This window comes from Mesobacterium pallidum (assembly GCF_019966535.1).
Taxonomy (GTDB): Bacteria; Pseudomonadota; Alphaproteobacteria; order Rhodobacterales; family Rhodobacteraceae; genus Mesobacterium; species Mesobacterium pallidum.
This window is the reverse complement of sequence record NZ_JAIMID010000008.1, coordinates 56,219-111,362: the sequence shown is the minus strand read 5'-3', so window position 1 is coordinate 111,362 and position 55,144 is coordinate 56,219. Positions and strand designations below refer to the sequence as shown.

The 55,144-nt window shown below is 65.6% G+C and carries 57 protein-coding genes and 1 pseudogene (2 of these 58 cut by a window edge); 37 read left to right on the top strand and 21 right to left on the bottom strand.

The genetic code is table 11. From position 1 onward, the window contains the following. Nucleotides 1-358, top strand: the final stretch of a protein-coding gene (gene mutS / locus MF270_RS13235; protein ID WP_238366503.1) for a DNA mismatch repair protein MutS. 2,246 nt of this gene lie to the left of the window's left edge; only the last 358 of its 2,604 coding nucleotides appear in the window; the start codon falls outside the window, past its left edge; the stop codon is at nt 356-358. A gap of 28 nt (nt 359-386) precedes the next feature. Here mutS and MF270_RS13230 read toward each other — a convergent pair whose 3' ends face one another. From MF270_RS13230 to hrcA, 3 genes are read right to left on the bottom strand one after another with little or no spacing between them, the layout of a single operon-like run. Beyond that, entirely contained in the window at nt 387-1,457 is a 1,071-nt protein-coding gene (locus tag MF270_RS13230; protein ID WP_238366373.1) for a TPM domain-containing protein, read from the bottom strand. A gap of 3 nt (nt 1,458-1,460) precedes the next feature. Continuing rightward, nucleotides 1,461-2,018, bottom strand: coding sequence for a nucleotide exchange factor GrpE (locus MF270_RS13225; RefSeq protein WP_238366372.1), 558 nt, complete (start codon nt 2,016-2,018; stop codon nt 1,461-1,463). Between the two features lie 4 nt (nt 2,019-2,022). Continuing rightward, entirely contained in the window at nt 2,023-3,090 is a 1,068-nt protein-coding gene (gene hrcA, locus MF270_RS13220; protein WP_238366371.1) for a heat-inducible transcriptional repressor HrcA, read from the bottom strand. A 114-nt stretch (nt 3,091-3,204) separates the two neighbouring features. On the opposite strand from hrcA, the gene rph reads away from it, so the two are divergent. The 4 genes from rph to MF270_RS13200 are packed head-to-tail and all read left to right on the top strand — an operon-like array spanning nt 3,205 to nt 6,033. Next, entirely contained in the window at nt 3,205-3,918 is a 714-nt protein-coding gene (rph, locus tag MF270_RS13215; RefSeq protein ID WP_238366370.1) for a ribonuclease PH, read from the top strand. Beyond that, complete coding sequence (rdgB, locus tag MF270_RS13210) at nt 3,915-4,526, top strand: RdgB/HAM1 family non-canonical purine NTP pyrophosphatase (RefSeq protein ID WP_238366369.1); 612 nt, start codon at nt 3,915-3,917, stop codon at nt 4,524-4,526. Before rph ends, rdgB begins: the two co-directional genes overlap by 4 nt. After that, nucleotides 4,519-5,673 (top strand): radical SAM family heme chaperone HemW, encoded by a 1,155-nt coding sequence (gene hemW, locus MF270_RS13205; protein WP_238366368.1) that lies wholly within the window; start codon nt 4,519-4,521, stop codon nt 5,671-5,673. The genes rdgB and hemW overlap by 8 nt, the downstream gene beginning before the upstream one ends. A 6-nt stretch (nt 5,674-5,679) precedes the next feature. Further along, complete coding sequence (locus MF270_RS13200; protein WP_238366367.1) at nt 5,680-6,033, top strand: YbaN family protein; 354 nt, start codon at nt 5,680-5,682, stop codon at nt 6,031-6,033. A 3-nt stretch (nt 6,034-6,036) separates the two neighbouring features. Here MF270_RS13200 and MF270_RS13195 read toward each other — a convergent pair whose 3' ends face one another. The 7 genes from MF270_RS13195 to hemJ form a co-directional block, all read right to left on the bottom strand. Further along, nucleotides 6,037-6,918, bottom strand: a complete 882-nt coding sequence (locus MF270_RS13195; RefSeq protein ID WP_238366366.1) for a ParB/RepB/Spo0J family partition protein — start codon at nt 6,916-6,918, stop codon at nt 6,037-6,039. 10 nt (nt 6,919-6,928) lie between these two features. Continuing rightward, nucleotides 6,929-7,738, bottom strand: a complete 810-nt coding sequence (locus MF270_RS13190) for a ParA family protein (RefSeq protein ID WP_238366365.1) — start codon at nt 7,736-7,738, stop codon at nt 6,929-6,931. Then, nucleotides 7,731-8,342, bottom strand: a complete 612-nt coding sequence (rsmG, locus tag MF270_RS13185) for a 16S rRNA (guanine(527)-N(7))-methyltransferase RsmG (protein WP_238366364.1) — start codon at nt 8,340-8,342, stop codon at nt 7,731-7,733. Before rsmG ends, MF270_RS13190 begins: the two co-directional genes overlap by 8 nt. Beyond that, entirely contained in the window at nt 8,339-10,207 is a 1,869-nt protein-coding gene (gene mnmG / locus MF270_RS13180; protein WP_238366363.1) for a tRNA uridine-5-carboxymethylaminomethyl(34) synthesis enzyme MnmG, read from the bottom strand. The genes rsmG and mnmG overlap by 4 nt, the downstream gene beginning before the upstream one ends. Nucleotides 10,208-10,219: 12 nt before the next feature. Next, a complete protein-coding gene (gene mnmE / locus MF270_RS13175; RefSeq protein ID WP_238366362.1) occupies nt 10,220-11,506 on the bottom strand; it encodes a tRNA uridine-5-carboxymethylaminomethyl(34) synthesis GTPase MnmE in 1,287 nt (428 codons plus the stop codon). Nucleotides 11,507-11,516: 10 nt separating this feature from the next. After that, nucleotides 11,517-12,806, bottom strand: a complete 1,290-nt coding sequence (rho, locus tag MF270_RS13170; protein ID WP_238366361.1) for a transcription termination factor Rho — start codon at nt 12,804-12,806, stop codon at nt 11,517-11,519. A gap of 131 nt (nt 12,807-12,937) precedes the next feature. Continuing rightward, complete coding sequence (hemJ, locus tag MF270_RS13165; protein ID WP_238366360.1) at nt 12,938-13,387, bottom strand: protoporphyrinogen oxidase HemJ; 450 nt, start codon at nt 13,385-13,387, stop codon at nt 12,938-12,940. A 409-nt stretch (nt 13,388-13,796) separates the two neighbouring features. Between hemJ and MF270_RS13160 the strand changes: the two genes are divergently transcribed. From MF270_RS13160 to dnaQ, 4 genes are read left to right on the top strand one after another with little or no spacing between them, the layout of a single operon-like run. Then, nucleotides 13,797-14,396, top strand: a complete 600-nt coding sequence (locus tag MF270_RS13160) for a Maf family protein (protein ID WP_238366359.1) — start codon at nt 13,797-13,799, stop codon at nt 14,394-14,396. Continuing rightward, the gene (locus tag MF270_RS13155; protein WP_238366358.1) at nt 14,393-15,226 is read left to right on the top strand and encodes a shikimate dehydrogenase; all 834 of its coding nucleotides are present in this window, start codon (nt 14,393-14,395) and stop codon (nt 15,224-15,226) included. Before MF270_RS13160 ends, MF270_RS13155 begins: the two co-directional genes overlap by 4 nt. After that, complete coding sequence (gene coaE, locus MF270_RS13150) at nt 15,223-15,813, top strand: dephospho-CoA kinase (RefSeq protein ID WP_238366357.1); 591 nt, start codon at nt 15,223-15,225, stop codon at nt 15,811-15,813. The genes MF270_RS13155 and coaE overlap by 4 nt, the downstream gene beginning before the upstream one ends. Then, nucleotides 15,806-16,504, top strand: a complete 699-nt coding sequence (dnaQ, locus tag MF270_RS13145; protein WP_238366356.1) for a DNA polymerase III subunit epsilon — start codon at nt 15,806-15,808, stop codon at nt 16,502-16,504. The genes coaE and dnaQ overlap by 8 nt, the downstream gene beginning before the upstream one ends. A 93-nt stretch (nt 16,505-16,597) precedes the next feature. Here dnaQ and secB read toward each other — a convergent pair whose 3' ends face one another. Together secB and MF270_RS13135 are read right to left on the bottom strand one after the other, a co-directional pair. Then, nucleotides 16,598-17,104, bottom strand: coding sequence for a protein-export chaperone SecB (secB, locus tag MF270_RS13140; RefSeq protein WP_238366355.1), 507 nt, complete (start codon nt 17,102-17,104; stop codon nt 16,598-16,600). Between the two features lie 72 nt (nt 17,105-17,176). Next, on the bottom strand, nt 17,177-17,665 hold the full coding sequence (locus MF270_RS13135; RefSeq protein WP_238366354.1) for an FxsA family protein: 489 nt from the start codon (nt 17,663-17,665) through the stop codon (nt 17,177-17,179). A gap of 99 nt (nt 17,666-17,764) precedes the next feature. Between MF270_RS13135 and MF270_RS13130 the strand changes: the two genes are divergently transcribed. The 5 genes from MF270_RS13130 (at nt 17,765) to MF270_RS13110 (ending at nt 24,558) form a co-directional block, all read left to right on the top strand. Beyond that, complete coding sequence (locus MF270_RS13130; protein WP_238366353.1) at nt 17,765-18,427, top strand: Tim44/TimA family putative adaptor protein; 663 nt, start codon at nt 17,765-17,767, stop codon at nt 18,425-18,427. After that, on the top strand, nt 18,424-19,467 hold the full coding sequence (gene mltA / locus MF270_RS13125; protein ID WP_418887884.1) for a murein transglycosylase A: 1,044 nt from the start codon (nt 18,424-18,426) through the stop codon (nt 19,465-19,467). The genes MF270_RS13130 and mltA overlap by 4 nt, the downstream gene beginning before the upstream one ends. After that, nucleotides 19,464-20,063 (top strand): Smr/MutS family protein, encoded by a 600-nt coding sequence (locus tag MF270_RS13120; protein WP_238366352.1) that lies wholly within the window; start codon nt 19,464-19,466, stop codon nt 20,061-20,063. Before mltA ends, MF270_RS13120 begins: the two co-directional genes overlap by 4 nt. Before the next feature lie 66 nt (nt 20,064-20,129). After that, the gene (locus MF270_RS13115; RefSeq protein ID WP_238366351.1) at nt 20,130-23,270 is read left to right on the top strand and encodes a 4Fe-4S dicluster domain-containing protein; all 3,141 of its coding nucleotides are present in this window, start codon (nt 20,130-20,132) and stop codon (nt 23,268-23,270) included. 67 nt (nt 23,271-23,337) lie between these two features. After that, the gene (locus MF270_RS13110; RefSeq protein ID WP_238366350.1) at nt 23,338-24,558 is read left to right on the top strand and encodes an MFS transporter; all 1,221 of its coding nucleotides are present in this window, start codon (nt 23,338-23,340) and stop codon (nt 24,556-24,558) included. A gap of 18 nt (nt 24,559-24,576) precedes the next feature. Here MF270_RS13110 and MF270_RS13105 read toward each other — a convergent pair whose 3' ends face one another. Next, nucleotides 24,577-25,677 (bottom strand): polysaccharide biosynthesis/export family protein, encoded by a 1,101-nt coding sequence (locus MF270_RS13105; RefSeq protein ID WP_238366349.1) that lies wholly within the window; start codon nt 25,675-25,677, stop codon nt 24,577-24,579. Nucleotides 25,678-25,856: 179 nt separating this feature from the next. Here MF270_RS13105 and MF270_RS13100 point away from each other — a divergent pair, with 179 nt between their 5' ends. The 3 genes from MF270_RS13100 (at nt 25,857) to MF270_RS13090 (ending at nt 29,374) form a co-directional block, all read left to right on the top strand. Further along, nucleotides 25,857-26,651, top strand: a complete 795-nt coding sequence (locus MF270_RS13100; RefSeq protein ID WP_238366348.1) for an NAD-dependent epimerase/dehydratase family protein — start codon at nt 25,857-25,859, stop codon at nt 26,649-26,651. Beyond that, nucleotides 26,648-27,259: a sugar transferase gene (locus MF270_RS13095; RefSeq protein ID WP_238366347.1), complete on the top strand. Its 612-nt coding sequence runs from the start codon at nt 26,648-26,650 to the stop codon at nt 27,257-27,259. The genes MF270_RS13100 and MF270_RS13095 overlap by 4 nt, the downstream gene beginning before the upstream one ends. A gap of 243 nt (nt 27,260-27,502) precedes the next feature. Next, nucleotides 27,503-29,374: a polysaccharide biosynthesis protein gene (locus tag MF270_RS13090; RefSeq protein ID WP_238366346.1), complete on the top strand. Its 1,872-nt coding sequence runs from the start codon at nt 27,503-27,505 to the stop codon at nt 29,372-29,374. Nucleotides 29,375-29,405: 31 nt separating this feature from the next. On the opposite strand, the gene MF270_RS13085 is transcribed toward MF270_RS13090, so the two are convergent. Beyond that, nucleotides 29,406-30,083 (bottom strand): YjbF family lipoprotein, encoded by a 678-nt coding sequence (locus tag MF270_RS13085; protein WP_238366345.1) that lies wholly within the window; start codon nt 30,081-30,083, stop codon nt 29,406-29,408. Further along, nucleotides 30,080-32,206: a YjbH domain-containing protein gene (locus tag MF270_RS13080; protein WP_238366344.1), complete on the bottom strand. Its 2,127-nt coding sequence runs from the start codon at nt 32,204-32,206 to the stop codon at nt 30,080-30,082. The genes MF270_RS13085 and MF270_RS13080 overlap by 4 nt, the downstream gene beginning before the upstream one ends. Nucleotides 32,207-32,415: 209 nt before the next feature. Here MF270_RS13080 and MF270_RS13075 point away from each other — a divergent pair. After that, nucleotides 32,416-32,526 (top strand): annotated as a pseudogene (locus MF270_RS13075) (chemotaxis protein MotB); the annotation flags it as partial. Nucleotides 32,527-32,851: 325 nt separating this feature from the next. Here the strand turns inward: MF270_RS13075 and MF270_RS13070 are convergent. Genes MF270_RS13070 through MF270_RS13060 form a run of 3 tightly spaced genes read right to left on the bottom strand, consistent with a single transcriptional unit; the run spans nt 32,852 to nt 33,924 of the window. Then, nucleotides 32,852-33,211: a flagellar biosynthesis protein FlgN gene (locus tag MF270_RS13070; protein ID WP_238366343.1), complete on the bottom strand. Its 360-nt coding sequence runs from the start codon at nt 33,209-33,211 to the stop codon at nt 32,852-32,854. After that, nucleotides 33,201-33,482, bottom strand: a complete 282-nt coding sequence (locus tag MF270_RS13065) for a rod-binding protein (protein WP_238366342.1) — start codon at nt 33,480-33,482, stop codon at nt 33,201-33,203. The genes MF270_RS13070 and MF270_RS13065 overlap by 11 nt, the downstream gene beginning before the upstream one ends. Nucleotides 33,483-33,516: 34 nt before the next feature. Further along, nucleotides 33,517-33,924, bottom strand: coding sequence for a hypothetical protein (locus MF270_RS13060; protein ID WP_238366341.1), 408 nt, complete (start codon nt 33,922-33,924; stop codon nt 33,517-33,519). A gap of 1,893 nt (nt 33,925-35,817) precedes the next feature. On the opposite strand from MF270_RS13060, the gene MF270_RS13055 reads away from it, so the two are divergent. The 4 genes from MF270_RS13055 to MF270_RS13040 all read left to right on the top strand — a co-directional run bounded on the left by MF270_RS13055 (nt 35,818) and on the right by MF270_RS13040 (nt 38,139). Further along, nucleotides 35,818-36,585 carry a flagellar hook-length control protein FliK gene (locus MF270_RS13055; RefSeq protein ID WP_238366340.1) on the top strand — a complete coding sequence of 256 codons (768 nt, stop codon included), beginning with the start codon at nt 35,818-35,820 and terminating at the stop codon, nt 36,583-36,585. Nucleotides 36,586-36,603: 18 nt separating this feature from the next. Continuing rightward, nucleotides 36,604-37,299 carry a flagellar hook capping FlgD N-terminal domain-containing protein gene (locus MF270_RS13050; RefSeq protein ID WP_238366339.1) on the top strand — a complete coding sequence of 232 codons (696 nt, stop codon included), beginning with the start codon at nt 36,604-36,606 and terminating at the stop codon, nt 37,297-37,299. A gap of 281 nt (nt 37,300-37,580) precedes the next feature. After that, complete coding sequence (locus MF270_RS13045) at nt 37,581-37,763, top strand: hypothetical protein (protein WP_238366338.1); 183 nt, start codon at nt 37,581-37,583, stop codon at nt 37,761-37,763. A 193-nt stretch (nt 37,764-37,956) separates the two neighbouring features. Next, nucleotides 37,957-38,139: a hypothetical protein gene (locus MF270_RS13040; RefSeq protein ID WP_238366337.1), complete on the top strand. Its 183-nt coding sequence runs from the start codon at nt 37,957-37,959 to the stop codon at nt 38,137-38,139. Between the two features lie 73 nt (nt 38,140-38,212). On the opposite strand, the gene MF270_RS13035 is transcribed toward MF270_RS13040, so the two are convergent. The 3 genes from MF270_RS13035 to ubiE are packed head-to-tail and all read right to left on the bottom strand — an operon-like array spanning nt 38,213 to nt 41,523. Beyond that, complete coding sequence (locus tag MF270_RS13035) at nt 38,213-39,226, bottom strand: NAD-dependent epimerase/dehydratase family protein (protein ID WP_238366336.1); 1,014 nt, start codon at nt 39,224-39,226, stop codon at nt 38,213-38,215. Continuing rightward, complete coding sequence (ubiB, locus tag MF270_RS13030; protein ID WP_238366335.1) at nt 39,226-40,767, bottom strand: 2-polyprenylphenol 6-hydroxylase; 1,542 nt, start codon at nt 40,765-40,767, stop codon at nt 39,226-39,228. Before ubiB ends, MF270_RS13035 begins: the two co-directional genes overlap by 1 nt. A 3-nt stretch (nt 40,768-40,770) precedes the next feature. Continuing rightward, a complete protein-coding gene (ubiE, locus tag MF270_RS13025) occupies nt 40,771-41,523 on the bottom strand; it encodes a bifunctional demethylmenaquinone methyltransferase/2-methoxy-6-polyprenyl-1,4-benzoquinol methylase UbiE (protein WP_238366334.1) in 753 nt (250 codons plus the stop codon). Nucleotides 41,524-41,620: 97 nt separating this feature from the next. Here ubiE and MF270_RS13020 point away from each other — a divergent pair, with 97 nt between their 5' ends. The 15 genes from MF270_RS13020 to MF270_RS12950 all read left to right on the top strand — a co-directional run. Beyond that, entirely contained in the window at nt 41,621-42,220 is a 600-nt protein-coding gene (locus tag MF270_RS13020) for a hypothetical protein (protein WP_238366333.1), read from the top strand. A 108-nt stretch (nt 42,221-42,328) separates the two neighbouring features. Continuing rightward, a complete protein-coding gene (locus MF270_RS13015; RefSeq protein WP_238366332.1) occupies nt 42,329-42,571 on the top strand; it encodes a hypothetical protein in 243 nt (80 codons plus the stop codon). Nucleotides 42,572-42,634: 63 nt separating this feature from the next. Next, entirely contained in the window at nt 42,635-43,486 is an 852-nt protein-coding gene (gene mutM / locus MF270_RS13010) for a bifunctional DNA-formamidopyrimidine glycosylase/DNA-(apurinic or apyrimidinic site) lyase (protein ID WP_238366331.1), read from the top strand. Between the two features lie 64 nt (nt 43,487-43,550). Beyond that, nucleotides 43,551-44,327: an enoyl-CoA hydratase gene (locus MF270_RS13005; RefSeq protein ID WP_238366330.1), complete on the top strand. Its 777-nt coding sequence runs from the start codon at nt 43,551-43,553 to the stop codon at nt 44,325-44,327. Between the two features lie 152 nt (nt 44,328-44,479). Continuing rightward, nucleotides 44,480-44,743: a 30S ribosomal protein S20 gene (rpsT, locus tag MF270_RS13000; protein WP_238366329.1), complete on the top strand. Its 264-nt coding sequence runs from the start codon at nt 44,480-44,482 to the stop codon at nt 44,741-44,743. Between the two features lie 488 nt (nt 44,744-45,231). Beyond that, nucleotides 45,232-46,584: a chromosomal replication initiator protein DnaA gene (dnaA, locus tag MF270_RS12995; RefSeq protein WP_238366328.1), complete on the top strand. Its 1,353-nt coding sequence runs from the start codon at nt 45,232-45,234 to the stop codon at nt 46,582-46,584. A 162-nt stretch (nt 46,585-46,746) separates the two neighbouring features. Beyond that, entirely contained in the window at nt 46,747-47,865 is a 1,119-nt protein-coding gene (dnaN, locus tag MF270_RS12990; RefSeq protein WP_238366327.1) for a DNA polymerase III subunit beta, read from the top strand. A gap of 67 nt (nt 47,866-47,932) precedes the next feature. Then, complete coding sequence (recF, locus tag MF270_RS12985) at nt 47,933-49,039, top strand: DNA replication/repair protein RecF (RefSeq protein ID WP_238366326.1); 1,107 nt, start codon at nt 47,933-47,935, stop codon at nt 49,037-49,039. Continuing rightward, the gene (locus tag MF270_RS12980) at nt 49,036-49,656 is read left to right on the top strand and encodes a LysE family translocator (RefSeq protein WP_238366325.1); all 621 of its coding nucleotides are present in this window, start codon (nt 49,036-49,038) and stop codon (nt 49,654-49,656) included. Before recF ends, MF270_RS12980 begins: the two co-directional genes overlap by 4 nt. Nucleotides 49,657-49,762: 106 nt before the next feature. Beyond that, a complete protein-coding gene (gyrB, locus tag MF270_RS12975) occupies nt 49,763-52,198 on the top strand; it encodes a DNA topoisomerase (ATP-hydrolyzing) subunit B (RefSeq protein WP_238366324.1) in 2,436 nt (811 codons plus the stop codon). Between the two features lie 113 nt (nt 52,199-52,311). Continuing rightward, nucleotides 52,312-52,617: a hypothetical protein gene (locus tag MF270_RS12970; protein WP_238366323.1), complete on the top strand. Its 306-nt coding sequence runs from the start codon at nt 52,312-52,314 to the stop codon at nt 52,615-52,617. A gap of 80 nt (nt 52,618-52,697) precedes the next feature. Then, nucleotides 52,698-53,147 (top strand): DoxX family protein, encoded by a 450-nt coding sequence (locus MF270_RS12965; protein ID WP_238366322.1) that lies wholly within the window; start codon nt 52,698-52,700, stop codon nt 53,145-53,147. Beyond that, entirely contained in the window at nt 53,147-53,626 is a 480-nt protein-coding gene (locus MF270_RS12960; protein ID WP_238366321.1) for a VOC family protein, read from the top strand. The genes MF270_RS12965 and MF270_RS12960 overlap by 1 nt, the downstream gene beginning before the upstream one ends. Nucleotides 53,627-53,644: 18 nt before the next feature. Further along, the gene (locus MF270_RS12955) at nt 53,645-54,013 is read left to right on the top strand and encodes a VOC family protein (protein ID WP_238366320.1); all 369 of its coding nucleotides are present in this window, start codon (nt 53,645-53,647) and stop codon (nt 54,011-54,013) included. Nucleotides 54,014-54,250: 237 nt separating this feature from the next. Next, on the top strand, nt 54,251-55,144 hold the 5' portion of the coding sequence (locus MF270_RS12950; protein WP_238366319.1) for an NAD(P)-binding domain-containing protein. 726 nt of this gene lie beyond the right edge of the window; 894 of the gene's 1,620 nt are visible here — the first part of the coding sequence; its start codon is at nt 54,251-54,253; its stop codon lies off the right edge, out of view.

The window sequence follows — 55,144 nt, the reverse complement described above, 5'->3', positions numbered from 1 at the left end:
CAACGCCACCGTTGCCGTCAAGGAGTGGGAGGGGGAGATCATCTTTCTCCACGAGGTCCGCAAGGGCGCGGCGGATCGCAGCTACGGCGTGCAGGTCGCGCAGCTGGCCGGGCTGCCGCCGAAGGTCGTGGAACGCGCCCGTGTGGTGTTGGAAGCGCTGGAGAAGGGCGAGCGGGAAGGGCCAAGCCACAAGGCGCTGATCGACGACCTGCCGCTGTTTGCCGCCATGCCCGCGCCGAGACCGCAGCCGAAACAGGAGAGCGCGGTCGAGGCCAGGCTGAAAACCGTGCTGCCCGACGACATGACCCCGATGGAGGCGCTGCGACTGGTCTACGAGTTGAAGGACCTGCTGAAATAGGCCATGTCGGGCGAGTTAGAGACTGTTCCTACCAGCTTCCGCTGGCTCCGCCGCCCGAGGACGATCCGCCGCCGAAGGAACTGCCTGACGACGAAGACGAGTCAGACTCGCGCGGGATGATCTGGGTTTCGGAGTAGCGGTTGTTGCAATGCTGGCAGTGGTAGTCGATCCGCCGCGTGCCGGTCGAGCTGGTCGTCGCGGCTTGCAGGATGGTCGAATCCCCATGCAGCGTCTTGAACTTGCATGCGTGGCAGGCCCCGTAGGAACTGAACCAGGACATGTAGCTCTCAATCGTCACGTGATCGCATCTCGGGCAGACCCAGACATCGTGGTCCACGGATTTCAACGTCTCTTCCAGGATCTGGCCCTTGCTGAGGTGCCGGTCGTCGGAAAATTCGTCCAGCCGTTCCATCTTGGCCCCGTCATTGGGGCAAATGCGGGGGCGGTTGCGATGAATGCGCCGCAGCAGGAATGCGCCGGCGACGCCGACGGGCGCGAGCAGCAAGAGCAGCCAGTTGCCCAGTGTCTCGACCACGGAACCGGCGCCCGACTTGACCCGGTTCCAAAGCTTTCTGACCCCGCCCACATCGTATTCGCCCGGCCAGGATCCGGTGAGATCGTGGATCACGTAATCCACGCCGCGCTCGATCCCGGCGGCGTAATCGTCCTGGCGGAACAGCGGCAGGATGCGCTCTTCGATGATCTCCTTCATCGGGGCGTCCTTGGAGGTGCCATAGCCCGAGCCGACCTCGATCCGCATGACCCGGTCGTAGACGGCGACCAGCATCATGACGCCATCGTTGCGCTGCGCGTCACCGACGCCCCAGGTGTTGAAGAGACCGGTGGCAAAGGGCTCGATCGCGCCGTCATGGCCGTAGTCGGACATGGTGCCGATGGTGACCAAGGTGAACTCGATGCCCGCTTCGTCGCGCAGTTCCTGCAGCTTTGTGCGGATCTCATCCTCCTGCCGGTCGTCCAGCAGGTCGGCGAAATCGTTGACGTAAAGCTCGGAATAGCCGGGGTAATCCTGCGCCGCGACGGGCAGCGCGAAGACCACGAAACAAAAGAGCCGCGCGAGGATATCCCGCGCGGCCCGCATCGCTTAGCCCGTGAAGCTGGACACGCCGACCTGCGCGGGGCGCAGCAGGCGGTCGTAGAGCATGAAGCCCTCGGCCGAAACCTGGATGATCTCGCCGGCCTTGGTGCCGGGCAGGGGCGCCTCGAACATGGCTTCGTGCTGGTTCGGGTCGAACTTGTCGCCAACCTCGGGCGTGATGATGGTCACGCCGTGTTTCTTCAGCACGTTGGTCAGCTCGCGCAGGGTCAGCTGCACGCCCTCGATCAGCGCGGCCTGGTCGTCGCTTTCGGCCTTGGAGGCCGATTCGACGGCGCGCTTGAGGTTGTCATAGACCGGCAGCAGGTCGCGGGCCAGTTTCGACCCGCCGTATTGCTGCGCCTCGCGCCGGTCCTTGTCGGACCGCTTGCGCGCGTTCTCGGCGTCGGCCAGCGCGCGCATCCACTTGTCGCGCAGCGCGTCCCGCTCTGCCTTCAGCTCGTCCAGGTCGGCTGCGTCGCTGTCGATCTCGGCCATGTCGTCGGCAAATTCCTCGTTTGCCGCGGCGTCGATGTCGTCCAGGAAATCGTCTGCCTTGTCTGCCATTTCACTACCTCTGACTTCGGTCGGACATCAGCCGTCCCACCAGCTGAGCCGTGTAATCCACGATTGGGACGATACGTCCATAGTTCAGGCGGGTCGGGCCGATCACGCCCACCGCGCCGATGATCTTTCGGTCCGCGTTCATATAGGGAGACACCACCAGAGAGGAACCCGAAAGTGAGAAAAGTTTGTTCTCGGACCCGATAAAAATGCGCACCCCCTCGCCGGATTGCGTGAGTTCGAGGAACTCCTGGATGTCGCGCTTGCGTTCTAGATCGTCAAACAGCGTCCGGATGCGCTCGAGGTCCTCTTCCTCGGCCTCGGACCCCAGCAGGTTGGCACGGCCACGGACGATGAGTCGCTCGGTCCCTTCGCCCTCGTTCTCCCACAGGGCCAGCCCGCTTTCCACGAGGTCGCGGGCGAGGCTGTCGATCTCCTGCCGGCGGCGCGTGATCTCGGTCTTCATGACCTCGCGCAGCTCGCTCAGCGTCCGACCCTCGGCCAGCGCGTTCAGAAAGTTCGCCGCCTCGCGCATCGACGAGGGCGTCTGCCCGAGGGGCGGGGAGAACAGGCGGTTTTCGACATGCCCATCGGCAAAGACCAGCACGACCAGCGCGCGGTCGGGGCCAAGGCTGACGAATTCGATATGCTTGATCGGCGCCTCGTGCTTGGGCGCCAGCACCAGGGACGCGCCATGGGTCGCGCCCGACAGCGCATGACCCACCCGGTCCAGCAGGCTGGTCGGGTCGTTGCCGCCGCCCATGGTGCTGTCGAGATGCTCGCGGTCCTCGGCGCTGAGATCGCCGACCTCGAGCAGACCGTCCACGAACATCCGCAGCCCCAGCTGCGTCGGCACCCGGCCTGCGCTGACATGCGGGCTGTCGAGCAGGCCCAGGAACTCGAGATCCTGCATCACGTTCCGCACCGTCGCGGCGCTGACCTTTTCCGACAGCGTGCGGGTCAGGGTGCGGCTGCCCACGGGCTCCCCGTTGTCGAGGTAGCCTTCGACCACGCGGCGAAAGACCTCGCGCGAGCGCTCGTTCATCTCGTTCAGGATTTTCGACGTATCTGTCATAAGCCCCTGTCCATCCGATGGGCCATTAAAGCGGCACGGGCGGAAAGGTCAATCGGGGTTGCGAACCCGGCCCTTGCCCGCGTATTCCGGGCGCGACAGACGAAAGGATAGCCCATGCGCCCCTCGGGAAGAGATCTAAGTGAAATGCGGCCGGTTTCAATCGAAACCGGGGTCACGAAACACGCCGAGGGGTCCTGCCTGATCAAGGTCGGGGACACCCATGTGCTGTGCACCGCCACGGTCGAGGCGCGGGTGCCGCCCTTTATCAAGGGCACGGGGCTGGGCTGGGTCACCGCCGAATACGGCATGCTGCCCCGTTCCACCACATCGCGGATGCGGCGCGAGGCGGCAGCGGGCAAGCAGGGCGGCCGCACGGTCGAGATCCAGCGCCTGATCGGCCGCTCCTTGCGCGCCGGTGTCGACCGCGTCGCGCTGGGCGAACGGCAAATCGTCGTCGATTGCGACGTGATCCAGGCCGATGGCGGGACGCGCTGCGCCTCGATTACCGGCGGCTGGGTCGCCCTGAAACTGGCCGTCAACAAGCTGATGAAGGTCGGCGACGTGGTCAGCGATCCGCTCACCGATCCGGTCGCGGCCGTCAGCTGCGGCATCTATGCCGGCCAGCCGGTGCTGGACCTCGACTACCCCGAGGACTCCGAGGCCGGCGTGGACGGCAATTTCATCATGACCGCGTCAGGCAAGCTGATCGAGGTGCAGATGAGCGCCGAGGGCTCCACCTTTTCGCGCGACCAGATGAACAGCCTCATAGACCTTGCGGACAAGGGCGTGAAGGAGCTGGTCGCGATCCAGAAGGCCGCCTGCGCATGAGCCGCAAGTTCTCGGGCGACCGGATCCTTTTTGCCACGCATAACGCGGGCAAGCTGGAAGAGATGGAGGCGCTGCTGGCCCCCTTTGGCGTCGAGGTGATCGGCGCCAAGGCCATGGACCTGCCTGAACCGGTCGAGACCGAGACGACATTCGTCGGCAATGCCCGGATCAAGGCCCATGCCGCCGCAAAGGCGACGGGGCTGCCGGCGCTCTCCGACGACAGCGGTATCGAGGTGGACGCGCTGGACGGCGCGCCCGGTGTCAACACGGCCGACTGGGCCGAAACCGGCAACGGGCGCGATTTCGTCATGGCGATGACCAAGACGCATGACCTGCTGATCGCGTCGGGCAAGCCGCAGCCGCATACGGCGCGGTTCCGCTCGACCCTGGTGCTGGCCTGGCCCGACGGGCATGACGAGGTGTTCGAGGGCAAGATCGACGGGCAATGCGTCTGGCCGATGCGCGGGATGCAGGGCCATGGCTATGACCCGATGTTCATGCCCGACGGCTACGACATCACGCTGGGCGAGATGGACCCGGCGGAAAAGAACCGCATTTCGCACCGGGCGGATGCGCTGAAGAAACTGATCGCGGCCTGTTTTGGCTGAGGATTGGCAGAACGGAGGCTTCGGCCTTTATATCCACTGGCCCTGGTGCCAGTCGAAATGCCCCTATTGCGATTTCAACTCCCACGTCGCCGCCTTCATCGACCAGGATCGCTGGGCGGCGGCCTACGTGGCCGAGATCGAGCGCATGGCCGCCCTGACCGGCCCGCGCGTGCTGAATTCCGTGTTCTTTGGCGGGGGCACCCCGTCGCTGATGGCGCCCGAGACAGTCGATGCCGTGCTGACCGCCGTCCGCCGCGCCTGGCCTTTGGCCAATGACCTCGAGGTGACGCTGGAAGCCAACCCCGGCTCGGTCGAGGCGGGACGGTTCCGGGGTTATGCCCAGGCGGGCGTGAACCGGGTTTCGATGGGCATTCAGGCTCTGAACAACCGCGATTTGCGCCGTCTGGGTCGTCTGCATTCGGTCGAAGAGGCCCGCGCCGCTTTCGACATCGCCCGCGCGCAGTTCGACCGGGTGAGTTTCGACCTGATCTATGCCCGGCAGGATCAGACTTTGCACGATTGGCGGTCGGAGCTGACCGAGGCGCTTGAGATGGCCGTCGATCACCTGTCGATGTACCAGCTGACGATCGAGCCGGGCACCGCCTTTGGCGACCGCTTTGCGCGCGGCGGACTACATGGTCTGCCGGACGAAGATATCTCCGCCGACATGTATGATCTGACACAAGATCTATGTGGCGAAGCCGGTTTGCTCAACTACGAGGTTTCGAACCACGCGCGACCCGGCGCGGAGAGCCGGCACAACCTGGTCTATTGGCGCTACGGCGATTACGTGGGCATTGGGCCGGGTGCCCATGGGCGGGTGACACTTGACGGGGTGAAGCACGCCACCGAGGCCGAGCGTATTCCTGGCAAGTGGCTGGAAAATTTGAGTATTCATGGGAAAAGTGAAAGCTGGGAGGTGCTGGACGGCACCGAACAGGCGCTCGAGATGCTTTTGATGGGCATGCGGCTGGGCGAGGGGATCGATCCGGCGCGCTTTGCCGCGCTGAACGGGGCGCCTTTGAACCCAAATGCCATCGACAGGCTGACGGAAATGGGGATGCTGAAGCCTGGCCCCCGGCTGATCGCGACGCAGCAGGGGCGGGTGCTGCTGAACGCGGTGCTGCGTGAACTGGTCGTGGAGTAAGCGGATATGCGGCCGATCTGGTTCCTGTGCGGATTGACCGCCCTCGGGCTGGGGCTGATCGGCGTGGTGTTGCCGCTGTTGCCCACCGTGCCCTTCATGCTGCTGGCCGCGTTCTGCTTTGCCCGCTCCTCCGAGAAGATGCACGCCTGGCTGATCGAGCACCGCGTCTTTGGTCCGATGATCGAGGATTGGAACCGCTCTGGTGCGATCCGGCCCAGCGCGAAACGCTGGGCCACTGTCTCTATCGCGGCGGTTTTCGGGCTGTCGCTCTACCTCGACGTCAAGACCGTCGTTCTGGCGATCCAGGCCGTGACGCTGGGCTGCGTGCTGATCTTCATCTGGACGCGGCCCAATATGTGAGGCTCAGCCGCCGCTGAGCATCCGGCAGAGATCGTCGAGCTCTTCCAGCGTCTGGTAGGTGATCGTCACCGTGCCGCCTTCGGTCCCCGGCTTGTGGTCGATGCTGACCTTCATCTTCAGCGTGGCGCTCAGGTCGCCTTCGATCGCGCGGGTGTCGGCATCCTTTTCCGATTTCGGCGGGCGGGGCGCGGCGGGTTTCGGGGCAACCGGCCCCTTGGCCAGTTTCTCGGCCTCTCGCACCGACAGCCCGCGCGAGACGATCTGCTGCGCCAGGCCCACCGGGTTCTCGGAGGTGATCAGCGTCCGGGCATGGCCGGCGGTGAGATCCCCGTCGCGCACCATTTCGATCACTTCGCCGGGAAGGTTCAGCAGACGGAGCAGGTTGGCGATATGGCTGCGGCTTTTGCCAAGCGCTTCGGCCATCTTCTCCTGCGTATGGCCGAACCGGTCCATCAGCTGACGATAGCCCGCCGCTTCTTCGATCGGGTTGAGGTTCTCGCGTTGGATGTTCTCGATGATCGCGACTTCAAGAACTTCGGTATCCGTAAAATTGCGCACCAGCACGGGCAATTCATGCAGTTGCGCCAGTTGGGCAGCGCGCCAGCGACGTTCGCCGGCCACGATTTCATAGGTGCCGGGTTGCTCTGGGCGGGCGCGCACGATCAGCGGCTGGATCACGCCCTTGGTGCGGATCGAATTGGCCAGGTCGTCCAGCTGGTCGGGCGTGAAGGTGCGACGCGGTTGGTCAGGATTCGGGAAGATCTTTTCGACCGGGACCATCGCCTCTGCCCGACGGGCTTCGCCCTGCTGCTCAACCGGGCCCACATCTGCCATAAGCGCGGAAAGGCCGCGGCCCAGCCCGCGGGTCTTTGTCCTGTCGTTCATCTGCGTCTCCTCAGGCCGCCAGCGTGGCGTTATTCTTCATCAGTTCGTGGGCGAGGCTGCGATAGGCCATCGCGCCCTTCGAATTCGTGTCATAGCTCAGCACCGGCATCGCGTAGGACGGCGCCTCGCTGACACGGACATTGCGCGGGATCACGGTCTGGAACACCAGCTGGCCCAGGTTGTCGCGCGCATCCGCCTCGACCTGCTGCGACAGCTTGTTGCGGATGTCGTACATGGTCAGGACGACGCCCTCGATCCGCAAGGCAGGGTTCGCGCTGTGCCGGATCTCGCGGATCGTCAACATGAGCTGACTGAGCCCTTCGAGCGCGAAGAACTCGCTTTGCAGCGGGACAAGCACGCTGTCCGCCGCAACAAAAGCGTTCACGGTCAGAAGGTTCAGCGACGGCGGGCAGTCGATCAGGATGTAATCCCAGTTCATCTGAGCCAGGGACACCTGGCGCAATGCATCCCGCAACAGGAAGCTGCGCTTTTCGTTCGAAATCAGCTCGATATCAGCCGAACTCAAGTCGACCGTGGCCGGGATGATCGACAGGTTGGGCGTGTCGGACGGCACGATCGCCTCGAGCACGTCGATATCGTCGAGCAGCAGCTCGTAGGTCGTCAGGTCACGATCCTGCGCCTCGAGACCCAGGCCGGTGGAGGCATTGCCCTGCGGATCGAGGTCGATCACAAGGACCTTCTGACCCAGTTCGGTCAGCGCTGCACCCAGGTTGATCGTGGTGGTGGTCTTGCCGACACCCCCTTTTTGGTTGGCAATAGCGATGATTTTTGTGCCGCCAGGCGAAGAAAAATCAGACACGCGCGACTCCGGTGATCTTGAGGATGGAAGCTGCTGGATTGGTTTTACTTGTACAGGTTTCGAGGTCGAATGACCAATGATTCCGCGCCTCTTCGACTTCGGATCGCCAGCTTTGACCCTTGGGAAACAACAGGACGGTATCGTCCTGGCGATACGGCTCCGACAGGTCGAGCAAACGGGCCAAGTCGGCCAGGGCGCGTGCGGTCACCACCTCCGCCTTCAGGTCCTGCACCTGCTCGATGCGCCTTGCGTGAACCTGAGCCTGAAGGCCCAGGTCCCGGATGGCGGTGCGCAGGAAGGTCGCCTTCCTCGTATCCGACTCGATCAGGTGAAAGGTCGTCTCGGGCGCAAGGTCTTTGGCGAGGATGGCACAAATGATGCCGGGAAAGCCCCCGCCGCTGCCAAGATCCACCCAAGTACGGGCAATTCGTGGTGCCAGGTCGAAAACCTGTGTCGAATCAAGGGTGTGGCGGGTTCGAATGTCGGGCAGGGTTGATGGCGCGACCAGGTTGATCCTGCGCGTCCACTTCGCCACCAGGGCTTCGAACGCGTCAAGACGATCCAATGTTTCACGTGAAACATCCCCCAGGCCAGGCGCCGTCATGCCGAGCGCTCACGTTTCGACTGCCTGAGTTTCGCAAGGATCAACGTCAGCGCAGCCGGCGTCATTCCTTCGACACGCTCAGCTTGCGCCAAGGTCGAAGGTCGCACCCGATCCAGCTTGGTGCGCAACTCGTTGGACAGGCCGGAAATCGCGCCGAAATCGAAATCTGCGGGAATCCCGTGCTGTTCGTCGCGACGCATGCCCTCAACCTCGCGCTTCTGGCGCTCGATGTAATTGGAATAAAGGGCATCCCGCTCGAGCTGCTGGCTGATCTCGGCCGGAATGTCGTTCCAAGACCCGTCGAGCTGACGGACGGTACCGAAGTCAACATCGGGAAATGCCAGCACGTCATAGGCCGAGCGGCGCGCGCCATCCTGTCCCACCTTGATCCCGGCATCCCGCAATTCGCTTGGTGTGAAAGTCCGCGCTTGCAACCGGTCCCGCGCATGTTCCAACGCCGCATGCTTGGCGGAATAGGCGGTCCAACGCGTATCCCCGACGCAGCCGATCTTACGGCCCATGTCCGTCAGCCGTTGATCCGCATTGTCCGCCCGAAGGCTCAAGCGAAACTCGGCGCGGGATGTGAACATGCGATAGGGCTCCGTCACGCCGCGGGTGGTCAGGTCGTCAATCATCACGCCGATGTAACTGTCAGTCCGGCTGAATTGGACGGAGTCCCGGTTCAAGGCGCGCGCCGCAGCGTTCAAGCCCGCGACCATACCTTGTGCCGCCGCCTCTTCGTAGCCGGTCGTGCCGTTGATCTGGCCGGCCAGGTAGAGCCCGTGCTGGTCCCGCACCGAAAGCGTCAGGTCCAAGGACCGTGGGTCGACATAGTCATACTCGATGGCGTAGCCGGGCTGCATGATCTCGGCCGCCTCGAGCCCGAAGATCGAATGCACATAGTCCTCTTGCACATCGAGCGGCAAAGAGGTCGAGATCCCGTTGGGATAGACAGTTTCGGCGTCCAGTCCTTCGGGCTCGAGGAAGATCTGGTGCGAGGTCTTGTCCGCGAACCGCACGATCTTGTCCTCGATCGAGGGGCAGTAGCGCGGTCCGATTCCGTCGATATGCCCCCCGTACATCGCGGAGCGAGCAAGGTTTTCCCGAATGATGTCATGTGTTTGCGCGTTCGTGTGGGTGATCCCGCAGGACACCTGCGCGATCTCCGGCCGCTTGGACAGGAACGAGAACATCACCGGCTCATCGTCGCCCGGTTGGCTTTCCAGCTTGTCCCAAGCGATGGTCGAACTGCGCAGACGGGGCGGGGTCCCCGTCTTGAGCCGCCCCATCAGAAGTCCCATGTCATTGAGCCGCTCGGCCAGGCGCACGGACGGGTCGTCGCCCATTCGACCTCCGGGACGGCTCACGTCGCCGATATGGATGACACCCTTCAGGAAGGTGCCCGTGGTCAGAACAACCGCCCGAGACGACAGCTCGGAGCCGTCTGCCAGCACAACGCCGGCGATGCGCTCTCCGTCCAGACGGAAATCGACAACTTCACCTTCTAAGATGGCAAGTTGCGGCTGGGCTTCGGTCACCTGCAGCATCCGTTCCCGGTAGACCTTGCGGTCCGACTGCGCGCGGGGTCCCTGAACGGCCGGCCCCTTTCGGCGGTTCAGCAGCCGAAACTGGATCCCGGCTGCATCGGCGACACGACCCATGACACCATCCAGTGCATCAATCTCGCGCACCAGGTGGCCTTTGCCCAGCCCGCCAATCGCAGGATTGCAGGACATCACGCCGATACCGGCACGCTTGAGCGTAACCAGCGCGGTTCGGGCCCCCATGCGCGCTGACGCATGGGCGGCCTCGGTCCCCGCATGGCCGCCACCAACGACGATGACATCGAAATCCAGATGTTTCACGTGAAACACTCCTTACTTGCCGACGCAAAAGCTCGAGAAGATCTCACCGAGCACCGTTTCCACATCCACACGCCCGATCAGCATATGCAGCGCGCGAATCCCCCGGTGGAGTTCTTCGGCAGCTATATCATAGGTGACCGGACCTTGGGCAATCAAAGGCAGCGCCGCGTCCAAGGCATCTGCGGCAGACGCCAGCGCGACGCGGTGGCGTTCGCGAATGGCCAGGCCACTGCCAACGATCCGGTCGGCAAACACGGTCGACAGGTGACGCAGGAGAGAATCAATCCCCTGGCCCGTTCGGCCCGAAATTGACTGAGGCTCATCTTTAACCAGGTCGGCCTTTGGCGTGAATCGAATATCACCCTCTTGCCATAGCGACGTTTCAACGTCCGTTTCAGCTGCAAGAAAGACCCTCAGATCCGCTTGCCTGGCCCTGTCACGCGCACGGGCCACGCCGATTGCCTCGACCACGTCATCCGTCTCTCTCAGCCCCGCGGTATCCAGGAAGGTCACGGGAAAGCCGTCCACTTCCATCCGCACCTCGATCACATCGCGGGTCGTTCCGGCGATCTCGGACGTGATGGCCGCATCTCTACCGGCCAGCGCGTTCAAAAGGGTGGACTTTCCGACGTTTGGCGCGCCGACGATGGCAACCTCGAAGCCATGCCGGATCCGTTCCGCGATTTTCACACCGCGTTCATCCCGGCGCAGCTCGGTCAAGGTGCGCGAGACCAGATCCACCACCTCGGGCGTCACGTCCTCGGGCACCTCTTCGTCGGCGAAATCGATGGTCGCTTCAAGCAGGGCGGCCGCGCGCAACAGGTTCGCCCGCCAAGCCTCGGCGCGCTGTGCCAGTTCGCCCGACATCACGCGGACAGCCTGCCGGCGCTGCATCTCGGTTTCGGCGTCAATGAGGTCAGCCAAGCCCTCGACCTGCGTCAGGTCCAACCGGCCGTTCTCTAGTGCGCGACGCGTGAATTCCCCGGCCTCGGCGTGGCGCAGTCCGGGCATGTCGCCAAGAAGGGACAGGACATAGGACACGACGCTGGTACTGCCGTGCATCTGCAATTCAACCACCGGCTCACCGGTAAAGCTGTGGCCGGCTTCGAAGCACAGAACCAGGGCCTCGTCGATCAAGGCCCCGGCCGGATCTGTCAATCGACGCAGCGCGCTGTGCCGCGGGGCGGGCAGGGCGCCGCACAGCGCCGTGCCGGCCGCGAACGCCTCGGGGCCCGAGACGCGCACGACCGCCACCCCGGCCTTTCCGCGGGCCGTGGCAAGCGCAAAGATTGTGTCCATGGGAACCCCGTCAGGTGTTCATCGAGTCGAAGAATTCGGCGTTCGACTTGGTCTGCTTGAGCTTGGAGATCAGGAACTCGACGGCATCGGTCGTGCCCATCGGGTTCAGGATCCGCCTCAGGACAAAGGTCTTCTGCAGGTCCACCTTGTCGATCAGCAGGTCCTCTTTCCGGGTGCCGGACTTGAGGATGTCGATCGCCGGGAAGACGCGCTTGTCGGCCACCTTGCGATCCAGGATGATCTCGGAGTTGCCGGTGCCCTTGAATTCTTCGAAGATCACCTCGTCCATCCGGCTACCGGTGTCGATCAGCGCGGTCGAGATGATGGTCAGCGAGCCGCCTTCCTCGATATTCCGGGCCGCACCGAAGAACCGCTTGGGCCGTTGCAGCGCGTTGGCGTCCACACCGCCGGTCAGGACCTTGCCCGAAGACGGCACTACGGTGTTGAAGGCGCGACCAAGTCTTGTGATCGAATCGAGAAGGATCACAACATCTCGCTTATGCTCGACCAGACGCTTGGCCTTTTCGATGACCATCTCGGACACGGCCACGTGGCGGGTCGCCGGTTCGTCGAAGGTCGAAGAGATGACCTCGCCCTTCACCGAGCGCTGCATATCGGTGACTTCCTCGGGGCGTTCGTCGATCAGAAGGACGATCAGGTAGCACTCGGGGTGGTTGGTCTCGATCGAGTGGGCGATGTTCTGCAGCAGAACGGTCTTGCCGGTGCGCGGCGGGGCCACGATCAGCGAGCGCTGGCCCTTGCCGATGGGCGCCACCAGGTCGATGATCCGGGCCGAGCGGTCCTTGATTGTCGGGTCCTCGATTTCCAGCTTGAAGCGCTCGTCGGGATAAAGCGGCGTCAGGTTGTCGAAACTGACCTTGTGGCGCGCCTTTTCCGGATCTTCGAAGTTGATCAGGGTGACGTCGGTCAGCGCGAAATAGCGTTCGTTCTCGTCGGGTGCCTTGATCTCGCCCTCGATCGTGTCGCCGGTGCGCAGCGACCATTTGCGGATCATGTCGGGCGACACGTAAATGTCGTCCGGGCCCGGCAGGTAGTTCGCCTCGGGCGAGCGCAGGAAGCCGAAGCCGTCCTGAAGCACTTCGAGCACGCCGTCGCCCGAGATCTGCCAGCCTTCATCCGCGCGTTCGCGCAGGATCTGGAACATCATCTCGCCCTTGCGCATGGTCGAGGCGTTCTCGATCTCGAGCTCCTCGGCCATGGCCAACAGGACCTTGGGGCTTTGCGCCTTGAGATCGGCCAGCGCCAGGCATTCGGTGATCGTGTCGATTTCGTCGTTCATCGGAGGCAGCTCCTCGGGCGGAGGACCGGGCGGTCCAGCATCGCGTGATGGCAAATGGGAAGACGGGTCCCCAAGGACTGGGGCCGTGTGCTGCAGGTCCTTACAGCGAGGCGGCAGCGAAAGTCAATCGTTCAGAATTTCACCACGACGCTGAGCACGATCACGATCATCAGCAGCGTCGGGACCTCGTTCATCATCCGGTAGGTCCGACCGGGGCGGGTGTTGGTCCCGGCGACGAAGTCCTTGCGGCGCAGGCCCAGCCAGTGGTGAAACCAGGTCATGACCAGCACCGCCGCCGCCTTGGTCCAGGGCCAGACCGATGACCAGTCGACGATGCCCGGGGTGAAGACCAGGCACAGCCCCGCGATCCAGGTCGCGATCATTGCCGGGTTCATGATTAGGCGCAGCAGTTTCTGCTCCATCATCTGGAAGGTGCGGTCCATCTCGCTGCCGACCTCGGCCTGTTCGGTGTGATGCACGAAGAGGCGCGGCAGGTAGAACAGGCCAGCCATCCAGGACATCACCGCCATGATGTGAAAGGCTTTCACGTAAGGATAGGCCAGGGCCAGGAGATCGGACATGGGCGCCTCGGGGTCAGGGTTTCCCCTCTCTAAGAATAAATAGAAAGTTTAGAAAGATTGTTGTTTTAAGTAGGGGGCAGCCAATCGGTGGATTACTCGCTTGTCCACCAGTTCTCCACATCGGGATAAGATGGCGCGCCCGGTCCGGCTTACCTTGAGCGATTGAATTTAATACAAACTTGTCAGGCATTTGACCTTAAAAAGCTTCGTCCTCACCGGTGGAAAACCTTGTGAGCGGCTTGGGGGTCACCGTTTTGGACACAGGCGCGGATTTATCCCGTCCACGGAAGGAGAACCCATCGAGGGCGTGAGGGGGTTTCCGGGATCTTAACGTCCCTTGCCAAAATGCGAACGAAACCCCACAAACCGTCACATGCCGTCCCACAGCCTCATCCCCTGATCTGTCCACATGCCCTTGCCCCTCGTCCTTGCTTCTGGCTCCGAGATCCGTGCGCAGCTTTTGCGCAACGCGGGGCTGACGATCGAGGTGCGCAAGCCTCGCGTCGACGAGGACATGATCAAGCAAAGCCTGCTGGCCGAGGGCACGCGCCCCCGCGACATCGCCGATGCGCTGGCCGAGGCCAAGGCGGGCAAGGTCGGCCGGATGCAGCCCGAGGCGATGGTGCTGGGCTGTGACCAGACGCTGGACCTGAACGGCCGGCTCTTCGACAAGCCCCGCGATGTGGACGAGGCGCGCGCGCAGCTGACAGCCCTGCGGAATGAAAAGCACATGCTGCATTCCGCCGCCGTGCTGTTCCACGAGGGCCAGCCGATCTGGCGCCACGTCGCCACCGTCCGCCTCTGGATGCGGGACTTCTCGGACGACTATCTCGACGCCTACCTGGCGCGGAACTGGGACTCGATCCGTCATTCGGTCGGCGGTTACAAGCTGGAAGAAGAGGGCGTGCGCCTCTTCGCCCGGATCGAGGGCGACCATTTCGCGGTCATGGGGCTGCCACTGCTCGAATTGCTGAATTTCTTCAGCCTTCGCAAGGATATAGATGCATGAGTGACAACAGGATCCCGCTGGCCGGTGTCATCGGCTCGCCCATCGCACACAGCAAGTCGCCGCAACTGCACGGCTACTGGCTGCGCATGCTGGGCCTGCGCGGGCATTACATCCCGATGGACATCGCGCGCGAGGATCTCGAGACCGCGCTGCGCACCCTGCCCAAGCTGGGCTTCGTCGGGGTCAACGTGACGATCCCCTACAAGGAGCGGATTCTCGAGATCGCAGACCTGATCACCGACCGGGCCACGCTGATCGGCTCGGCCAACACGATCATCTTCCGCAAGGACGGCAAGATCCACGCTGACAATACGGATGGCTACGGGTTCCTTGAGAACCTGCGCCAGCAGGCGCCGCATTGGAACCCCAAGGCGGGGCCAGCGGTGGTCCTCGGGGCTGGCGGGGCAGCGCGCGCCGTGGTGGCGACGCTGCTGGATGCCGGCGTGCCCGAGGTGATGCTGACCAACCGCACGCGGGTGCGGGCCGAGACTCTGGCCGAGGATTTCGGCAAGCGCGTGCGCGTGGTCGAATGGATCCAGGCCGGCAACGCGATCGAAGAGGCGAAGACGCTGGTCAATGCCACCTCGCTTGGCATGGTCGGCAAGCCCGAGCTTCGGGTGCTGCTGGACGGGTTGCGGCCGGATTGCGTGGTCAACGACCTCGTTTACGCGCCGCTGCAAACCAAGCTGCTGCTGACGGCCCAGGCCGCCGGCTGTACGGCGGTCGACGGGCTTGGCATGCTGATCCACCAGGCGGTACCGGGGTTCGAGCGCTGGTTCGGCACAAGGCCCGTGGTGGACGAGGCGACGCGCGCGGCCATCCTGCGATGAGCTTTGCGCTTGGCCTCACCGGCTCCATCGGCATGGGCAAGAGCACGACGGCGCAGATGTTCGCGGACGAGGGCTGCGCGGTCTGGGATGCCGATGCGGCCGTGCATCGCCTTTATTCCGCCGGTGGCGCGGCCGTCGCGCCGATGCAGGCCGCCTTTCCGGAGGCTATCGTGGACGGCGCCGTCTCTCGCGACGCGCTGCGCGCGATCATTGGGACCGACCCCGAGGCGCTGGGGCGGATCGAGGCCATCGTGCATCCGCTGGTCGGTGCCGACCGCAAGGCGTTCCGCGATGCGGCCACGGCGGACATTGTCGTCTTCGACGTGCCGCTGCTGTTCGAAACCGGTGGAAACACCGGCATGGACGCGGTCGCATGTGTCTCTGTTCCGCCTGAACTCCAGCGAGAGAGGGTGCTGGCGCGCGGCACCATGACCGAGGCGCAGTTCGAGCAGATCCGCGCCAAGCAGATGCCGAACGATGACAAATGCGCGCGGTCGGACTATGTCATCGTGACCGACACGCTGGACCATGCCCGCGCGCAGGTGCGGGACGTGGTTCGTCGGATCAGAGGGGGGATGCATGCGTGAAATCGTGATGGACACGGAAACGACGGGGCTCGACCCGTTTTCCGGCGACCGGCTGGTCGAGATCGGCGGGGTCGAGCTGTGGAACCACGTGCCGACCGGCAAGACCTATCACCAGTACATCAACCCGCAGCGCGACATGCCGCAAGAGGCGTTCAACGTCCACGGGCTGAGCGAAGAGTTCCTGCGCGACAAGCCGCTGTTCAAGGACGTGGCGCAGGCGTTCCTGGACTTCGTCGGCGATGCCAAGCTGGTCATCCACAATGCCAGCTTCGACATGAAGTTCCTGAACGCGGAGCTGGGCTGGCTGAACATGCCCAAGCTGCCGATGGACCAGGCGATCGACACCCTCGCGATCGCGCGCAAGAAATTCCCCGGTTCGCCGTCTTCGCTGGACGCGCTCTGCCGGCGTTTTGGCATCGACAACTCCGCCCGGACGCTGCACGGCGCGTTGCTGGACAGTGAAATCCTGGCCGAGGTCTACCTGGAACTGATCGGGGGCAAGCAGCCGGGCCTGGTGCTGGGCAGCGTCGACCAGGGGTCAAGCGCGGATCAGCAGACCAGCGAAACCTGGCGCCCCCGACCGCGCCCCAAGGCCCTGCCGCCGCGGATCACGGAAGGCGAGCGCGCGGCCCATGCCGCATTCGTCGAAAAGATCGGGGACAAGGCGCTCTGGTCGAAATACCGGAACTGAGCGCGACAAAATTCTTCTGACGAAGAATTTTGACCGGCGCGGGGCGGGACGAAGGATCTTTGTGAAAAGATCCTTCTGCCCCGGGGCCTGGTGTCAGGCGTCGGCCTTGGGCTGCTCGGCAGCCGCGCGGCGGGCGATTTCCTGGCGGTAGAGCGACAGGAAGTCGATGTTTTCCAGGTTCAGCGGCGGGAAGCCCCCGTCACGCGTCACGTCCGACACGATGCGGCGCAGGAACGGGAACAGCATCCGCGGGCATTCGATCAGCAGGAAGGGGTGCAGTTGCTCGTCCGGCACGTTCTCGATGTGGAAGACGCCGGCATAATCGATTTCCATCAGGAACAGCTGGCTGCCGCTTTCCTTGGTCTTGGAATCCACCTTCAGCTTGATCGCCACCTCGTACTGGTGATCCGGCTGGCGCTTTTTCGCGTCGAGGTTCACCTGCACCTGCACGTCGGGCTGCGAGTCGCCGCTCGAGCCCTTCTGCGCGAGGATGTTTTCGAACGACATGTCGCGCACGAATTGCGCCAGCACGTTCATCTTGACCTGGGGGGCCTGCTGCGGCGCGGCCGCCTCGGCTCCGTTCGTTTCGTTCTCTGCCATCTGGCAATTCCCTTCGGTTTAAATCTGACGCGCAAGGCTTACCAGCATGCGCCGGGTGTCTCAATGCCCCGCTCAGTGACGCGTCCAGCCCGAGGGCGCATGGGTCGGGCGCTTGTCCGGGTCGACCTCGGTAAACTCGCCGTCGATCACGCCCGGATCGGCGCGTCGCGGCTCGTGCATCGGACCGCGCGGGCCACCGGGCTGGAACCGTTCGACCTTTACCCGCTTCTTCAGCTCGCGGAAGATCACGGCCCGCACCGGCGGCATCAGCAGCGCCAGCCCCAGCGCATCGGTGAAGAATCCCGGCGTCAGCAGCAGCGCGCCGGCGAACAGGATCATCGCCCCGCTGGCCAGCGGCTCGCTCGGGTCGGTCAGCTGGTTGAGGGAGCTTTGCAGACGGTTCAGCGTCGAGATGCCCTGCTGCTTGACCATGTACGTCCCGACCACGGCCGTGAGCAGCACGATGAACAGCGTTGGCCAGAGCCCGATCAACCCGCCGACCTGGATGAACAGCGCGATCTCGATCAGCGGAATGGCGATGAAGGCCAGCAGCAGCCACATGGCGGTCTCCTTAGACGTGTCACGCGGTGGACTTGCGCCGCCGCAGCACCTACATAAGGTCCGCAAACCGATATTTCCATGGACCCACAGGGGAACTTGATGAACTCACCCATTCTCCAGCTTCTCGTATTGGCAGGCATCGCGGTGTTCCTGATCCTGAAGCTCAAGAGCGTGCTTGGGACCCGAGAAGGGTTCGAAAAGCCGCCGGCGGTCCGCCAGGACCCGACGACTGCACGCCGCCGGACCGACTTCGAAGTGATCGAGGGCGGACCGGACCGGGATATTGTCGATCACGTTCCCGAGGGCAGCGAGGCCGCCGAGGCGCTGACCAAGATGAAGCGCGCCGAGCCGACGTTCCACGTGGCCGAGTTCCTGCAAGGGGCCCGCGGCGCCTACGAGATGATCCTGATGGGCTTCGAGCGGGGTGAACTGGCCGAGATCAAGCCTTTCCTCGACGAGGATGTCTACGACGCCTTCGCCAGCGTCGTGCAGTCGCGCGAGGAACAGGGGCTGAAGATCGAGGCCGAGTTCGTCGGCGTCCGCGAGATGGCGCTGGACGATGCCACCTTCGACGATGACACCGGGATCGGCGAGGTCACCGTGCGCTTTGTCGGTGAGCTGGTGCAGGCCGTGCGCGATTCCTCCGGCCAGATCATCGAGGGCAGCACGACCACGCCCAAGCGTCAGAAGGACGTCTGGACCTTTGCCCGCAAGATGGGCGCGGACGATCCGAACTGGACGCTGGTCGCCACGGGCGAATGATCCGCGCGGCGCTGGCCGTTCTCGCCAGCCTCGTGCTGGCGGCTGGTGAGGCGAGGGCGCAGATGGCCGACATCGAGATCCAGGTGCTCAGTTTCTCCGAGCTGGACGGCTGGGCCGAGGATGACCACGACGCCGCGCTGGACGTGTTCCGCCAGACCTGCGACCGGCTCGACGGTGTCGACTGGGACACCCTCTGCCGCGCCGCGCAGGACCAGTCGAGCGGCCGCGCCTTTTTCGAGCTGTTCTTTCGCCCGGTCATGATGACCGACGGCGACGACGCGCTCTTCACCGGGTATTTCGAGCCGGAACTGGACGGGTCGCGCTATCGCTCGGCCCGGTTCCGCTACCCCGTCTATGCCATGCCGCCCGAGGCGCGCAGCGCCGGGGTTTGGTATTCGCGACGCGAGATCCTGTCGCTGGGCCTGCTGGAAGGGCGGGGGCTCGAGATTGCCTGGGTCGATGACCCGGTCGAACTGTTCTTTTTGCAGATCCAGGGCTCGGGCCGCATCCGGCTGCACGAAGGCGGCACCATCCGCGTCGGCTATGCCGGGTCGAACGGCCACGAATACCGCTCGGTCGGGGTCGAACTGGTGCGGCGCGGGGTCTACGACGCCCACCAGGTCAGCGCGCAGGTGATCCGGAACTGGGTGCGCCGCAACCCGGTGGACGGCGAAGAGCTGCTTTACCACAACCCGTCCTACGTCTTTTTCCGCGAGGTGAGCCACGTGGACCCGTCCAAGGGGCCGCTGGGCGCCATGAACCGGTCGATCACCGCGATGCGGTCGATCGCGGTCGATCCGCGCTACACGCCTTTGGGCGCGCCGGTCTGGATCGAGAAGGGCGGCGACGGGCCGCTGCATCGCCTGATGATCGCGCAGGACACCGGGTCGGCCATCAAGGGGGCGCAGCGGGCGGACATCTTCTTTGGCACCGGCGATGCGGCCGGGCAGGCGGCCGGGCGTCTGCGCGATCCCGGCCGGATGGTCGTGCTGATGCCGATCCAGCGCGCCTATGCGATGCTGCCGGAGGCGGTCGAATGACCCGGCGCCGGCGGCTGTCTGACGACGACCTCGAGCTGTGGCGCCAGGTCGCCCGCACGGCCGAGCCGCTGCACCCGGCCAAGAAGGCGCGGCAGGCCCAGCCCGCGCCGAAACCGCGAAAAACCCCTGTGTCAGAGACGAAATCCGAGCTGATCTCGCCCTTCGAGATCGGCACCAAGGCGCCCCACACGCCCCCCGGCCACGACCTGCAGCGCCCGCTGGGCCAACGGCTGGCCGGGCAGCCCGTGGCGATGGACCGCAAGAACTTTACCCGGATGAAGCGGGGCAAGCTCCAGCCCGAGGGGCGGATTGACCTGCATGGCATGACCCTGGCCCAGGCGCATCCCGCGCTGACCGGGTTCATCCTGCAAAGCCACGCCATGGGGCGGCGTCTGGTGCTTGTGATCACAGGCAAGGGCAAGCGCGGCGACGACGACGGCCCGATCCCGCGGCAGAAAGGCGTGCTGCGCCACCAGGTGCCGCAATGGCTGCGCATGGCGCCGTTGTACGGGATCGTCTTGCAGGTCTCCGAGGCGCATCTGAAACACGGCGGGGGTGGTGCCTATTACGTCTACCTGCGCCGCTCGCGCGGTTGACGCGGCGCTCTCTTTCCTTTGCCTGGTGATATGCCCTAACCTCTGCCCGTGCAGGGGAGGACGCGCATGAAATTCCGGTCGACGGCGAAACGGCCGTTTCACCTTGGGCCCTGGCCGCTCGAGACGCTCGCGCGGCAGGACGCTGCCCTGCCGTGGGAGGGGCAGACGGCACAGCTGGGGTTCGACTGGTCGGACGACCCGGTGTCCATCGTCAATGCGATCCGCGATTACCAGGCGATGATGGACGTGCTGCGCGACGGGCCGGTGGCAGCGGTGCCCTCCGAAGTGCCCGAGGACCGGTGCGAACGGGCGCGGCACCTGAAATCCTTCGGCTATTTCAACGACGCGGCCATGGTCGGCATTTGCCGGATCACGCCCGATCTGCGGATCGCCCCGATGCGCAACCCGGATATCGACCGGCTGGCCGGCGACCTGCTGACCAAGGAGTCGAACACCCTTTCGACCGGCATCGACACGATCCTGGCCGAGCTGCGCGAGGCGCTGGCCGCCCCCGACACCGGAGCCGAGGCGCATACCCACGCCATTGTCTATCTCTACCCGCAGGCCCGCGCGCCCCGCACCGATGAACCCGGCACCGACTGGATTCGCGATGCCGAACCGCACCGCGCTGCCTTTCGCGCCACCGAAACCGCCTGCGTGATCGCCAATTACCTGCGCCTGCTGGGTCATCCGGCGCGGGCGCACTCCGCCTCGACCTCGGACATCGACCTAGGCCGCGCCGCGCTGCGCGCCGGGCTGGCCATGCCCGAGGGCGCGCGGCTGATCGCGCCGTATTTCGGCCCGCGATGGGCCGTGGCCGCCGTGACGACGACGCTCGAGATGGAGGCCGACCGCCCCCTCGCCGCGCAGGTCCTGCCATCGAAAGACCGCACCGATCCATACCGAAAGCGTCTCTATGCAAGGGGTCCGCACCCGTTCGAGCGTCTCAAGCGTGTCGACCAGCCCACCACCTATATCGATGAGCCGAACGTGCCCCGCGTGCCGAAGCGCGCCGATCTTTTCGCCCGGGCGCAGTTCGGCGACATGGGCCCAGCGCTGCAGGCCGCCGCCAAGGCCGGGCATTACGTGCGCAAATCCGCGACCTCCTACGCGCAGCGGCGGCTGCTCTCGGCGCTGAGCCTGATCCAGAACGGCGCGCCCTCAGACGGGCCGCGTCCGCAGGACGCCGCGAAGAACGCCGAGAACATCCGCGCCACCAGCTATTTCCTCGGGCTCGATGCCGTGGGCACCTCGCGTTGCCCCGACTGGGCCTGGTATTCGCATGACGCCGGCGGGCATGAGATCGACCCGAGCCACCCCCATGCTGTGTCGATGATCGTCGACCAGGGCTTCGAGACGATGGAGGGCGCATCCGGCGACGACTGGATCAGCGTCGCCCAATCCATGCGCGCCTACCTGCGGTTTTCGCTGCTGGGCGGGGTCATGGCGCGGCAGCTGCGCAACCTCGGATACGCGGCCAAGGCGCATACGGCCATCGACGGGGACGTGTTGCAGCCGCCGCTGCTGCTGCTCGCCGGATTGGGCGAGGTCAGCCGGATCGGTGAGGTGATCCTCAACCCCTTCCTCGGGCCGCGGCTGAAGTCGGGCGTGGTGACGACCGACATGCCGATGGATCATGACAAGCCCATCGATTTCGGCCTGCAGGCCTTTTGCAACGCGTGCAACAAGTGTGCGCGGGAATGTCCCTCGGGTGCGATCACGGCCGGGCCGAAAAAGATGTTCAACGGTTACGAGATCTGGAAAAGCGACAGCCAGCGCTGCGCCACCTACCGGCTGACGACCGAGGGCGGCGCCATGTGCGGACGCTGCATGAAGACCTGCCCGTGGAACCTCGAAGGGCTGTTCGCCGAGGCGCCGTTTCGCTGGGCCGCGTCGAACATTCCCGCCGCTGCGCCGTGGCTGGCCAAGCTGGACGACAAGCTGGGGCGGGGCGGGCTGAACCCGGTCAAGAAATGGTGGTGGGACCTCGGCCTCGAGGTGGACGGTGCCTATCACCCGGCCAAGGCGCCCGTAAATGCACGGGGCTTGCAGCCCGAGTTGGTCATCGACCCGGCCGAGCAGACATTGGCGGTCTACCCGGCGCCGCTGACGCCGCCGCCCTGGCCCTATCCGCATCCGATGGACCGGGAGGCGGGGATTCAGGCGTATCAGTCCCTGATTTCGGCCGAAGAGCACCGTCAGCGCACGGCCGCCGGAGAGATGGCGCATCTGCACCGCACCCGCCCGGCCGAAGAGGCGCCGGTGATCGAGACGCGGGTGACGAAAGTGGTGCAGGAGACGCCGGGGATCACCCGCTACACGCTCCAGCGCCCGGACGGAGGCGACATGCCGGCATGGACGGCGGGCGCCCATGTCGACGTGGTCGTGGCGCCGGAATACCTGCGGCAATATTCGCTGACCGGCGATCCCGCGCGGCGCGACGCCTACGAGATTGCCGTGCTGCGCGAGGATTCGGGGCGCGGCGGGTCGCTGCTGATGCACCGGATCTTTGCCGAGGGGCGGCGGGTGTTCCTGTCGCATCCCGAGAACCACTTCCCCCTGGTCGAGGACGCGCCCTTCAGCTTTCTCATGGCGGGCGGGATCGGGATCACGCCGATGATCCCCTTTGCCCATCGGCTGCATGCGCTGGGGCGGGATTTCGCGCTGCATTACTCCGTTCCGTCACGCAGCGCGGCGGCCTGCCTGTCGGATCTCGCGCAGGCGCCATGGTCGGACAAGGTGCGGCTGCACGTCACCGAGGAAGGTACCCGCGCGGATTTCGAGACTGTACTGGCCCAAAACGTCCCCGGCCCGCAGCTTTATACCTGCGGGCCCGACCGCTACATGGACGCCGTCTTGACCGCGGCACGCGCCGCCAGGATGCCGGACGAAGCGCTGCACCGCGAGTATTTCTCGGTCCCCGACGCGCCGGAGCGGGAGAATTTCCCCTTCCGCCTGCGTCTGAACGATGGGACCGAGATCGCCGTGCCCGCAGACCGAAGCGCCGCCGAGGCGCTGATCGACGCAGGTTTCCCGGTCGATCTGAAATGCTCGGACGGGCTATGCGGTGTCTGCAAATGCGGGCTGAGGGGCGGCGACGTGGATCACCGCGACTACGTGCTGTCGGCAAAACAGCGCGAAACCGCGCTGATCCTCTGTCGCAGCCGCGCGGTGGACCCTGACGGGATCATGGAAATCGACTTCTGACCCCCTTGCGCCGGTTACATGCGGCTGGCATCCATCTGCGCGCGGCACCCCGCCGCAGGATGCCCCCATGCCCTTGCTAGACTTTCTGCGGCTCAATGCCCGCTGGTTGCTGGCCGGAATGCTGCTGACCCTGCTGTCGAGCTTCGGCCAGACCTATTTCATCTCGATCTTCGCCGGCCACGTGATGGAGGATTTCCAGCTGTCCCATGGCCAATGGGGCGGGATCTACACGATCGGCACGACGGCCTCGGCGTTGGTGATGGTCTGGGCGGGCGGGCTGACTGACCGCTTTCGGGCCCGCACGCTGGGGGCTGGGGTGCTGGTTCTGCTGGCGGCCGCGTGCCTTTTCATGGCGGAGAACCCGGCGTGGTACATCCTGCCGCTGGCAGTCTTCTGCCTGCGCCTGACCGGGCAGGGGATGATGAGCCAGATCGCCAGCGTCGCCGTGTCGCGCTGGTTCGTGGGCGCGCGGGGGCGGGCGCTGTCGATCTCGTCGCTGGGCTTTTCGCTGGGCGAGGCGATCCTGCCACTTACCTTCGTCTTTCTGATGACGCTGACCGGCTGGCGAAACCTGTGGCTGCTGGCCGCGCTGATCGCGCTGGCGGCGATCCCGGTGCTGCTGGGCCTGCTGCGCCAGGAACGCACGCCGCAAAGCTTTGCCGCGGGCGAACAGAGCATGGGGATGGAGACGCGCCACTGGACCCGCAACCAGGCGCTGCGGCACTGGCTGTTCTGGTTCATGATCCCGGCGCTGCTGGGGCCGGCGGCGTTCAACACCGCCTTCTTCTTTCACCAGGTGCATTACGCCGAGGTGAAGGGCTGGACGCATCTCGAGCTGGTGTCGCTGTTCCCGTTCTACACGCTGACGGCCATCGCGGCGATGCTGGCCTCGGGCTGGGCGCTGGACCGGTTCGGGGTCGAACGGGTGATGCCCTGGTACCAGATCCCGCTGGGGCTGGCCTTTGTCGTCTTTGCCGTGACCCCAAGCCCGGGCTGGGCGATGGTGGGGCTGTTCCTGATGGGGCTGACGAATGGCGGCATGGCGACCATGCCGGCGACCTTCTTCGCCACCTTCTACGGCACCGGGCACCTGGGGTCGATCAAGGCGCTGTCGACGGCGATCATGGTCTTCGGCTCGGCCGTGGGGCCGGGGCTGACCGGGGCGCTGATCGATCTTGGGCTGGCGCTGCCCAGCCAGTATTTCGGCGTGGCGCTTTATTTCGTGATGGCGACGGTGCTGATGCAGATCGGCATCCGGCGCGCCCGCCCGCTGCTGGCAGCAGGCTAGGCGGCGCGCCGGACGGGATCAGTTGCCGCCGCTGCTGCTGGCGTTGTTCACCGTGGTGCCGAAGCCGACGAAGGTGCCGAAGAGCTCGGCGATCGTGCGGACCGTGGTGACCGGGCTTTCGGTCGCAAGGACCGTGTCATCCGGGTTCACCGCGAGGTTCCGCGCGGCAAACAGCCCGTCGGCCGTGGTCAGGTCGAGCGTGAAGATCACCTGCTGTCGCGACGGGCCGTTCAGACCGTCGGCGCGCAGGTGCCTGGGCGAATATTCCCGCAGGATCAGGATGCCCTTGGGGTTGGCGCGGTTGTCGCTGATGCCACCGATGAGCGACAGCGCCTCCATCGCGGTGATGTGCTCCTTGGGGAAGGTGATCAGGCTTTCCGTGCCGGTCGCGCCCAGCGCCATGAAGGTGCGGGTGTCGTCCTCGACGATGACCTTGTCGCCGCCCCGCAGGGTGGTGTTGTTCGACGCGTTCTCGAACAGCGATTCCGCGCGGATGGCGTAGGTGGTGCCGCTGCGTTGCAGGCGGACCAGCGGGTTCTCGATGTTGGGGCTGATGCCGCCGCCCAGCGCGATCAGCGACAGGATCGAGAAATCGCGCGACGGCATCGGGAACGACCCGGGCGCGTTCACCCCGCCCACGAGGTCGACCGAGTTGTCCTGGCCGCTGGTGGCCGACAGCTGCACCTGCGCCGAGGGCACGATGGGTTCAAGCTGCGACTGGATGCGCTCGCGCGCCTCGTCCGGGGTCAGCCCGCGGACCACCACGTCGTAGACGTAAGGCACGAAGATCGTGCCATTGGCCGACACGCGCAGGCCGTTCATCGTGACCGCCTTGGCATCGGTCGGCGTGATCAGCGAGTTTTCCTGGTTGTCCCAGATCACCAGGTCGATGGTGTCGCCGGCGGCGATGATGTTCGACTTGGGCGCACGGGTGGCGCCGATCCAGTGGTAGCTGCCGCTCCAGCCCGTGACGGGCCACTTGGCGACGTAGGGCACCGTGGCGCGGGTCACGGGAACCACGGCGAAGGTCGGGTCCTCTTGTTCGGATTCCTTGACGATCTCTGATCGCAGCGCCGCGCCGCGTGGCAGGGTACAGGCCGAGACGAGCGTAAACGCCATCAGGGCCAGGATGAGTTTCACTGTCCGGTTATGCAATTCACACGCCTCCGCATCCGCGGTTGTTATGTCTTTGCCGTCTTTCTAGCGATCGGCCCGGGTGATACACAAACAGTTAATCATGGCAGGTTCGGCATCGGCGGAAAGACGTGACTCCTTTGCATCATGGCAAAACTATGGTCGTGCTGGGCGGTTCGGGTAAGGTCGGGCGCCGTGTCATGGCCTGCTGGCGGGGCCGGGATGCCCGCTCTGTGATCACCCTTGGCCGGTCCGGCGCCGAGGTGACCTGGGCGCCGGGCGATCCGGTGCCGGATGTCCGGGCGGATGCGGTGGTCGCGCTGTGGGGCGTGGTGCCGAGGCCGGGGCGGGACCTGTCGCAGAACGCCGCACTGGCCCGCGCCGCGATGGACCTTGGCGCCGCGCTGGGCGCAGACCGGGTGCTGCATTGCTCGACCGGGGCGGTCTACGCGCCAGGGGCCACCGGTTTGACCGAGGACGCCGTGCCCGATCCCCGCAACCCTTACGGCGCCGCCAAGGTCGAGATGGAGCGCGCCGCCGCCGCGATTCCCGCGCCGGCGTCCTGTTGCCTGCGGATCGGCAACGTGGCCGGCTGCGACAGCCTGTTCGCTTCGCTCGAGCGGGGGGGCACGGTCACGCTGGACCGCTTTGCCGATGGCCGGGGCCCGCGGCGCAGCTACGTGGCGGTTTCGGACCTTTGCGCGCTGCTCGATCGGCTGGTGGCCTGTGACCTCTCGGAGCTGCCCGCGCTGCTGAACGTCGGCGGGGCGCAGGCCGTGGGCATGGATGCCATCGCCCGCGCAGCCGGGCGCGACGTCGCCTGGACCGAGGCGCCCGCCGGTGCCGTCCCCGAGGTCTGGCTGGACACCACGCGGCTTGAGGCCCTTGCCGGGACGCTCGGGTCCAGCGGTGACCCCGCGGCGCTGGTGGCCGACTGGCAGGCGTGGCGCGCGGCATGACCCCGGCAAAGCGCCTTTTGGACCTTGCCAGTGCGCTTGTGCTGACGCTTGTGCTGATCCCGGTGATCGCCTGGGTCGCGGCCTGGATCCTGCTGCGTGACGGGCGGCCGATCCTGTACGTCTCCGAACGGATGCGCGCGCTGGGGCAACCGTTCCGGCTGGTCAAGTTCCGCACGATGACGACTGTCGCGACCGACGCGGGTGTGTCGGGCGGCGACAAGGCGCATCGCATCACCCATACCGGCGCCACCCTGCGCCGCTACCGGCTGGACGAGATCCCGCAGTTGTGGAACGTCTTTCGCGGCGACATCTCGTTTGTCGGGCCGCGCCCGCCGCTGCGTCGCTACGTCGACATGTTCCCCGATCTGTACGCCGACGTGTTGAAATCCCGCCCGGGAATCACCGGCCTCGCCACTCTGGTCTACCACGCGCGCGAAGAACGCCTGCTGGCCCGCTGCCGCACGCCGGAAGAAACCGAGGCCGTCTACACCCGCATCTGCGTGCCGGCCAAGGCCCGGCTGGACCTGATTTACCAAGAAAAAAGAAACGTTTGCTGGGATTTCAGGTTGATGGTCGCCACCGTCTTCAAGCGGCTGGGGATCCATTGATCCTTGCCCGAAATTGCGTGCCTTTCCCGCCACATCGGCGGAAAATCGTTCATTTCGCAGCTGCAGCAAGCATTTATTGCGCGCGCTCCCGATTCCCGCGTATTGTGATCTGGTGGAGAAAATCTCCATGGGTGGAAAGGGTTGAGTGATGTTTTTGTGGTCAACCAGCATCGGAACCCACCGCGGAACGTCAAACAAGGGGCTCGGGCGCGCTTTCATCAGCGTCTGATCCGGAAGATGTAAATGCTTTATGAAATTTGCACTTCGCTGCGACGGTCGCAAAAGAGCGCGATCATCCTGGCCATTGACCTGCTGTGGATACCGGTCGCCCTGTTCCTGACGCTGTCGCTGATCTTCTCGCGCCTGCCCGATGCCGCGATGCTGCGCGATGCGTTGCCGTTCCTGGCCGTGATGCTGCCGCTGGCCTTTGCCATGAGCCATTACCTGGGTCTGCACCGCATCAAGCTGAACGCCTACGAGCTGCAGGGCGTGGTCGAGACCGGCGGCATGGCCGCGATCACCGGCGCCAGCGGCGTGGTGGTCAACATGGTGGTCGGCATGTCGATGCCGCCGCAGGTCTTCGTCATCTTCACCATGATGTTCCTGATCCTGGCGGTGTCGTCGCGCCTGCTGCTGCGGACCTTCGTGCTGTGGATCTACAACACCGGCCGCACGCGCACACGGGTGCTGATCTACGGGGCCGGCCAGACCGGGCAGCAGCTGGCGACGGCCTTGCTGACGGACGATGCGCTACAGCCGGTCGCCTTTGTCGACGACAACCCGACGCTGCAAAGTCTGACCATCGCCGGGCTCAAGGTTCATTCGCCGTCGCATATCCGCGAGATCGTCGCGGGCAACGATGTCGACCGCGTGGTCCTTGCCATGCCCTCCGCCAGCCGCCCGGTGCAGAAGCGGCTCGCCCGGTCGCTGCACGACGTGGGGTGCGAGGTGCACCTGCTGCCGTCCTTCGCGGACATCGTGTCGGCCAAGGACAGCGTGTCGCGCTCGATCCCGGTCGAGATGTCGGCGATCATGGGCCGCAACCGGCTCGAGACGGAACTGCCGGGCGTGAGCGATGCCTACCAGGGCAAGCGCATCCTGGTGACGGGTGCGGGCGGGTCCATCGGGTCCGAACTGTGCCGCCAGCTGATCACCTGCGACCCGGAATGCATCGTGATGCTCGATCATTCCGAGCTGTCGCTGTACACGATCGAACGCGAGCTGTGCGACCTGGCGCCCAATCTGCACATCGTGCCGGTCCTGGGCTCGATCCTCGAGAAATCCCTGGTCGAAGCCGTCTTTGCCGGCCACGAAATCGACGTGGTCCTGCACGCGGCGGCCTACAAGCATGTCCCGATGGTCGAGATCAACATGATCGAGGGGCTGCGCAACAACGTGCTTGGCACCAAGATCGTCGCCGATGCGGCGCGGGCGGCGGGGGTCGAACGGTTCATCCTCGTGTCCTCGGACAAGGCGGTGCGGCCGACCTCGGCCATGGGCTCGTCCAAGCGGCTGGCCGAAGAGATCATCCAGGATCTTGCGACCCGGTCCGACACCACGCGGTTTTCCATGGTGCGCTTCGGCAACGTGCTGGGGTCGTCCGGGTCGGTCATCCCGCTGTTCGAGGACCAGATTGCCAATGGCGGGCCGGTCACCGTCACCCATTCCGACGTCACGCGCTATTTCATGACTGTGTCCGAGGCGGTGCGCCTCGTGCTGCTGGCCGGGTCCTTTGCGCGGGGCGGCGATGTCTTCGTGCTCGACATGGGAGAGCCGGTGTCGATCCGCCAGGTCGCGCGGCAGATGATCGAGGGCGCGGGCTACACGGTCAAGGATGCCGACAACCCGGACGGCGACATCGAGATCGCGATCACCGGCCTGCGTCCCGGCGAGAAGCTGCACGAAGAGCTGCTGATCGGGTCCGACATGTTGACCACGCCGCATCCCAAGGTGTTCCGGGCCGAGGAAACGCACCTGTCCGAGATCGAGATGGCCAATGCCCTGCGCGAACTGCGCGAGGCGGTCGAGAGCCATGACGATGCCGCTGCGCGGCTGGTGCTCAAGCGCTGGATCCACGCCGCGGATCCCAAGGAACGCAACCAGATCAACGAGTGAGCCGGGACTGGGTCCGGGAGGGGCGGCGCGCTTACTTGCGCGCCTGCGCCACGTTCACGTAGCCCAGAACAGGGCCCATCCACTGGCGCGAGGCGACGATGTCGCCGGCCCCGTCCAGGTAATAGCTGTTTTCGAAGGACCGCAGGTCGCCCCCGCAGGATTCGGTCATCTTGCGCGTGGGCTTGCCGCTGCCCGGCATGGGCTGGGTGCCGTTGTCGGTGACCGTGCAGGTGAACTCGTAGGCAAAGATCTGGTCCTCGCCATCGAGGAACCGCATCTGCCGCACCGCGCTGCCCGCGCGGCGGGCCGAGACAAGGGCGAGGCTGCCGTCGAGCGAGGCGGACATGAGGTCTCCGCCCAGGCCGCGCGAGGCGGTGATCATGCCGTCCTTGAAGGTCACGGTGCGCCGGTCGGACGAGCCGTAGGTGTCATAGCGGCCGTTCTGTTCGATGCGGATCAGCAGCGCGGTCAGCTGGCTGGCCTCGAGGTTGACCAGCGCGACCGGCTGGTCGGTGTTGGCGAGGGTCTGCGCCACCTGTTCACCGGTGGGCGCCGCCGGGGCGGCTGCGCCGCCGCCGCCGGTGATCAGCCCGGCCACGTTGCGCAGCACGGCCGTGGACTGGCGCGCGCTGTCGTCGTTGCCGCAGGCGGCCAGCGCGGCAGCAAGGGCAAGCGGGGCGATGGCCCGGGTCACGAGGGGACGTTTCATCGCCAGACCTTCCCGAAAGTCTTGTCGAACTCGGGCCGCTGGTAGTCGCGGACCTTGCCGTAAAGCCGGTCGCGGACGTTCAGGCGGGCGCCGCCGTCGCGGGTGAGCGACTTAATGTCGATTGTGTTGGTGGTGCGCGAGGGGGTGCCAAGGCTCCAGGCCAGCGGCACGGTCACGCGGATGCCCTTGTCGAACGAGCCCTCGCCGAAATCCTCGGAGGAGACGTCGGTGACCGTCGCATAGGCGCCCACCCGCCAGCCGTTGGCGAATTCGCGGTCCAGCGTGACGGTCGCGCCGTAGTCGCCGGCCAGGTAGCGCCCGACGTCCAGCTGGCCGTGGAAGCCGTTGCCGAAGTCGTAATAGGCCGACACGTGCCCGGTCACCACGTCGTAATCCTGCAGCCCGAACATCTGGTCGAATTCGCGCTGGCGGACATAGTTCAGCTCGGCCCCGAAGGCGAGCGGGCTGTCGACCTCTTTCCACAAAAGCTCGCCCGAGATGCCGGCATACATGCCCTCGAGGTAGCCCAGCGTGACGCGGCTGTAGAGATCGCGGCCCGGGCGGCCGAAATGCGCGACGGTCAGGTGTTCGATCGCCGGGTCGCCCTGGGCTGAGTACTTGGCGTAATCGGTGCGCACCTTGGGCAGCTTGGAATCCGACACTCGGGTGATGTCGTCGAGGTTGCCGCCGACCTTCTTCGTGACGGCGCCGGACAGCACGAGGTTGGGCGCCACGTAGTAATCGGCGCTGGCGCGGATGCCGGCATCGGCGCGCACCGGGTTGTCGGGATCGAAGGTCGACAGCTGCACATAGGGCGCGATCGACCAGGAAAAGCGCGGGTAGATCCCGGCATCGGGCCGCGGCGCGACGCCGTAGCCGTCGGTGATCTGGGTCGCTGCCATGAGTTCGGACGCGGGGGCGTTCTCGAGCCGCTCGATGTCGCTGCGGCGCAGGGTGATGGCCGTCGACGGCACGCCGTTGACCGTCGGGATGATCGTGAAGACCTCGACCGAGGCGGGCAGGGCCCGGGTCATGGCGCGGGCGGCGCGGCCGATGGCCTGCGGCTCGGCCGAGTAGGTGGGGTTGCGCATGCGCAGCACGGCGCGGCGCCCGTCCAGCTTGAGCCCCTCGTAGACCAGACCGTCGGTTTCCATCAGCCCCGACAGGGTGCTGCGGGCATCGGCCTTGACGCTTTCGTCGGCGACCCAGCCGAGATCGTTGATGTCGGCGCGGTCACGCACCGCGACGGGCAAAGGCGCGCCTTCGCGGCCGCCCGGGTAGGGCGCGCTTTTCGGGTTGCCGTGGATGGTGAACATCGCCCCGAAGGTCGAGCCGTACATGTAGAAGGCCGAGAGCTGACCGCCCCGGGCAAAGCGGTAGTCCACACCGAGGTTCCAGGGCGAGTTGCGCTCGAACGAGCCGGTGGTGGTTTCCTCGAGATAGGCGTCGTTGGAATACTCGGCCTTGACCGTCACGTTCGGCGTCACGTCGTACGACAGGCCCGCAAAGGGCGCCACGTCGCCGCGGAACCAGCGGTCATAGGTCGGGATGCCGCCGCTGCCCAGCAGCTCGGTCGGGCGGGTGCCCAGGGTGCCGATGCTGCCATCGGTCGCCAGGCGCCCCCAGCCCAGGCCCCCGGTCACGCGCAGTCGGTCGGCGAAGGTCTTGGTCGCGACGATGTATTCCGCGCCATAAAGTCCGGTGCCGATGAAATCTTGCAGGCCGACCACGACGCCGGGGCGGCGCGCGTCTTCCTCGAGGATCGTGTAGCGCAGGTCGAAACTGCGGTCGTAATAGGTGCCATCCACGTTGCCCGGCGCCGGGAAGTTGTTCAGCGCCGAGTAGCGGAACGACCCCGAGATCCGCGGCGTGATCTGGAACGACAGGGTAAACCGATTGGTGTCGCCAAAGCGCGCGTAGCTGCCCGAGATCAGCGCGTCCTGCGCCGTCTCGCCCGAGGGCATGTCAAGCAGGCCGGGCACGCCGTAAAGGCCAAAGCTGGGCGGGATGTCGGCGGTTTGCGGCAGGGCGGCACCGGCCGACAGCAGCGTCAGCGCGGCCGCCGAAACGCCCGTCATCAGCCGCAGCCGCGACCCTTCACGTGATGAACCCAATTGCGGCATGGCCTGCACCCATCCTTGGTTCTGTGTGTTGACACCACTGCTAGGCCACCGACCGCGGCCTGTAAACGTCTGCGGCCGCGATATGGCCGCGTTGTGGTCAATTCAGCACGAAACCGTGCATGCCGAATGCCCGCGCCCAGCCTGTCTTAAGCCTTCTGCAATGTCACGGGACTAATGCTGGGTCCGGGTGAAAATGTAGGGTGAGACCGATGAGTGCGGATAGTGAACTCGCGCCGATCATCATCAAGCGCAAGAAGGTAAGCGGTGGCGATGGTCACCATGGCGGGGCCTGGAAAGTGGCTATGTTGGTTTTCCTTACAGTCAGAGGCGCATAGTTTTTTGCGCCGTGCGTGTTTCGTCCGGGGACGAATGCGAACGCCTTTCTGACGCATGCAACTTTGGCGGATCGGCCCGTTGCGCCATCCAATCGGATGCTCGGCCAACATCGTCGCAGACCCTTACTCAACCATTAACGCGCGTTTTGCCTTTGCCGCGCATTTAAGGAAAATGGAGGTCAGTCCCGGCCCGGATTCTCCGGCCTGACAGCAAGCACGTGATTTTCACGCGCACATGCCCGTTCTGCGCATGCGATGTCACTGTCTCTGACCCGCGGAACATTCTGCCCGCCTTTGCCATTTCCCGGCGTCAGGCCCGCTTTTCGACGGTCCCGCGCGATGCCGTGGTAATCATCTTGCGACGACCCAGCGAATCGTAGGTTTCCAGCGACTTCTCGGTGCGGCGCAGGTCCGACATGCGCTTGGCCACGTCGCGGATGCCGGCGAGGGCGTGATCCATCAGCAGCTGGTTACGCTCCGCCTTGACGTGCAGGGCGGCCAGCTCGGTCTGTTCCGGCATGGTGTGCCGGGTCAGTCGTTCGATCAGCGATTCCTTTTTGGCCATCAGGTCCGGAAGCACGTCGAGATCGCCGGTCAGCAGTGCCGTGCGCTCCAGCTCCAGCAGCGCATCCATTTCAGCCAGGACATCCTGCGAGGTTTCATTCTGCATCTTCGTTCTCCACCAGGGATTGGAACAGGGATTCGGCCAGCCCGATCCCGCCGTTTTCAGCCATGGCCTGGGCCTGGGCCTGGACCAGCATCGAAGAGAATTGCTCCTCCCCGGTGCCGCCGCCGAATCCTTCGACCGGCTCTCCGAAGCCCGCGGATTTCAGCATTTCGGCCAGGAAGTTGGCCTCGAGCGCGACCGCGGCTTCGCGCAATTTCACGTGTTTCGGAGTCATAGCGGATCCGGGCAGCGGATCGGCAATTGGATCTGTCATTGCGTGTCTCCAAATTGATCGACTTTTTCTTGGTTTATGGCCAAACCGGTAAAGAAATCGGTAACTTGAATCCTGTTAGTTGGGCGGCACCGGAAGAATTCCACAGGTGCTTGCCATGCAGCTTCCCATGTTTTCCATGCTCTTGCCCGGGCCCGTCCCGGTGCCGGGCGCCATCCCGGCGGCGCGCACCGCGCCCGACGCTACGGACGCCTTCCGATCCGCGCTCGACAAGCTGCAATCCGACGGCGGCACCGATGACGGCGCGCGCGATGGAATCGACCGCGAAACCGCCGAAGAGCCGGGCGCAGTGCCTGTGACCGATGATCCGGACACCACCGATGATTCGCACCAGTTGGCGGCAAGGACCGACCCGGACACCGACATGTCGCCAGATTTCCGGGCTGATCCCGAACATGTCCTTGTCGCGGCAGATGAGGCTCACGTCGAAGACGAGACCGCTCTCGCGCCCGGTGCCGCCACCACGCTTCGCTCGCGCGATGGCGGAGGGGACGCGGGCCCCATGACCGAGCGGGGCACCGGCCGCGCTCGGGGGGGTGTGGCGGCCCTTGCAGTCGGTACCTTCGGTGTTCCGCTTGGGACGCAATGGGCCGCCTTCCGGTCGGCGCGGACCCAGGCAGAACCGCGGACAGAGCCTGCGATCAGGGTGCAGACCGCTGGCCCGGAACGCCGCGCCACGCCCTTCCCGCATCCGGCTGCCACTCGGCCGGAACCCACCCACACCTGGATCGTGCAAAGCCCGGTCGACAAGGCCGACACGAAGGCGGTGCCTGTCTTCGCGCGCGTGCCAAACCCAGACCCGCAAACGAAGTCCGTGCTTTCAGACGGCCAGGTCGCCGCGCACGCAAGTGCCCGAGCGCTGCCGGTGGAAGGGACGACCGTGCCGGTCCTCCAGGTGCAGGGCAAGCCGGAGGCCCTGCCGACCCGGGACGACCCCTCGCCCCGGCCGGTCGAGCCGCTCGCGACAGGGGTCGAACGAAGCAGGACCCCGGCTGCACAGGCCCCGGTCAAGATGTCAGCCGCATCGCCGTCGATCCCCAGTCGCCATGTGGAGTCGGGTGTCGACTCCGGCAGGCCGGGCAAAGACCTCTCAGCCTTTTCGAATGGCGTCCCGGAAGGATCGCAAGCCATTGTCGGCAAAGGGCTGCCGCGCACCTCCGAAACCGCGACTTTCACAAGATTCGACGTCCGGACGGACTCGCCATCCGTTGAGCGCCAACACGCCCCGCGCGAATCGCTCCGGCCGGATGGGCAGCGCAACCCGCGGCTGCCGGCCCCCGCCCAGCTGACGTCGCCCGAGCGCCGCCCCCAGGCCGCAACCGCGCTTCCTTCCCGGCCGGACGTCGTGCCCGTGTCCACCGGCCGCCAGCCCGCCAAAGCGAGACCAGACACGGTAACTTTTGCCACCATGCGTCCCGAAAAGGCGCCCGATCCCTCGATCCGCGCCCCGAAACCGGCCCCACATGTACCGGAGGCCCGGGTTGACCCGCCGCGGCCTACCCCTGCCGCGGCGCGGGTTCGCGACACCGATTTCACCCGTGCTGCAGGCATCCCGGCAGGCACACGTCGGCCAGCGCTTGTCGATGGCCGGACGCCTGACTTGCCTGCCCAACCGGCCACGAAACCGGCAGCTGGGGAAACACGCGGCCCGACCCCCCGGAACGCGGAGATCTCTGCCGCTCAGGCTAGGGTTCCGGTAACGGGGGCCCAGATCAAGGTCGCTCGGACCCAGGACAACGCAGCGAACCGGGTTGCCCTGGCCGAATCGCATGCCGTTCCGCGAAACAGGTCAGAGGCCAGGCGCGCGCCTGCGCCCGATCCCGTCTTGCCTGCTCGGCCAACCTGGCAGGCGACGGCCGCAACCTCCACCGATGCGACGCCTGCCCAGCGCACGGAAGGACCGAAATTCGCATCCCCGCGGGGGGGGCAGGATCGCGTGATGCCATCACGTCAGATGCTCCCGCCTGCGCCGGCCGCGGAGCCCATCACGCCGGATGCGCCGGCTCCACGGGCCGCACGCGACGTTGACAAGGCAGCCCCTGAAACAAGGACCACGACTGCGTTTCCGGACTCGACGTTGCCCGCGGTCAGGGCGGCTGAGATCACGCCGACCAGGTTTGCCGAGCCAGACAAGGCAGTGGAACGCCTTCAGGTCGACCAGCCCCCCATGGCAAGGGTTCCGCCTGCCGACCGGCCGACACGAGCCAGTCACATCGCGCCCGGATCTCACGGTGTGCGCCCCCCGGTCCACCCGTCGGAACGCCAACCTATGGCGAACCCTGTCCCCGAGATACAGCGAAGCGAGCCGGCCAATTCGATGACCCAAGAGAGCCTTCGGCCAGCCGCCAGGCCGGATCCGGGGACGCGGCCCGAACTGGTCTCGGCCGCGCAGACGCAGGTGGTCCAGCCAAGGAACCACAGGATCGAAGAACGCGCGGTCGGGCGCGAGGCACCGGCGCCGAACGCCTCATCGCCCTCCGCGCCGCCGCTCGGCGTCGCCGCGTCCCCTGTCATGCCGATGTCGACCCAGCGCGGAACCGGGCCGCAGCCGGTGTTCGCCCTCGAAAGCACTCCGATCGAACGGGACATTGCAGACAACGGGCTGGCGCAGGACCTGCGCGGCTCGGACGGGGTGACCCTGCGCCAGGGGCAACAGGCGCAGGCCGACATGTCGCGCCACATCGGGCGCCAGATGGCAGAGGCACTGGCCAAGCCCGGTGAGCGCCCGGTCGAGATCTCGCTCAGCCCGGCCGAGCTGGGCAAGGTGCGTCTGAACATGCACACGACAGAGCACTCGGTCATGGTCACGATCACCGCCGAACGCCCCGAAACGCTTGAGCTGATGCGCCGGCACATCGACCAGTTGGCGCAGGAATTCAAGCAGTTGGGCTACTCGGACATCACCTTCAGTTTCCGCGGCGGTCAATCGGACAACGCGGGCACCGGTGGCGATCCGGGGTCGGACGGCTCTTCGCACCGGACCGGATCCGAGACGGCGAATGCGCCGCCAGCAACCGAACCTTCCACTGCCCTGCCCGGGCCGTCAGACCGGACGGCCGCCGACGGGCTGGACCTGAGACTGTAGCGAGGCCCCACGATGGACGTGACCCAGACCCCCACCGCATTCGATTCCCTGCCGACGATCACGGCAGATCCGGCGGCTGCGCCAAAGACGGAATCGTCTGCATCCAAGTCGATCCTGGCATCGGACTTCCAGACCTTCCTCACCATGCTTTCGACGCAGATCCAGAACCAGGACCCGCTGAACCCGATGGATTCGACCGAATTCGCGGTGCAACTCGCGACCTTTTCCAGCGTCGAACAGCAGGTCCTCACGAACAACCTGCTTGAGAAACTCAACACCGGCATGGCTGAACGGGACATGGCGGCCCTGGCCGGGTGGATCGGGCTCGAGGTGCGCAACGAGGGGCCCGCCAAGTTCTCGGGCCGGGACATCCGCGTGTCGGTCTCCGACAATCCCTCGGCCACCCGGGCCGAGCTTGTCGTGTCCAACAACAAGGGAGAGACCATCGCCCGCCGCGACATCGACATGGGCAAGACCGACGTCGTCTGGGACGGCTTCGCCGACGACGGGTTGCCTGCCGACCATGGCACCTACACCTTCGATATCGAGTTCTACCGCATCGACGCCATGCTGGAATCGCGTCCGGCCGAGGCCTATTCGCGGGTCGCCGAGGCCCAGGTCGAGAATGGCACGACGACCCTGATTCTCGAGGGCGGACACCGGGTGCCCGCTCAGGCGATCTCGGCCCTGCGGGATCCTTCCATCAGCTTCTGACCGGTCGGTTCGGCGGTTTCCTGCTGGTTAATGCAGGTCATTCGTCCTGCGTTTGCCGGCTGGATCGCGTTCAATCACCGCCTGCGGGTGGGGCAGTCGCGGTCTTTGTCGGTACTTTTCCGTGCAATTTTCCGCGAAGGGCGTGATATTTTCGCAACCCACGCGTCAGCGACCCCGGTTGGCCGGCCCTGGCAGCATTGAGAGTTTGAAACAAGACGCACTTGGAGGTAATTTGGAGACGATGGGGACAAACCCCATACGTGTACAGTCTGGAGATCATTATGAAGAAGCTTTCGATCCTCGCTGCCGCCGCTGCCCTGGCCGCAGCAACAGCAGCCCCGGTCGCAGCCGAGCAGAAGGCGGCCGACCCGTTCGTTTCGACCCAGGGCAACACCACCGCCCTCGCAATCGTCGGTGGCGTCGCAGCCATCGTCCTGATCGCGGCAGCAACCGAAACCGACTGATCCCTTTCGGATCATCGTGCAAATTCCGAGAACGGCGGTCGCCTGCGGCCGCCGTTTTCTTGTCTGAAGTCCAAGGTGCCGGCATATTTGGCACGAGAATTTGAAGACGTGATTTGAAACTGCGTTGCTAACGATCTATTTTCCTTATCCAGTGTACGGGTGAGTATCCGTACTCATCAGTTTGGAGAAGACCATGAAAAAGATCTCGACGATCACCGTCGCCGCTGCCTTGGCGCTTGCCGCGGCTGCACCCGTTGCCGCCAGCGAAAAGAAGGTCGATCCGTTCGTGTCGACCCAGGGCAGCACCACCGCACTCGCCATCGTTGGCGGGCTGTCGGCTGTCATCCTGATCGCCGCGGCGACCGAAACCGACTGAACGCCGGCTTCGCAGGATTTTCACAAGGCGGCGCATCCGGCCGGGTGCGCCGTCTTGTCTTTCGGGACTGTGCTCAGCTTTGCCGGAGCGGTTCCCATTCGTCCAGGTACCAGCGCGTGAACGCGGCAACGCCTTGAGACAACGGCGTTTCCGGCAATCCGCCGATCAGCGCCTCGACCAGCGAGCAATCCGCCCAGGTCGCCGGCACGTCGCCGGGCTGCATGTCCATCATGTTGCGCGTGGCAGTGACGCCCAGCGCGGATTCGATCGCCTCGACAAAGCGCAGCAGCGGCACGGGCTGACCGTTGCCAAGGTTGACGACCCGCCAGGGCGCGACCGGAGAGAGGCTGTCGCCCGCCACGCGCCCGGCCTCGGCCGGAACGCAGGGCACGAGACGCACCAGCCCGTCCACGAGATCATCGACATAGGTAAAGTCGCGCCGCATGTCGCCGTGATTGTAAAGGTCGATGGGCTGCCCCGCCCGAATCGCTTTCACGAACTTGAACAGCGCCATGTCGGGCCGGCCCCAGGGGCCATAGACGGTAAAGAACCGGAACATGGTGGTCGGAATGCCGTAAAGATGGGCATAGGAATGCGCCATCGCCTCGGTCGCCATCTTGGTGGCCGAGTAGAAGGACATGGGAGAGGCCGTCCGGTCGGTCTCGGCATAGGGCATCTTGGTGTTGGCGCCGTAGACGGACGAGGTCGAGGCCAGCATCATGTGGCTGGGCGGATGGGCCCGCGCCGCCTCGAGCAACTCGAAACTGCCGCAAAGGTTCGCCTCGACGTAGTCGCGCGGTGCATCGATCGAATGGCGCACCCCGGCCTGCGCGGCAAGGTGGATCACCAGCTCGGGCTGATGCGTCGCCATGAGGTCCATCAGGCAACCCGGTCGTTCCACCCGGTCGATCACGGGGGTGAAGCCGGCAAAGGCGGCAAGCCGCGCATGCCGCGCCTCTTTCAGCGTCACGTCGTAGTAATCGCTGAGCGAATCGAGCCCGATCACCCGCCAGCCGTCGGTCAGCAGGCGCAGGCTGGTGTGGTAGCCGATGAACCCTGCCGAGCCGGTGACAAGCGCGGTGCGCATCAGATCGCCCCGCCGATCTCGAGAAAGATCAGCATGGCCAGCACGCCCAGCACGGCCCCGCCCACGGCTGACAGCACCAGCCAGCGCAGACGGCCCGGCCGGATCGGCGCGGGGGTCGTCGCCTGGCTGATCAGGGCCCGTTCCACCAGCCCTGGCAGGCGCGGGCCGAACCGCGACAGCACGCGGGCGGTCTGCGCAAGGTCGCTCAGCACGGCGCGCGGGCCGATGCTGTGCTTGATGTAATCCTCGACCACCGGCTGCGCGGCCTTCCAGATGTTGATATGCGGGTCGAGCGAGCGCGACACGCCCTCGACCACCACCATGGTCCGTTGCAGCAGGATCAGCTCGGTCCGCGTCTCCATCCCGAAGCGTTCGGTCACCTCGAAGAGGTAGTTCAGCAGCCGCCCCATCGAGATATGCGAGGCGTCCATGCCAAAGATCGGCTCGCCCACCGCGCGCAGGGCCCGGGCGAATTCGTCCACGTCCTGGGTGGCGGGCACGTAGCCGGCCTCGAAATGCACCTCGGCCACGCGCTTGTAGTCGCGCCGGATGAAGCCATAGAGGATCTCGGCATAGACCCGGCGGGTGTATTCGTCGATATGGCCCATGATGCCGAAATCATAGGCGATGATCTCGCCCGTCGCGGCCACCTTCATGTTGCCCTGGTGCATGTCGGCATGGAAATAGCCATCGCGCAACGCATGGCTGAGGAACAGTTGCAGCACCCGTTCGGCCAGCTCGGCCCGGTCGTGCCCGGCGGCGTCCAGCGCGGCGTTGTCCCCGATCGAATCGCCCTCGGCCCAGCCCAGCGTCATCACGCGGCGCGCCGACAGGCCCCATTTGACTTGCGGCACGCGGAAGCCGACATCGTCCTTGGTGTTGTCGGCGAATTCGGACGCGGCCGAGCTTTCCAGCCGCAGGTCCAACTCGCCCTCGACCACGGATTCGAAATGCGCGATCACGTCGCGGGGCCGCAGCCGGCGGGACGAGGGCAGCAGGAACTCGATCATCGAGGCGGCGAGCCAGAAGGCGTCCACGTCCTTGCGGAAGGCGCGTTCGATCCCCGGCCGCAGCACCTTGACCGCGACCTCTTCGCCGGTCGCTGCGATCCGGGCGCGGTGAACCTGCGCGATGGACGCGGCGGCCACGGGTTCGGAAAACTCGCTGAACACGTCATCGGCGGAATTGCCCGTGGCGTCCGAGAACGACGCCTTGGCCACGCCCACCGGGAAGGGGGGCAGCTTGTCCTGCAGCACGCGCAGCTGGTCCGCCATCTCGGGGCCGACCACGTCGGGGCGGGTCGACAGGATCTGGCCGAACTTGATGTAGGCCGGGCCCAGCGCGGTCAGCGCGCGCGGCACGGGCGGGCGCGACGGGTCGCCCTTGAGGCCCATCCAGGCAAAGGGCCAGCCAAGCACCCGAACGGCAACGCGCAGGTATTTCGGCGCCTCCATCGCGTCGAGCACGGCGCGCATGGCGCCGGTCCGTTCAAAGGTCGCGCCGGTGCGGACCAGCCGCCATATGTTATGCGGGCCGCGCAAGGCTCAGATCTTCCAGCCGGAGTGCAGGGCGGCGACGCCCAGGGTCAGGTTGCGGTACTTGGCATTCGCGAACCCGGCCTGTTTCACCATGCCCAGGAACGTTTCCTGGTCCGGGAACTTGCGGATCGATTCGACCAGGTACTGGTAGCTGTCGCGGTCATTGGCGATGATCTGGCCCATCACGGGGATCACGTTGAACGAATAGCGGTCATAGGCCCATTGCATCGCCGGGTTCGGCAGCTGGCTGAACTCGAGCACCATGAGCCGCCCGCCGGGACGCAGCACGCGGAACGCCTCGTTCAGCGCCTCTTGCGGGCGGGTGACGTTCCGGATGCCAAAGCTGATCGTGTAGACGTCGAAGGTATTGTCCGGAAAGGGCAGGGCCATCGCGTCGCCCACCACCCAGTCGAGGCTTTCGGCCATCGCCCCGGCCTCGGCGCGTTTGCGGCCCTCGACCAGCATCGGCTCGGTCAGGTCCAGCACGGTGGCATGGCCCCGGCCCGCGCGCTTGAGGAACCGGAACGAGATGTCGCCGGTCCCGCCCGCCACATCGAGCAGCTTTTGTCCGGGCCGGGGCGCCAGCCAGTCCATCATCGCGTCTTTCCAGATGCGGTGGATGCCGCCGCTCATCACGTCGTTCATGATGTCGTATTTCGACGCGACCGAGTTGAAGACGCCCTGAACGCGGCCGGCCTTTTCGGATTCCGGCACGTCCTGGAAACCGAAATGTGTGGTGCGGGTGTTGTCCTGGGTCATGCAATCTGTCCGTTTGCGCCCCATTGGCGCCTGAGGGTGCAGATAATACGCGGGGCACCAAAGAACAAACGACCTTTTGACGCGCGAGGGGCGGCGCATGTGGATCCATTACCTGTGGCTGGCAACGATGATCGCCCTCGTGACGTGGAAAGTGCTGGGCCGGTTCGCCGGGTTCCGGCGGCTTTTGGGCTTTGCGCCGCTGGTCCCCGACAGCGGCGGGCTGCCGCGAAAGGCGGCCTGGCCCGGCCCCGCGACGCTGCCCGTGACGGCGACCTACAGCGCCGGGATCCGCCCTCGGGCGCTGGCGCTGGTCGCGCTTGGCGCCGTGCTGTCGCTGGGGTTCGCCGAATGGCAGGCCCTGCTGGGGATCGACCGCTCGATCGGTTACCTGATTGCCGTCATCTCGGGGCCTTACCTGGCCTGGCTGGCCGCCTATGTCTTCCTGTTCCGCGCCAGATTTGACGGGACCGAGCTGCAGACGATCACATTCGGTCTCAAGCCGGTCTTCGCCGACCTGCGCCAGCTCACCTCGGTCGAGCTGGACCCGAGCGGGCAGTACCGGCTGCAATTCCGGGATGGCTTGGTGGTGAACCTGATGGCCGGCGTGGATGACCGGGCCGGGATGCGCGCGCGCCTGCTGGCGGCAAGCCCCGTGACCGCGCCGCCGCATGGGGCGGCCAACAGGATTCGCCTCTAGGTCGCGCAAAGGATCCGATCCTGCCCGATTTTGGACACAAGCGCCCCTTTACCTGATCTTGACCGCGGCGGGACTGTCCCGCCCGGCACCGACAATCAGGAGAGAGAGATGCTTATCGTTCTCTGTGGCGCCGCGGTGGCTGCGCTTTGTGTCCTGAGTGAATTGGGTGTGTTCAAGAAGTCCAACGAGCGGGTTGCCACGGTGGCCCGGAATGTCACGCAATCGGCATGGTCCGGTGTGCGGGGCAAGATCGACGGCGCCGTGCTCTGGCCCCGGCTGGCCGCCATGGGCCTTGGCACCGCCACGGTGGCCGTGGGCGTCCCGCTGGTGGCGCTTGGCATGGGTCTCTGACGACGCTGTTGACAGGCGGCGCCGACACACCGACATGAAGGGCGACCCTCGAAAGGCCCCTTCATGCCCGAATTGCCCGAAGTCGAAACCGTCCGCGCGGGGCTTGCCCCCGCGATGGAGGGTCATCGCATCGCGAGAGCCGAGGTCAACCGGCCGGACCTGCGATGGCCCTTTCCCGACCGCATGGCCGACCGGCTGACGGGCGCGGGCGTGCGGCAGCTGCGGCGGCGGTCCAAGTACATCTTGGCCGATCTCGACACCGGCGAATCGCTGCTGATCCACCTTGGCATGTCCGGCCGGATGACCGTGTCGGGCGACCCGCTGGGGCGTTTCGTCCATGACCACCCGGCGGCGCAGAAACACGACCACGTGGTGCTGCACATGGACAACGGCGCGCGGATCACCTTCAACGACGCGCGCCGCTTCGGCGCGATGGACCTGATGCCCACGGACGGGGCCGAGACGCACCCCCTGCTTGCCGCGCTTGGCCCCGAACCGCTGGGCAATGCCTTTTCCGAAAGCTACCTCGTCGCCGCGCTGAAGGGGCGGAAGACGCCGATCAAGGCCGCGCTGCTTGACCAGAAGATCGTCGCGGGGCTGGGCAACATCTATGTCTGCGAAGCGCTTTTTCGCGCCGGTATCGCGCCCACTCGCAAGGCGGCGAACATCTCGGCGCCCCGTGTCGCGGGGCTGGTGCCGATCATCCGCGACGTTCTGTCCGAGGCGATCGCGGCCGGCGGATCGTCCCTGCGCGACTACCGCCAGGCAGACGGCGAGCTGGGCTATTTCCAGCACACATTCGCGGTCTATGGCCGCGAGGGCCAGCCCTGCCGCACCCCTGGCTGCGAAGGTCTCATCCGCCGCACGGTGCAGTCCGGCCGGTCGTCGTTCCATTGCGTCAACTGCCAAAGATAGCTTGAACGACGGGTCAGGAATGATAAGGCTTCAGAACTGACCGAAACGGACGGAGCCAGTTCTGATGGCCTACGAGACGATCATCGTCGCAATTTCCGATCATGTCTGCACAATCACGCTCAACCGGCCCGACGCGCTAAACGCGCTGAACGACCAGCTTCTCAAAGAGCTGGCCGGCGCGATGACCGAGGCGCAGGCCAACGACAAGGTGCGCTGCATCGTGGTGACGGGGTCGGAAAAGGCCTTTGCCGCGGGTGCGGACATCAAGATGATGTCGGAAAAGACCTTTGTGGATGTCTTTGCCGGGGATCTCTTTACCCCCGAAAGCGAAGAGATCCTGCGCGTGCGCAAGCCGATCATCGCGGCGGTGTCGGGCTTTGCCCTGGGCGGCGGCTGCGAACTGGCCATGATGTGCGACTTCATCATCGCCAGCGACACGGCCAAGTTCGGCCAGCCCGAGATCAACCTGGGCGTCATGGCCGGCCTTGGCGGCACGCAGCGCCTGACCCGCGCCATCGGCAAGTCCAAGGCGATGGACATGAACCTCACGGGCCGCTTCATGGATGCCGAGGAGGCTGAACGCGCCGGACTCGTCAGCCGCGTCGTGCCCGTCAAGAAGCTGGCCGAAGAGGCACAGGCCGCCGCCGCCAAGATCGCCGAGAAGTCGATGATCGCCGTCATGGCGGTCAAGGAATCGGTGAACCGGTCCTACGAGATGACCCTGCGCGAGGGGCTGCTGTTCGAACGGCGCGTGTTCCACTCGCTGTTCGCGTCCGAAGATCAAAAAGAAGGCATGGCCGCCTTCACCGAAAAGCGGTCGCCGCAGTTCCGCGACCGCTGATAGACCCTTTGCAAGCGGCGGCTTTTGCTCTATAGGCCGCCGCTACATGCGCGTGATGCCCGCTTTGGCAAGAGAATCGGTCAGCCCTATCGGGGCACTCCGGGTCATTTCGTGCGACGACATTTGAACAGACCCGAAGATCGGAGCTCATCATGGCCAACACGCCGCAGTCCAAGAAACGCGCTCGTCAGAACGAGAAGCGCTTCGCCATCAACAAAGCCCGCCGTTCCCGCATCCGCACCTTCCTCCGCAAGGTCGAAGAGGCCATCGCCTCTGGCGACAAGGATGCCGCCGCCGCAGCCTTCCGCGCAGCCCAGCCCGAGCTGATGCGCGGCGTCACCAAGGGCGTGTTCCACAAGAACACCGCATCGCGCAAACTGTCGCGTCTTTCGGCACGGGTCAAAGCGCTCGGCTGAACGCCGTAATCGTTTGAGAAATAAGGGCGCCGTTCCGCGGCGCCCTTATTTTGTTGGCCATACGGGAAAGCACGGCCAGAGATTCTTTTCACCGAATGTCTGAGTCAAGATCGAAGTTCGGTTGCCCGCCCCAAGGCCTCGTTGGTAGTTTCAACCTGCGATTCACGTCGCCCTGGGGGTTCAGGAAAAGCCAGGGATCAAGGCCGGTTTCTGCTCCGGTCCAGACCCTGAAAGTCGGCCGCGCCGATCTGTCCGGAAACGGGCAGCCAACGGCGTTTTGACACATAAATTCCCCGGGGCCACGCATGTTGCGCGGTCGTGATGCTGCACGGGACAGGCAGCGTCATGCTCAGAACAACAGAAGTAACGCGGGCAGTCGCCTGACCCGTCGCATGGGAGCGACGGGAACGGTGGAATATTGGCATGGGGCATCGTGCGGCGCTGGTCTGGGCGTTCGTTGGTGTCCGAACACGGGGAAAAAGAGGTAGATGACACAAGAGCAGTGGGGAGCCTTGCAAAATTCGATCCGCGAGAGTCTGGGGCCAAGCACCTACACGACCTGGATCGAACCGCTGGAGTTTCAGGGGGTGGACAACGGCGTCGTGAGTTTCGGTGTGCCGACCAGTTTCTTCGGCAATTACGTCTCGCAGCACTATGGCGAGATGCTGCTGTACAAGATCCAGCGCTCGGGGACCGAGGCGCGCCGCGTGGCGTTCCTGACCTCGGCCAATTCGACCCGCAAGCCCGAGTTGCCCGCTGCCAAGCCGGAAGCCGACGTGCCCCGCGTCGCCGAGGTGGTCGATGCCGGTGCCCCGCTTGATCCGCGGTTCACCTTCGAGTCGTTCGTCGTCGGCAAACCGAACGAGCTGGCGCATGCCGCCGCGCGCCGGGTGGCCGAGGGCGGCGAGGTCACGTTCAACCCGCTGTTCCTCTACGGCGGCGTCGGCCTGGGCAAGACGCACCTGATGCATGCCATCGCCTGGGAACTGCAGCAGCGCGCGCCCGAGAAGGTGGTGCTGTACCTGTCCGCCGAGCAGTTCATGTACCGCTTCGTTCAGGCGCTGCGCGACAAGACGATGATGGAATTCAAGCAGATGTTCCGCTCGGTCGACGTGCTGATGGTCGACGACGTGCAGTTCATCGCCGGCAAGGATTCCACGCAGGAAGAGTTCTTCCACACCTTCAACGCCCTGGTCGATCAGCGCAAACAGATCATCATCTCGGCCGACCGCGCCCCGGGCGAGATCAAGGGCCTCGAGGAACGCATCAAGTCGCGCCTGCAGTGCGGGCTGATCGTCGACCTGCACCCGACCGATTACGAGCTGCGCCTGGGCATCCTGCAAGCCAAGTCCGAACAGCAGGCCGTCACGCATCCCAGTGTTGAATTGGACCCGCGCGTGCTGGAATTCCTCGCCCTGCGCATCTCGACCAACGTCCGCGTGCTTGAAGGAGCGTTGACGCGGCTGTACGCCTTTGCCTCGCTGGTTGGCCAGCGGATCACGATGGAACTGGCGCAGGACTGCCTTGCCGACGTGCTGCGCGCCTCCGAGCGCAAGATCACCATCGAGGAGATCCAGCGCAAGGTCTCCGAGCATTACAACATCCGCCTTTCGGACATGATCGGCCCCAAGCGCCTGCGCCTGATCGCGCGGCCGCGGCAGGTGGCGATGTACCTGTGCAAGCACATGACCTCGCGGTCGCTGCCCGAGATCGGGCGCCACTTTGGCGGGCGTGACCACACCACCGTGATGCACGGGGTCAAGCGGATCGACGAGCTGAAGCAGCAGGACGGGCAGATCGCAGAGGATCTCGAGATGCTGCGCCGGGCGCTCGAAGCCTGACAGAAGTGCCATTTCGACACCAGAGGGCTCCTGCCATGGGCAGGGGCCCTTGTGGTGCTTGACCCCGGTCAGGGAAAACGAAAGAACAAGCGGTAAATTGCTTGTGACCCGGGCTGGATGCGCTAACGTGGCCGTCCGGGCAGATATCTGGAGCGAAGGGCCATGAAACTCAGCATCGAACGCGGCACGTTGCTCAAGGCCGTTTCCCAGGCCCAATCCGTGGTCGAACGGCGCAACACGATCCCGATCCTCGCCAACGTTCTGATCGAGGCAGAGGGCAACACCGTGCAGTTCCGCGCCACCGACCTCGACATCGAGGTGGTCGACCGCGCACCCGCCATGGTGGAACGCGCCGGGTCCACCACGGTCAGCGCCGTGACCCTGCACGAGATCGTGCGCAAGCTGCCCGACGGGGCGCTGGTCACGTTGACCGACGATGGCGCCGCCGGGCGGCTGACGGTCGAGGCGGGGCGCTCGAACTTCAACCTCGCCACGCTGCCGAAAGAGGATTTCCCGGTCATGGCCTCGTCGGAGTATTCGGCGAATTTCTCGGCCAAGGCCGAGGTGCTGCGGCGCCTCTTCGACAAGTCCAAGTTCGCGATCTCGACCGAAGAGACGCGCTATTACCTCAACGGCGTCTACATGCATGTCGCCGATGGCGATGGCGGCCAGGTGCTGCGCTGCGTGGCGACCGATGGTCACCGGCTGGCGCGGATCGACGCGCCCCTGCCCGAGGGCGCGGGCGCCATGCCCGGCGTGATCGTGCCGCGCAAGACCGTGGGCGAACTGCGCAAGCTGCTGGAAGAGGATGACATGGACATCGCCGTCTCGGTCTCCGAGACCAAGGTGCGCTTTGCCACGCCCGACATCACGCTGACGTCGAAGGTGATCGACGGCACCTTCCCCGATTACACCCGCGTGATCCCGCAGGGGAACACCCGCCGGATGGAGGTGGACGCCACCGATTTCGCCAAGGCGGTCGACCGGGTGGCGACGGTCAGCTCCGAGCGGTCGCGCGCGGTCAAGATGAGCCTCGACGAAGATCGGCTGATCCTGTCGGTCAACGCCCCCGACAGCGGCGCGGCCGAGGAAGAGCTGGCCGTGGCCTATAGCGACGAGCGGCTCGAGATAGGCTTCAACGCCAAGTACCTGCTGGAAATCGCCTCCCAGGTGGACCGCGAGAACGCGGTGTTCCTGTTCAACTCGGCCGGCGATCCGACTCTGATGCGCGAAGGCAACGACGAGACGGCGGTCTATGTCGTCATGCCGATGCGCGTGTGAGACCCGTCTTGCCGGAGATTTCAGGCCTCCGGCGGGAGTATTTTCGGAATAATGAAGGCAGGGGACGATGGGACAGCTGTACCTTTCGTCCCTGAGCCTGTCGCATTTCCGGTCGCACAAGCGGGCCGCCATGGCCTGCGACGGGCGGCCGGTGGCGATCTATGGGCCGAACGGCGCGGGCAAGACCAACATCCTCGAGGCGGTGTCGCTGATGTCCCCGGGGCGCGGCCTGCGCCGGTCGAGCGCGGAGGAGATGACGCGACGGCCCGAGGCGCTGGGCTGGAAGGTGTCGGGCCTGCTGCACACGCTGGGCGCCGTGCACGAGGTCGAGACCTGGTCCGACAAGGGCGCGGCGCGGCAGGTGCGGGTCGATGGCAAGAGCGCGGGGCAGGTCACGCTGGGGCGGCTGGCGCGGGTGCTGTGGCTGGTGCCGTCCATGGACCGGCTCTGGATCGAGGGGGCCGAGGGACGGCGCCGGTTCCTCGACCGCGCGACGCTGAGCTTCGAGCCGGGACATGCCGATGCCTCCCTGACCTACGAGAAGGCCATGCGCGAGCGCAATCGCCTGCTGAAGGACCAGGTGCGCGATGCCCATTGGTATCGCGCGCTGGAAGGGCAGATGGCCGAGGCGGGCGCGGCGATCCATGTGGCCCGGCAGGCGGCGCTGGAGGCGCTGCGGGCGGCGCAGGAGGCGGCCGAGACCGCCTTTCCCGCCGCCGAGCTGGAGCTGATCCAGTCCGAGGGCGAGATGCCCGCAAGCGCCGAGGCGCTGGCGGACGCGCTGGCCGAGAGCCGGCCGCGCGACATGATGGCGGGCCGCACGCTGGTCGGGCCGCATCGCAGCGACCTGGCGGCGGTCTATGCCGCCAAGGGCGTGCCGGCCAGGGATTGCTCGACCGGGGAGCAGAAGGCGCTGCTGGTTTCGCTGATCCTCGCCAATGCGCGGGCGTTGGCGGGCGGGTTCGGGGCGCCACCGCTCTTGCTGCTCGACGAGGTGTCGGCCCATCTTGACTCCGCCCGCCGCGCGGCGCTTTACGACGAGATCTGCGCCCTGGGCGCGCAGGCCTGGATGACGGGCACGGGCCCGGAGCTGTTCGAAGACCTGGGGGATCGCGCCCAGAGGATCCACGTGACCGACGAGGCCGGGATCAGCCACGTGGAGATGCTGGAATGACCGTGACCGCCTGGGACCTGACGCTTTATGCCGGGGCGCTGCTGGTGCTGTTCCTGACCCCCGGCCCGGTCTGGGTGGCGCTGATCGCCCGTTCCATGTCCGGCGGGTTCCACGCCGCCTGGCCGCTTGCGCTTGGCGTGGTGATCGGTGACGTGCTCTGGAGCCTCCTGGCCATTCTCGGCGTCAGCTGGATCGTCGGCCTTTACGGCGGCTTCCTCGAGCTGTTGAAATGGGTGGCCTGCGCGACCTTCCTGATCATGGGTTGGCTGGTGCTGAAGAACGCCAGCAAGACCATCGCAAGCAATTCGCGGCTGACGCGGCCGGGCATGTGGGCGGGCTTTGCCGCCGGGTTGGCCGTCATCATCGGCAATCCCAAGGCGATCCTGTTCTACATGGGGATGCTGCCGGGCTTCTTCGACCTCGGGGCCCTGCGCTGGCCCGACATCGCCGCCATCGCAGGCCTGTCGGCGGTGATCCCGCTGTTCGGAAACCTTGTCCTCGGCCTGTCGATCGACCGGGCGAAGCGGCTGCTTTCCTCGCCCACCGCGATCCGCCGGATGAACGTCACGGCGGGCTGGCTGCTGGTCCTCGTGGGGCTGGTCATCCCCTTTACCTGACGCGGCGCGAATCGGCCCTGTCAGGGCACTAAATATTGTGCCAATCGCGTGACATTACCCCCTGAAACCCCTATAAATTCCGCAACTCAAGGAGCGGAAATCAGGCATGTCCGAGAACGCGCAAGCGCAACCCGAATACGGCGCAGATTCCATCAAGGTTCTCAAAGGCTTGGAGGCTGTCCGCAAGCGTCCCGGCATGTATATCGGGGACACCGACGACGGGTCCGGCCTGCACCACATGGTCTACGAGGTCGTGGACAACGGCATCGACGAGGCGCTGGCCGGCCACGCCACCGAGGTGCGGGTGAAAATCCACGCGGATTCCAGCGTTTCGGTCCGTGACAACGGCCGCGGAATCCCGGTCGACATCCACCAGGAGGAAGGTGTCTCGGCGGCCGAGGTCATCATGACCCAGCTGCATGCCGGGGGAAAATTCGACAGCAATTCTTACAAGGTCTCCGGCGGTCTGCACGGCGTGGGCGTGTCGGTGGTGAACGCGCTGTCGGTCTGGCTCGAGCTGACGATCTGGCGCAAGGGCAAGGTCCATTTCGCCAGGTTCGAACATGGCGACACGACCGAGCATCTGCGCGTCATCGGCGATGCCGGGGACCAGACCGGGACCGAGGTGCGTTTCCTTGCCTCGGCCAAGACGCATTCGCCCGAGGGCACGTTCTCGAACCTCGAGTTCGATTTCCACACGCTGGAAAAGCGCCTGCGCGAGCTTGCGTTCCTGAACTCGGGCGTCCGGATCATCCTCGAGGACGAGCGGCCGGTGGAGCCGCTGAAGAGCGAGCTGTTCTACGAGGGCGGCGTCAGGGAATTCGTCAAGTACCTCGACCGCTCCAAGTCCAGCGTCATGACCGAGCCGATCTACATCACCGGCGAACGGGACGACATCGGCGTCGAGATCGCGATGTGGTGGAACGACAGCTACCACGAGAACGTGCTGCCCTTTACCAACAACATCCCGCAGCGCGATGGCGGCACCCACGTGGCGGGCTTCCGTGGCGCGCTGACGCGGACGATCACGCGCTATGCGCAGGAAAGCGGGATCGCCAAGAGGGAAAAGATCAACTTCACCGGCGACGACGCGCGCGAGGGGCTGACCTGCGTGCTGTCGGTCAAGGTGCCCGATCCGAAATTTTCCAGCCAGACCAAGGACAAGCTGGTGTCGTCCGAGGTGCGCCCGGCGGTCGAGGGGCTGATGAACGAACGCCTTGGTCTCTGGTTCGAGGAGAACCCGAACGAGGCCAAGATCATCGTCGGCAAGATCGTCGAGGCGGCGCTGGCGCGCGAAGCGGCGCGCAAGGCGCGCGAGCTGACGCGGCGCAAGACGGCCATGGACGTGAACTTCCTGGCCGGCAAGCTCAAGGATTGCTCGGAAAAGGATCCGTCCAAGACCGAAGTCTTCCTGGTCGAGGGTGACAGCGCCGGCGGCTCGGCCCAGACCGGGCGTGACCGGCGGACCCAGGCGATCCTGCCGCTCAAGGGCAAGATCCTGAACGTGGAACGGGCGCGGTTCGACAAGATGCTGGGCAGCCAGGAGATCGGCAACCTCGTCATGGCGCTGGGCACCGGCATCGGCCGCGACGAGTTCAACATCGAAAAGCTGCGGTACCACAAGATCGTCATCATGACCGATGCCGACGTGGACGGCGCGCATATCCGCACGTTGCTGCTGACCTTCTTCTACCGGCAGATGCCCGAGCTGATCGAGGGCGGGTATCTCTACATCGCGCAGCCGCCGCTCTACAAGGTCAGCCGGGGCAAGTCCGAGGTCTACCTCAAGGACCAGGCCGCGATGGACGATTACCTGGTCCAGCAGGGGGTCGATGGCGCCTATCTCAAGCTGGGCACTGGCGAAGAGTTGTCCGGCCAGGACCTGATCCGCGTGGTCGAGGAAGCGCGGCAGCTCAAGCGCGTGCTTCAGGCCTTTCCGACCCATTACCCGCGTCACATCCTGGAACAGGCGGCCATCGCCGGCGCCTTCGTGCCGGGGGCGGTGGACCGCGACCTGCAGGGCGTGGCGGACCGGGTGGCCGTGCGGCTGGACCTGATCGCGCTGGAATACGAACGCGGCTGGTCGGGCCGGATCACCCAGGACATGGGCGTCCGCCTGACCCGCATCCTGCGCGGCGTCGAAGAGGTTCGCACCCTGGATGGCCCCATGCTGCGTTCGGGCGAGGCGCGCAAGACCGGCTCCTTCACCCAGTCGTTGCAAGAGATCTACGGCGTGCCCGCCACGCTGCACCGCAAGGATCGGCACCAGCTGATCTACGGCCCGCTGGATCTGCTGCAGGCAATCCTGGACGAAGGCCAGAAGGGTCTGACGCTGCAACGCTACAAGGGTCTGGGCGAAATGAACCCCGACCAGCTGTGGGAAACCACGCTCGATCCGGATGCCCGCACCCTGTTGCAGGTCCGCGTCGACGACATGGTCGAGGCGGATGACCTGTTCACCAAGCTGATGGGCGACGTGGTGGAACCGCGGCGCGAGTTCATCCAGCAGAACGCGCTGAGCGTCGAGAACCTCGACTTCTGATCCCGCCCCTGTGCGCCCGCGCGCCTCACCTGTGTGTGAGGCGCGGCCTCGGGGTCTTGCGGTTTCTGCGCTGCGGCGTCACCTAAAGCCGTGAGCCACAGACCGGAGCACGCATGTTGCGCTGCCGCACGCTATGCCTGTTTCTGACCACGATCCTGCTGCAGGCCCTGCTGCCGGTGCAGGCCGGGGCCACGGCCGCGTGCTCGGGCAACGTCACCATCTCTGATGTCTGCGCCGCACCCGGAACGGCCGCGCCGACCCGGACCGCGGCTGAAAAGCCCTGCCTGACCTGCGTCGTCCCGGTGGGTGCGCAGATCCCCCTGCGCGCCGCCGAGCAGACCGCGCTGGCCCCGGCGCCGGTCGTCGCCCCGAGGCAGGGCCGGGTGATACGGCCCGACAGGCGACCTCCGCGCGTCTGATCTCCATCCCACGCACGCGGCGCCTTCGCGCCTGACGAAAGCGACGCCTCCGGGCGATCGCACCTCATGGAGATATGAAAATGACCGATACCACCCAGACCCGCCCGGCGCTGCTGCTGCCGGCCCTCGCCCCGCTCTACGCCGCCGCCACCCCGCTGGCCCTTCTCTGGCTGCGCGTCATCTGCGGCATTGCCCTGATGGTCCACGGCTGGCCTAAGATCCAGAACCCCACCGGCGCGGCCGACATGGTTGCCGGCCTGGGCTTTGCGCCCGGCTGGCTCTGGTCGATCCTGCTGTCGGTGACCGAGTTCACCAGCGGCGCCCTGCTGGTCCTCGGCCTGCTGACTCGGCTTGCCGCCGGCGGCGCTACGGTTATCCTGCTCGTGGCCGCCTATTTCCACTGGGTCGCCCTGGGCCAGGGATATGGCGGCGCCGAGCTGGCGCTGATCTGGTCGGCGGTGACCCTCACCTTCCTCGCCCGGGGCGGCGGCCGCTTCTCGGTCGACCACCTGCTGCGGAAGGAGCTGTGATGCAGAGACGGGACGTGATCCTGGGGGCGGGCGCCGCGGCGCTTGCCTCCTCCCTGCCGGGGCTGGCGGCGGCGGGCAATGCCCTGCCGCTGTCGGCGCCGATCCACGTGGGCCAGGTGGGCCTGCGCACCCGCGACGCCGAGGCACTGGCTGCCTGGTACGCCGAGGCAGTGGGCCTGCGCGAGCTTGCCCGCGACGGCGACACGATCTGGCTGGGCGCCGGCACGACGCCGCTGCTGGCCCTGATCCAGCAGGACGGGCTGACCCTGGCCGGCCCGCGCGAGGCGGGACTGTTCCACACCGCCTTCCTGCTGCCGTCGCGCCGGGACCTGGCCAACTGGATCGCGATGGCGATGGACGCGATGATCCCCGTGTCCGGCACCGCGAACCACCGGGTGAGCGAGGCGATCTACCTCACCGATCCCGAGGGCAACGGCGTCGAGATCTATGCCGATACCCCGCAGCAAAGCTGGGAATAGACAGGCGGCAAGGTCCGGATGGGCACCTATGCGCTTGACGTGCAGGGGATCATGGGCACGCTCGGGACCATGCCCCCCAGCTGGCGCGGCGCGCCGGAGGGGACGTCGGTCGGGCATGTTCACCTCAAGGTCGGCAACGCGCCTCGCGCCGGGCGCTGGTGGCGCGAGACGCTGGGATTCGACGCGGTCAGCAGCCGCGACGACGCGGTGTTCCTGTCGACCGGCGGCTACCATCACCACATCGCGGTGAACCAGTGGCTCAGTGCCGGCGCCGGGCGGCGGTCCGACCGCGAAACGGGTCTGGATTTCGTGCAACTGGTCCGACGCGACGGCGGTGCGGCCGATTCCTTCGAGGACGATTGGGGCACCCGGATCCGGCTGGGATGACCCCCCGGGGCGAAGGCCAGGCGCCTTCGCCCCGACCGCGCAACCCTGCGATAAGGCCAAGCCATGGGCGTCCCGCCCACTCCACGCAACGTGCCACCGGAAAATTCGTCGCGCAGGCGAATTAGCATGTTGCAGCCGCGCGAAACCCCCGTTTACCTTTGATTGAAAATTGGGGTCACGGGCGCCAGGACGGCGTCCCAGGAAGGGTCAAGGACACTCATGACACAGCGCGAACACATGGTTGACGTCTGCATTATCGGCTCGGGTCCGGCCGGGCTGCAGGCGGGATACTTACTTGGAAAGAAGGGGATTTCCTACCAGATCCTCGAACGCGGACCCAAGGTCTGCAGCTTTTTCCGCAAGTTCCCGCGGCATCGCCAGTTCATCTCGATCAACAAGGTGCACACCGGGCTTTCGGACCCCGTCACGCGCCTGCGGTATGACTGGAATTCGCTGATCAACGACGAAGGCCTCAACTTTGGCGATTACAGCCGGAAGTACTTTCCGCCTGCCGACGAATTCGTGCGCTACGCCGAGGATTTCGCGGCGTTGCTTGGCGACAACATCCGCTGCGACGCCGATGTGGTCGAGATATCCAAGCCCGACGACATGTTCACGGTCCGCTGCGCCGACGGCAGCGTGACCCGCGCCGGCCAGGTGATCGTCGCGACCGGCGTGTCGCAGCCCTGGGACGCGGGGATCGAAGGGTCCGAGCATTTCGACAACTACGTGGATTTCGACCCGACGCCGGAAACCTACGACAACAAGCGCGTGCTGATCCTCGGCAAGGGCAACTCGGCCTTCGAGACGGCGGATTCGCTGATCGAACATGCCGCGTCGATCCACGTGATGTCGCCGAACCCGGTCAAGTTCGCCTGGCAGACCCACTTTGTCGGCCACCTGCGGGCGGTCAACAACAACTTCCTCGACACCTACCAGCTGAAATCGCAGAACGCGGTGATCGACGCGCGCGTGACCAAGGTCGAGAAGACCGGCGAGGTTTACACCGTGACCGCCGCCATGGGCGCGGCCGAGGGGCACGAGATCGTGCTGACCTATGACCACATCATCGGTTGCACCGGCTTCCGCTTTGACGCCGACATCTTTGCCGAGGACATCCGCCCTGCGCTC

Bases quoted from the DNA above. Each gene is read 5' to 3' on its own strand.
- MF270_RS13230 (WP_238366373.1), bottom strand. From the start codon at position 1,457: ATGCGGGCCGCGCGGGATATCCTCGCGCGGCTCTTTTGTTTCGTGGTC.
- MF270_RS13225 (WP_238366372.1), bottom strand. From the start codon at position 2,018: ATGGCAGACAAGGCAGACGATTTCCTGGACGACATCGACGCCGCGGCA.
- hrcA (WP_238366371.1), bottom strand. From the start codon at position 3,090: ATGACAGATACGTCGAAAATCCTGAACGAGATGAACGAGCGCTCGCGC.
- rph (WP_238366370.1), top strand. From the start codon at position 3,205: ATGCGCCCCTCGGGAAGAGATCTAAGTGAAATGCGGCCGGTTTCAATC.
- rdgB (WP_238366369.1), top strand. From the start codon at position 3,915: ATGAGCCGCAAGTTCTCGGGCGACCGGATCCTTTTTGCCACGCATAAC.
- MF270_RS13200 (WP_238366367.1), top strand. From the start codon at position 5,680: ATGCGGCCGATCTGGTTCCTGTGCGGATTGACCGCCCTCGGGCTGGGG.
- MF270_RS13195 (WP_238366366.1), bottom strand. From the start codon at position 6,918: ATGAACGACAGGACAAAGACCCGCGGGCTGGGCCGCGGCCTTTCCGCG.
- rsmG (WP_238366364.1), bottom strand. From the start codon at position 8,342: ATGACGGCGCCTGGCCTGGGGGATGTTTCACGTGAAACATTGGATCGT.
- mnmE (WP_238366362.1), bottom strand. From the start codon at position 11,506: ATGGACACAATCTTTGCGCTTGCCACGGCCCGCGGAAAGGCCGGGGTG.
- rho (WP_238366361.1), bottom strand. From the start codon at position 12,806: ATGAACGACGAAATCGACACGATCACCGAATGCCTGGCGCTGGCCGAT.
- hemJ (WP_238366360.1), bottom strand. From the start codon at position 13,387: ATGTCCGATCTCCTGGCCCTGGCCTATCCTTACGTGAAAGCCTTTCAC.
- MF270_RS13160 (WP_238366359.1), top strand. From the start codon at position 13,797: ATGCCCTTGCCCCTCGTCCTTGCTTCTGGCTCCGAGATCCGTGCGCAG.
- MF270_RS13155 (WP_238366358.1), top strand. From the start codon at position 14,393: ATGAGTGACAACAGGATCCCGCTGGCCGGTGTCATCGGCTCGCCCATC.
- coaE (WP_238366357.1), top strand. From the start codon at position 15,223: ATGAGCTTTGCGCTTGGCCTCACCGGCTCCATCGGCATGGGCAAGAGC.
- dnaQ (WP_238366356.1), top strand. From the start codon at position 15,806: ATGCGTGAAATCGTGATGGACACGGAAACGACGGGGCTCGACCCGTTT.
- secB (WP_238366355.1), bottom strand. From the start codon at position 17,104: ATGGCAGAGAACGAAACGAACGGAGCCGAGGCGGCCGCGCCGCAGCAG.
- MF270_RS13135 (WP_238366354.1), bottom strand. From the start codon at position 17,665: ATGTGGCTGCTGCTGGCCTTCATCGCCATTCCGCTGATCGAGATCGCG.
- MF270_RS13130 (WP_238366353.1), top strand. From the start codon at position 17,765: ATGAACTCACCCATTCTCCAGCTTCTCGTATTGGCAGGCATCGCGGTG.
- mltA (WP_418887884.1), top strand. From the start codon at position 18,424: ATGATCCGCGCGGCGCTGGCCGTTCTCGCCAGCCTCGTGCTGGCGGCT.
- MF270_RS13120 (WP_238366352.1), top strand. From the start codon at position 19,464: ATGACCCGGCGCCGGCGGCTGTCTGACGACGACCTCGAGCTGTGGCGC.
- MF270_RS13115 (WP_238366351.1), top strand. From the start codon at position 20,130: ATGAAATTCCGGTCGACGGCGAAACGGCCGTTTCACCTTGGGCCCTGG.
- MF270_RS13110 (WP_238366350.1), top strand. From the start codon at position 23,338: ATGCCCTTGCTAGACTTTCTGCGGCTCAATGCCCGCTGGTTGCTGGCC.
- MF270_RS13105 (WP_238366349.1), bottom strand. From the start codon at position 25,677: ATGGCGTTTACGCTCGTCTCGGCCTGTACCCTGCCACGCGGCGCGGCG.
- MF270_RS13095 (WP_238366347.1), top strand. From the start codon at position 26,648: ATGACCCCGGCAAAGCGCCTTTTGGACCTTGCCAGTGCGCTTGTGCTG.
- MF270_RS13090 (WP_238366346.1), top strand. From the start codon at position 27,503: ATGCTTTATGAAATTTGCACTTCGCTGCGACGGTCGCAAAAGAGCGCG.
- MF270_RS13085 (WP_238366345.1), bottom strand. From the start codon at position 30,083: ATGAAACGTCCCCTCGTGACCCGGGCCATCGCCCCGCTTGCCCTTGCT.
- MF270_RS13080 (WP_238366344.1), bottom strand. From the start codon at position 32,206: ATGCCGCAATTGGGTTCATCACGTGAAGGGTCGCGGCTGCGGCTGATG.
- MF270_RS13070 (WP_238366343.1), bottom strand. From the start codon at position 33,211: ATGCAGAATGAAACCTCGCAGGATGTCCTGGCTGAAATGGATGCGCTG.
- MF270_RS13065 (WP_238366342.1), bottom strand. From the start codon at position 33,482: ATGACAGATCCAATTGCCGATCCGCTGCCCGGATCCGCTATGACTCCG.
- MF270_RS13055 (WP_238366340.1), top strand. From the start codon at position 35,818: ATGACCCAAGAGAGCCTTCGGCCAGCCGCCAGGCCGGATCCGGGGACG.
- MF270_RS13045 (WP_238366338.1), top strand. From the start codon at position 37,581: ATGAAGAAGCTTTCGATCCTCGCTGCCGCCGCTGCCCTGGCCGCAGCA.
- MF270_RS13040 (WP_238366337.1), top strand. From the start codon at position 37,957: ATGAAAAAGATCTCGACGATCACCGTCGCCGCTGCCTTGGCGCTTGCC.
- MF270_RS13035 (WP_238366336.1), bottom strand. From the start codon at position 39,226: ATGCGCACCGCGCTTGTCACCGGCTCGGCAGGGTTCATCGGCTACCAC.
- ubiE (WP_238366334.1), bottom strand. From the start codon at position 41,523: ATGACCCAGGACAACACCCGCACCACACATTTCGGTTTCCAGGACGTG.
- MF270_RS13020 (WP_238366333.1), top strand. From the start codon at position 41,621: ATGTGGATCCATTACCTGTGGCTGGCAACGATGATCGCCCTCGTGACG.
- MF270_RS13015 (WP_238366332.1), top strand. From the start codon at position 42,329: ATGCTTATCGTTCTCTGTGGCGCCGCGGTGGCTGCGCTTTGTGTCCTG.
- mutM (WP_238366331.1), top strand. From the start codon at position 42,635: ATGCCCGAATTGCCCGAAGTCGAAACCGTCCGCGCGGGGCTTGCCCCC.
- MF270_RS13005 (WP_238366330.1), top strand. From the start codon at position 43,551: ATGGCCTACGAGACGATCATCGTCGCAATTTCCGATCATGTCTGCACA.
- rpsT (WP_238366329.1), top strand. From the start codon at position 44,480: ATGGCCAACACGCCGCAGTCCAAGAAACGCGCTCGTCAGAACGAGAAG.
- dnaA (WP_238366328.1), top strand. From the start codon at position 45,232: ATGACACAAGAGCAGTGGGGAGCCTTGCAAAATTCGATCCGCGAGAGT.
- dnaN (WP_238366327.1), top strand. From the start codon at position 46,747: ATGAAACTCAGCATCGAACGCGGCACGTTGCTCAAGGCCGTTTCCCAG.
- recF (WP_238366326.1), top strand. From the start codon at position 47,933: ATGGGACAGCTGTACCTTTCGTCCCTGAGCCTGTCGCATTTCCGGTCG.
- MF270_RS12980 (WP_238366325.1), top strand. From the start codon at position 49,036: ATGACCGTGACCGCCTGGGACCTGACGCTTTATGCCGGGGCGCTGCTG.
- gyrB (WP_238366324.1), top strand. From the start codon at position 49,763: ATGTCCGAGAACGCGCAAGCGCAACCCGAATACGGCGCAGATTCCATC.
- MF270_RS12970 (WP_238366323.1), top strand. From the start codon at position 52,312: ATGTTGCGCTGCCGCACGCTATGCCTGTTTCTGACCACGATCCTGCTG.
- MF270_RS12965 (WP_238366322.1), top strand. From the start codon at position 52,698: ATGACCGATACCACCCAGACCCGCCCGGCGCTGCTGCTGCCGGCCCTC.
- MF270_RS12960 (WP_238366321.1), top strand. From the start codon at position 53,147: ATGCAGAGACGGGACGTGATCCTGGGGGCGGGCGCCGCGGCGCTTGCC.
- MF270_RS12955 (WP_238366320.1), top strand. From the start codon at position 53,645: ATGGGCACCTATGCGCTTGACGTGCAGGGGATCATGGGCACGCTCGGG.